Below are 54,848 nucleotides of genomic sequence, written 5' to 3'. Positions count from 1 at the left end.
AGCACAAGTGCCGTGGCAGCTGCAGTCTGCCCTGAACTTGCTGCTCCCCAATCCATCCGCTACTGTCTGCGCGGTCCAGGGATGCAGGCTTCTCCACTGGGCTTTGTCGTTTGGGGACAGATTGAATGAAGCCAAAACACGCACTTCATACCGGTTTGCTACTTCTCCTGCCTGGAGTTGTTGCTATCCCCGCCATCGGTGTCGCTGTTTCCCAGCGGAACCCCGAAGAGTTGCCGCTCGACCAGCGGCTGCTTTCCGTTCCATCCGGCTTGGCAGCCCCCGTCGTCAGCAACCTCTCCACCGCGCCGCTTGCAACCCCTGAGGCGGCAGCACAGGTGGAACCCCCCCTGACCCGCAGTCCCCTGTCCAGCAGTCCCATGTCGGACGGGGAGCTGTTGGCGGGCCTGCCGTCCACCGATCGCCTCTGGGTGCGCGTTCGTCAGCCGGTGAGTGTGGCCGACCTGTCGCGGCAGATGGGGCTGCAGAGCCAGTCCCTGGCCAATCTCAATGACGTGGGCACCAGCCACCGCTTCCAGAGCGGTGAGTGGGTGGTGCTGCCCAACCAGCAGAGCCAGGCGGCTCAGCGCATCGCCTCCCTCGACAACACCGATGTGCGCCGCACGCCGCCGCTGCCCAGCGCTCCACCGCCGGTGCAGACCAAAGGGGTTGTCCGCCTGGGTGACTCCCTGCTGCAGATCGCGCAGCGCTACGGGATCACCATGCAGGAGTTGGTGCGCTTCAATCCCGGCCTGGACACCGCCAGGCTGGTGGCCGGAACTGAGATCAAGCTGGTCCAGTCGGCCCCGGTGCGTCAGCGTGCCGTGCTCGGCCTGAGGCCCAGCACCAGCGGCGGCCTGAGCTGGCCCGACCAACCGAACCTCGGCCAACCCCAGCAGCCCTTTCATGATCACGGTGCCCACACCTGGATCTGGCCCACCAGCGGGGTGTTCACCTCTGGCTACGGCTGGCGCTGGGGCCGCATGCACCGCGGCATCGACATGGCCAACAACGTCGGTACCCCGATCAAGGCTGCCCGCACTGGGCGCGTGGTGTTTTCCGGCTGGAACTCGGGTGGCTTCGGCTATCTGGTGACCCTGCAGCATCCCGATGGCAGCCGTTCCCTCTATGCCCACAACAGCCGTCTGATGGTGAGCGCCGGGCAGGAGGTGCGCCAGGGCACGGTGATCGCCCTGATGGGCAGCACCGGCAACAGCACTGGTCCTCACCTGCACTTCGAAATCCATCCAGCTGGCGGCAGTGCTGTGAATCCGCTCACCTTCCTGCCACCCCGCGCCTGATACACTCCACACACCGCGGCTCGGTAGCTCAGCTGGTTAGAGCGTGGGATTCATAACCCCAAGGTCGGGAGTTCAAGTCTCCCCCGAGCCATTTCGGTGTGCTTCATCATCGGATCACAGCAATCATCTGTGCTGTCATCTGATCTGAATCGTGGTGATCTTCTCCACCCCTTCCTGAAGGTTGCGCGATACCGGGCAGGCCTTCATCCGCTCCTGGATTCCAGCGATGTCGGCCTCTGATCCCTGTGCCGGCAGGCCTCTTCCATCCCCCGCATCCAACTGCACATGGAACGTGCCGATCACGCTCTTCAGGATCCAGTCCTGAGTGGCCGTGACGGAAAACTCCGCCTCCACCCGTGCCAGGGGAAGCTGGCGCTCACGGGCATTGGCCACCAGGTAGTAGTGCTGACAGAGCAGCAGGGAGATCAGGTAGATCCGGAACCCTGGCATGGTGAGGCTGAGGTTCTGAGGCTCCCAGTTGTCCTCAGCGTTCAACCACTGCACAGCCAGATCGGTGCTGGTGCGCTCGGGGGCCGGGTGCTGGCTCTGCAGCCGGAAGCGGAACTGTCGGGTGCTGGTCATGGCGAAGGGGACGTGACAGGGGAGGGAATGGAGACAGGAGCAGGGCGGGTGGCCTCGGCTGCCGGGATCTGACGGCGCCATGCCTCCACGCCGGTGAGCAGCGCAGAACCCAGCAGCAGGGCTGAGAATCCCTGACGCAGCCGCAGCTCCGGCAGGTGGGGGGCCAGCCACTGGCCGGCCCCCCCCCCCACGGCCCCGCCGAGCAGCAGGGGGATCAGCAGCGGCAGCACCTCCCTGGGCCAGTGGCCGAGGGCCAGCAGGGCCACCAGAGCATTGCTGGCAATCAGCAGCAGGCTGGTGCCGCTGGCCACGGCCATCGGCAGACCCGCCAGCAGCACCAGAGCAGGCACGATGGCGAAGCCACCGCCCACGCCGGCGATGCCGGTGAGCAGTCCCACCAGCACCCCCTGCAGGGCCAGGGGCCCAACCCGCCCCTTGGGCTCGGGCTTGAGGGCACCCTCCACCAGGGCGGCACGACGGGTGAGCAGCCAGGCGGCCAGCAACGCCGCCGCCGTGAACAGGGCCAGCTGCAGGGGCTCGGGGATCACGCCCGCCTTCACCAGCGATCCGCCGACCCAGCTGCCAGCGAGGGCCGGTACCCCCAGCAGCAGGGCGGGGCGGGGTGCGACCCAGCCCCGCCGCAGATAGGGGGGGGTGTTGGCCAGGGCGAGCAGCCCCACCACGATCAACGACAGGGGCACGGCCTCACGGGTGGGCAGCCCGGCCCCGCTCACCAGCAGTGGCAACAGCAGGATCGACCCGCCAGCACCGAGCACGGCCAACAGAAAGCCGATCAGCGTCCCGCCGCCCAGCAGCAGGGCCGAGCTGGCGTCGATCACAGGGAGATCCGGTTCCAGGGCATGGCCGCCAGCAGACGGGCCATGCCACAGAAGCCGCTGATCCCCGCGAACACCAGGCCCGCTCCCACGATCCAGCTGAGCAGGATCCAGACCGGCGCCACCGTGGCATGGAGGAGCAGCCCGAGCAGCACCAGCGAGCCGGCGGCGATCTGCACCTGGCGCATCAGTGGCAGCGGCGCTCCCTTGAGCCGGCGCAGTGCCAGGCCGGCCTGCTCCCACGACGGCACGCCGCCCTCCAGGTCGGTCACCGGCTGGGCGTGGCCCTGGGCCTGCAGCATCCGCACGGCACGGCTGCTGCGGTTGCCGCTCTGACACACGAGCACCAGGGGCCCCTGGGGCAGAACGGCCTGGGGGAGTCGGGTCAGGGGGATGTTGAGGCTGCCGTCGATGTGACCGGAGGCGTACTCCACCGGTTCGCGCACGTCGATCACCGTCACCTCACGGTTGGCGAGCTGCTCGGCGAGGGTGTGGGCCGACACGCTGCTGGCGTGCTGCATGGATCGGGTGGTGGTCATGGGGATGGCGATCGCTTGGCGATCGGGCAACGATGTGGATGGACAGAACGTGGAAACGGGAGCCCCGGCCTCAGCCGGGGCTGGGGTCAGGTCAGCTCGGGACCCTCCAGGGGATAGCCCTCGTCGGCCCAGCGGCGCAGGCCACCGCGCAGGTTGGCCACCTCGGAGTGCCCCGCCTTGAGCAGCTGCTGGGTGGCGAGGGCCGAACGGCTGCCCGAGTGGCACACCACCACCACCGGGCGATCGCCGGGTATCTCGGCCTGGCGATCGGCCAGATCGGGTAGCGGGATGGCCACGCTGCCGGCCACGTGACCATCCGGGCCCTCCAGTTCCTCGCTGGAGCGCACGTCCAGGATCGTCACGTCCTGACGGTGGGCCGCCACCCAGGCCGGGGTGAGTTCCGGCAGGCCGGCATAGCTGCGGACCACCGGCGCCCACACCGGGGTTGTCAGCGGTGTGGTGGGTTTGCCGGAACGCAGGTTGCCCGGCAGGGCCTCGGCGATGCGATGGGGGTGGGGGAGCTTCATGTTCTCCATGTGGCCCACGAAGTCGCGTTCGCTGGCACCGGCGCCGAGACGGGCGTTGAAGGCCTTCTCCTCCACCACCGAGGTGACCGTGCGGCCGGTGTAGTCGTGGCCGGGGTACAGCAGGCAGGAATTGGGCAGGGAGAAGATCTGGCCGGTGATCGAGCTCCACAGGGTGTGGGCATCGCCCTGCTGGAAATCACAGCGCCCGCAGCCCCGCACCAGCAGGGCATCGCCCGTGAAGGCCATCGACTGGTCATCGAGCACGTAGCTGAGGCAGCCATCGGTGTGCCCCGGGGTGCTGCGCACCTGCAGATGGCGGCTGCCGAACGGAACCCGGTCGCCGTGTTGCAGCGGCAGGGTCACGTTCTCGGCCCGGCCGAGCGCAGCCACGCCGATCGCACAGCCCGTGGCGGCATGCATCAGCCAGCTGCCGGTGACGTGGTCGGCATGCACGTGGGTGTCGATGGAGGCCACCAAGGTGATGCCCAGCTCGCGGATCAGGGAGAGATCGCGCCCGTGTTGCTCAAACACGGTGTCGATGATCACGCCCTGACGGCTGGGCGCTTCGGCCAGCAGGTAAGTGAAGGTGCCGGTGTCGGCGTCAAAGAGCTGCCGGAACAGCAGGGGGCCACCGCCGGCGGCGGCGACCAGGGAGATGGCGGTGTCCGGGGCGGAGACCATGGCAGCGGTGCGTAACTTTTATGACCATAGCCGCATAGAGCGCAATCGTTTGTGGCGTTGTGTGGCTGAGCGCAGCTGGGTGCTGCATGCTCAGGGAGCGCGATCAGTCCGGCAGCACACCCATGGCCGATCCCCAGCAGGCCGTCGCCCGAGGCGGAACCCCCCGGCGGCGGCGCGGCGGGCGGGCTCTGGTGGTGGTGGCGGTGCTGCTGATGGCCGTGGTGTTTTGGCCTGCCGCGCTCGGGGCCGCGGAGCCTCCAGCCCGATGGACCCTCAGCGATGGCCAGGGGCAGCGCTGGGCCGTGAGCCTGTTCCATCAGCCCGATCCCGCCTACCCCGACGGCGCGCGGCTGCGGCTCACGGCCCTGGCGCCTGCCCCACAGCCAGGCCAGGCACCGAGTCACAGCGCCGCACTGGAGCTCCGTGATGCCTTCGCCGGCCGCTGGAGCCTTCCCAACCGCAGCCAAGAACTGGTACCACCCGATTCCGGGACGATTCCGGCGGGCAGTGCCCAGTTCGCCCTCGATGGACTCGCCAGAGCGCCCCGGGACGGTGGGCCGGTGCGGCTGGAGATCCCCCTGGCCAGCGGAGCGACGGCCATCGTGGTGCTCGGGCCGGCCCCCACGGCAGCCCTGGTGGAGCTGATCGCCCAGGGCTGACGCCCACGGCTGTTGCGTTCAAGCTGTTGCGTAGAACCGCCGCCGCATCCCGACAGGCCCTCCATGCCGCTGCTGACCCCCCTCCTGCGCCGCCTGCTGGTGGCCGTGTGCTGCCTGGGGCTGCTGCTCAGCGGTGCTCCGCCAGCGCGGGCGGATTTCAGCCTCCCACCCTTGCCCTACCCCGCCGATGCCCTCGAGCCCGCCATCGACGCGCGCACGATGGAGATCCACCACGACCGGCACCACGGCGGCTATGTGGCCAAGCTCAACGCCGCCCTCGCCGAGCGCCCGGAGCTGGCGGGCCTGTCGCTCGAGGAGCTGCAGGGGCGGGCGCGGCGGCTCCCGGAGGCCATGCGCAACAACGCCGGCGGCCACTGGAACCACAGCCAGTTCTGGACGGCCATGGCCCCCGCGGGCGAGGGCGGGGAGCCCTCGGAAGCGCTCCTGGAGGCCATCAACGGCAGATTCGGCTCCGCGGACGTCCTCAGAGAGCAATTCGAGGCGGCCGCCGCCGCCCGCTTCGGCTCGGGCTGGGCCTGGCTGATCCTGAAGCCGAACGGTGATCTGGCGATCACCACCACGGCCAACCAGGACAACCCGCTGATGAACCTCAGCGGGATCGAGCGGGGCACGCCGCTGCTGGGCCTGGACGTATGGGAGCACGCCTATTACCTCAGCTACCAGAACCGCCGGCCTGATTACATCCGCTCCTGGTGGTCGCTGGTGAACTGGAGTGAAGTGAACCGGCGCTATGCCGAGGCCGCCGGGCTCAGCCCTCGAACTCCCGCCTCGGAGCTTTGACGCCGGCAGATTCGCTGCCCTTGATGTAGGCCAGCATGGTGTCCGCATCCGACGTTTCGAACGGATCAATCGGGCAGTTGTCGCCGAATTCGGGCTCCAGGAACACCTTCTCGATGTGTCCGTCGTTCACCAGCATCGAGTAGCGCCAGGAGCGCAGGCCGAAACCCAGGTTCGACTTATCGACGAGCATGCCCATCTTGCGGGTGAATTCAGCATTGCCATCGGGCAACAGGAATACGCTCTTGGCGCCCACCTGCTTGCCCCACTGGAACATCACGAAGGCATCGTTCACCGACAGGCAGATGATCTGATCCACGCCGTGGGCGCGGAACTCGTCGTAGAGCTCCTCGTAGCGCGGCAGGTGACTGGAGGAGCAGGTGGGGGTGAAGGCACCGGGCAGGGCGAACAGCACCACCTTCCTGCCTTTGAAGATGTCGTCGCTGCTGAGGTCCTGCCAGCGGTAGGGGTTGGGCCCGGGCACGGATTCGTCCCGCACGCGGGTTTTGAACGTGACGTTGGGAACGCGCTCGAGAACGGCCATGGATCGCTGTTGGAACAAGAGGAACGGCTGCCGGCCCTCCGGCATGCACACCACACTAACCCATAGTCACTTCGGATAAGCCTCTATGGGCATAGCGTCAGTGGCTGGGCGCGCTGCCGCCTCGCGGTCCCCGTGCACCAGCACGTCGCCTGGCGCGAACAGGAACACATCCTCGGCGATGCGGTGCACCTGGCCGCAGATCGCGGCAATGCCCCCGCACACGAAATCGATCAGCCGCTGGCCAGGGCTGTCCTCCAGCCAGGCTGAGTTCACCAGCACGGTGTGGTGAGCCCGTACAGCCTCGATCACCCTGCGGGCGTCACAGAAGCTGCGCGGTGTGAACACGAGCACCTGGCGGCCATAGCCCGGTGAATCCCACCGGCGCGGCTGCGGTTCCACCGCTGTCGGCGCTGTGAGCCACGAGTCGGTGAGCATGGGGGTCCAGCTGGGCTCGGTTCAGACTGGGTGGGCAGGAACCTGCCGGCCCGTGGACTACAGATGGGCTTCGCTTTTCTGTGACGAGTCGTTCCCGGCGCAGATCACCAGTCCGGGTATCTTTTGTGACGTGCCCGGTTTCGGGCTCCGACCCCTGCGCGAGCTGCCATGACAACCACCTCCAGCACTGGCAGCCGCATCTCCACCGGCCCGGCCGGCCGGGCGGTGGCCCAGCCCATGGAGGAGACCCTGATCGAGGGGCTGCATCAGCACCTCACCCTGGAGCGGCAGGCCAGCGCCGCCTACTTCGCCCTGGCGATCTGGTTTGCGGAGCGGGAGTTGCGTGGCTTTGCCGGCTACCTCAAACAGGAGTCGCTCGCTGAGCAGAGCCATGCCGCCTGCGTGGCCGACTACCTGATTGCTCGTGGCCAGGGCGTGGTGCTGGAGCCTCTCGCCGCTCCCCGCCAGAGCTGGAGCGGCGCCGAGGAGATCTTCACGGCCGTGTTCGCGATGGAGGCCGATGTCACCAGCTCCCTGCAGCAGCTCTATGCCCTGGCCGAGCGCTGCGGTGATGTGCGCACCACGGTGTTCCTCGACCCGGCGGTGCAGCAGCAGGTGGCGGCAGAGCATGAAGCGGCCCATCTGCTGGGTCGGGTGCGGTTTGCGCAGAACCAGCCCGCAGCCCTGCTGGTGATTGATGGCGAACTGAGCGCCGGTGCCCACAGCCCGATCAGCCTGTCCTGAGTTCAGGTGAGGGGACGACTGCAGAGTTCGATCAGAAAGGCCAGGGCCAGCTGATCCCGGACTCCGCGACGTTGCCAGCTGCGGGCGGCGCTGAGCAGGTCGCGGCGGCGCTGGTGCAGGTGGTCGAGTTCCAGGCGCAGGCGGGTGCCCAGACGGTCATCCTGGCAACGCTGCAGACAGTGGAGAAGCTGGCGGCAGCGCTGGCGGGACGTATCTGCTTCCCGGCAGAGGCTGCCGAGCAGGCTGTGGGCAGAGGTGACGGTGGGCATGGCCAGATCCATCAGGCCGCCAGAGGAGCTGTTTCGATCAGGGACGGTGCCAGTCGCAACCCTGAAGTCCCACTGGGCACTTCGAGCAGCTGGGCGCTGCGGAATCGGGAGATCAGCCGGGTGGTGGTGACGCGGGTGGTGCCAATCAGCTCGCCGATGCGCTCATGGGTGAGCCGGAAGGGCAGGTCGCACCACTCGCCGCAGCGCCGGCCCAACCTGTTCACCAACAGAGCCAACAGGGCATGGAGGCGCTGTTCGGCCGACCCCAGGTGACGGATGCGCAGCAGCTGCAGGGTCCACTCGTTGACAGCATCGAAGCCCTGGAGGTCGGCGATCGCCCCCTGACTGCGGAAGCACAGGGGTGTGAGGGCCTCCACGCACACGCCCTCGCTGCACAGCCGATCGGTGCGCAGGTGATCTCCGGGCTGCAGGAAGGCGATGGTCATGCCCTCGGTTTCCTCGCAGGGGCAGTAGACGCGGGCCACCCCTTCCAGAACTTCGATGGAACTGCAGGCCGAGTGCAGGTTGGAGTCGATCAGTACGGACTGACCAGCGGGGACGCGGACGGCAGCCACGGGATCGTCGGGCAGAAAGCGGAACCCCATCACGAGCGCAGCGGTGCTTGTTGAGAACTGATCGCAACCTAGATCGACCAGGGCCCCTTTTGCAAGCGATTCTCATTAGCAAGGCTCATTTGCAAGGCCATGGGCTCCTCCAGAGCCACACGCGTGCGCCGCCAGGCCTCAGGCCAGAACCCGGTAACGGCTGCTCAGGCGCATCGATGCCCCAGGCCCCAGCTCCAGCCGGCGCTTACCAGTGGCCAGGGCACCGCGGGGAGCGCTCCAGGGCTCCAGGCAGGCCATCGGTCGGGGCGGGTCGCTCCAGATCACCACCAGATCAAGGGGGGCGGTGGTCTCCAGCTCCAGCGCTGTGCCGGCGCTGGGGTCGAGCAGACGCACCGCCTGGGCAGGGCCAGCCAGCAGGTCGATGCCCTCGGCCAGCAGATCGAGCTGCTGGTCGGTGTTGCACTCCTGGCCAGTGCGCTGATCCAGGCAGCGGGCCGGAAGCCCTTCGAACCGCGCCGTGGCCAGATCGGCGATGGCGAAATAGGGGTGCAGCCCGAAGCTGAACGGCATGGTCTGCTCGCCCTGGTTGCGCACCTCGGCGCTGATCTCGAGAACGCGGGGCGCCAGCCGCACCTCGAGCTGCAGCTGAAAGCGGAATGGGTAGTGCGCCAGGGTGGCGCCGCAGTGCTCCAGCTCCAGGGCCACGCCACGGCCGTCCTCGAGGGGGCGCATCAGCCAGGGCAGGTCGCGGGCGAAGCCGTGCTGGGGCATGGAGAAGCGACCCTGGCTCAGGGACAGCACCCCGCCCGGCAGGCCGCCGCAGATCGGAAACAGCACCGGCACCCCACCACGCACCGACAGGGCCGGGTCGCTGAAGCGCTCCAGGTCCAGGTAAAGCCGCTCGCGCCCGCCGCTGCGCCAACCGCTGATCAGGCCGCCGCGTTCGGGCACCACCCGCAGCAGGTCGCCACTGCCGGGGTCACTGAACTCCCAGTGGGGGTAGGGAGCCTCGCGCTGAACCAGGACCATGGTGTGAGGGGGATGGCGTTCAGCGACGCGGCTCGGGGCCACCGGAGCGGCGGCTGCGGGCCATGCTGGCAATCTTGTTCTCCACCGCCCGCACCAGGGATTTGCTGCGGTTCACCTCGCCGATGCGCTCGCCCTCCTTGGGTCTCACCAGGGGGTTGTCCCTCAGTTCGCCGCGCAGCTGGCTGAGCAGGCGAAAGTGACTGGTGGTGTTGTGCTTGCGCAAGACCGCTGGATCCCAGGTCATGGACGAATGCCGCTCTGAGGTCAGCCTATGGCCCAGCCGAAGGGCGGTTGTGATAACTTGTCAAAGACAACTGGAAGTCGGTACGAGTTCGCCTACTAGAAGCGCCTGCCAGTCGCGTCCAGCTGTTTTTCGCAGCTGTTGCCCGTCGCAGTCCGGTTCTCCATCTGGCCAGTCTCGGCGCTCAGCAGTTTCGGCTTCGGCGCTGAACCACCAGCCCTGAGCCCGTTCTCCAGTCCGTCAGCCCTTTCACCCTTTTCAGCGAGCATGTCCCGACTTGTCGGTCTCCAGGCCCCGGACTTCACCGCCACTGCGGTGGTGGACCAGGAATTCAAGGATGTCTCTCTGAGTCAGTACCGCGGCAAGTACGTGGTGCTGTTCTTTTACCCCCTCGACTTCACCTTCGTCTGCCCCACGGAGATCACCGCCTTCTCCGACCGCTACGCCGATTTCACCAGCCGCAACACCGAGGTGCTGGGCGTGTCGGTGGACAGCCAGTTCTCACACCTGGCCTGGGTGCAGACCGAGCGCACCAGCGGTGGCCTGGGAGAGTGCAACTATCCCCTTGTGGCCGACCTCAAGAAGGAGATCGCCCGCGCCTACAACGTGCTCGATGAGGAGGCCGGCGTGGCCCTGCGCGGTCTGTTCATCATCGATCCCGAGGGCGTGATCGCGCACAGCACGATCAACAACCTGCCCGTGGGCCGCAGCGTCGACGAGACCCTGCGGGTGCTGCAGGCCTTCCAGTATGTGCAGAGTCACCCCGACGAGGTGTGTCCCGCCAACTGGCAACCCGGTGACAAGACCATGAACCCTGACCCGGTGAAGTCGAAGGATTTCTTCGCCGCCGTCAACTGAGGCAGCCGCCTCCCAGCGGGAGGTTGAGCCTCCCTGCCGCTGATCAGGCCCCTGCCGGGGCCTTTTTTCATGGGCTCTGGCGCAGGCTGGCCAGCAGCGGCAGCCCATCCAGCCCACCGGTGACGGAATCACAGGCGCGCTCGGGGTGGGGCATCAGCCCCAGCACGTTTCCGGCGGCGTTGGTGAGGCCCGCCACATCCCCCATCGATCCGTTGGGGTTGGCGGCGTAGCGCAGCACCACCTGGCCATTGGCCTCCAGCCGGCGCAGCTCCTCGCTATCGCACTGATAGCGCCCCTCCCCGTGGGCGATCGGCAGACGAATGGAGGCGCCGGCGCCGTAGCCCTGCAGCCAGCGGCAGTGGCCAGGGTTGACCTGCAGTTCAGTGGGCTCGCAGATGAAGTGCAGGCCGGCGTTGCGTGTCAGGGCTCCAGGCAGCAGTCCCATCTCGGTGAGCACCTGAAACCCGTTGCAGATTCCCAGCACTGGCCCGCCGTTCGTGGCGAACCGCTGCACCGCCTCCAGCACCGGGGCGAAGCGGGCGATGGCCCCGCAGCGCAGGTAGTCGCCGTAGCTGAAGCCGCCGGGAATGACCACGGCGTCAAGGCCATCGAGGTCGCTCTGGGCGTGCCAGAGAAAGGTTGTCGGCAGCCCCAGGCAGCCCTCCAGAGCCCACCGCACATCCCGGTCGCAATTGGAACCGGGGAACACCACCACCCCCACGTTCATGCCCGTTTCCCCCCTGCAGGCTCGCGGATCTCCAGGCTCCAGTTCTCGATCACGGGATTGGCCAGCAGGCGATCACTGAGCAGCTCCAGCTGGCTCTGGGCGGTGGCCCGATCGGGGGCCTCCAGCTCCAGCTCGATGGCCTTGCCGATGCGCAGCTTGCGCACACCCTCAACCCCCAGCCGGGCCGCCGCTGCGCGTGTGGCCTCCCCGGCGGGGTCGAGCACCGATGGTCTCAGGGAGACCTGAACACGAGCGAGATAGGTGGGCACGGAAGAGCCGGATTTTGTTAAATCTTGGCAGTCCAACGGCCTTCCGCCTGCCCCTGCGGCGCAGGTTGAAAGCAGATGCGGTGGTGCCGGTGTCAGCTGCCTCCAGCCCCTCGGCCTGCCGGCTCTGGTTGGGAAGACCCGGGATGGGGGTGCTGGTGGCAGTGCTGGCGGCCGTGCTGCTCGGAGGGATTGAGCCAGCAGCCAGTCGGGCCGATGGGCAGCTGCCCCCGGTGGCCTTGCAGTGCCGTCTCGACGGGGGCCCCTGGCGGGACTGCCTGATGCGGATCGAGAGCATCGGTCAGCGCTGGAGCCTGGTGGTGGGCCGGGAGCAGGTGTGGTTTGAGCACGACGGCCGGGGCCTGGTGCGCATGCTGCGGGGAGGTCGCGGCTGGGTCCCCGTGCAACCCCACTGGAGCGCCGACACCGCTCTGTGCTGGGACGGCATCTGCGCCAAGGGGGAGATCCCCCTCGACTGAAGGGTCTGATGGAAGGGTCGCTGCCCCTCCCCCATCAGCCGAGCAGGGCGGCCAGGGTCGTCTGCAGGTCATCAGCTGGCAGTTGAAACCCCAGCACCACCACCTCCAGGCCAGGTGCCGCATCGGGCTGACGGCCTGCCGGGTCGCTGAACCAGCTCTCAAGCCGCGGGCCCACAGCTTGGAGTTCCAGCACCCTGGCCTTGCCGCTCAGGCGCAGTCGACCCTTGAGACGCACCACGCCGTGGCTCTGGATCAACTGGCGCAGGGCCCGCTCCACGGCTGCGCGCTCAAACCTTCCGGCGAGCCGCAGGGCCTTCGCCTCGATCGCCACGTGGTGATGGTGCTCGTGCTCGTGCTCGTGCTTGTGATCGTGATCGTGGCTGTGGCTGTGTGGGTCATGGTCGAGTCCCAGCACCAGTTCCGGTGCCACGGCGCCCCGCGCCATCGGCAGCACAGGCGTGCCGGGGCGGATCTGGCTTTGCAGCCGCTCGCGCACCCGCTCCAGCTGGGCGGGATCCACGCAGTCGGCCCGGCTGATCAGCACCAGATCGGCGCACGCGAGTTGCTGGGCGAACAGCTCGTCGATGGCGGTGGCGTGATCGAGGCTGGGATCGGCCCGGCGCTGGGCCTCGAGCACGGCGGGGTCGGCCACCACCGCACCAGCAGCGAGGGCTTCGCCATCGACCACGGTGACCACGCCGTTCACCCGCGTGCGCGAGCGGATCTCAGGCCACTGGAAGGCAGCCACCAGGGGCTCGGGCAGGGCCAGTCCGCTCGTTTCCACCACGATCCCGTCGAGCTGATCCGCCCGCTCCAGCAGGGTGGTCATGGTGGGTAGGAAATCGTCCTGCACCGTGCAGCAGAGGCAGCCATTGGTGAGCTCCACCAGGCGACCGTCGAGCTCCTCCTCCGGGCAGAAGCCGCAGCTGCGCAGCAGGTCGCCATCGATGCCCACCTCGCCGAACTCATTCACGAGCACCGCCAGCCGCTGGCCACTGCCCAGCAGCAAGCGGCGAAGCAGGGTGGTCTTGCCGGCCCCCAGGAAACCGGTCACCACCGTCACAGGCAGTCGTCCGGCTGACGCTGAACCCGCCGGGCTGATGGCCGTCTCGGTCTTGAGACTGGATGGGCCCATGGTGGACGCGTTCATCGGCAATCCAGGCTGTCGCGGGTGCTCACGCCGGTGAGCGGGTTGGTGCCACTAGCCCGCTTGCAGAGCTGCTTCTGCTCGGGCAAATCCAGCACCGCGTCTGTGAAGTCGGCTCCGTCGATACGGGCACCGCCGAACCGGCTCTGCATCAACATCGCGTTCCGCAACACCGCACCGCGCAGGTCGCTGTCGTTGAAGCGTGTGGCGTAGGCCACCACATCCTCGAGATTGGTGCCACTCAGATCGGCCCCCTGCAGGTTGCTGTTGTTGAACACCGCACCCCGCAGGTCAGCCTCGCTGAAGTCGTAGCCCTCCAGCGCGGCCTTGAGAAATTCCGCCTGCAGCAGCTGGCGACCGTGCATGTCGGGCTGGAGATCCTGCTGGGCCCGCTGGCCCCGCAGCTCCGGTGCCGTGATCGCTGCGGCCGGTGTCGCTGCCAGCAGCAGGCCGGCGGAGCAAAGCACCAGTGTCAGCGCCAGGCTCAGGAGTACCGACGGCGCCAGCCGCGGCAGGACGCCGCTCAAGGGCGGGGGGCTGGACATGGGTGCGCTCCTACGGTGCAGGTTCAAGTTATGGCAACCATGGCGATGACCCTGCGGGTGGTGGTCCCCCCCCACCCCCTGATCGGGCACTGGCTCTCGGTGCTGCGTGACCGCCGCACCCCCGCCCCGCTCTACGGCACCGCCACTGCTGAACTGGGGCGCTGGCTCACCTACGAGGCCCTGCGGGACTGGCTGCCCCATCGCCCCATCAGCGTCGAGACCGACCTGGCCTGCTGCGAAGGCCAGGTGGTGGACGTCTCGGTGCCGATCCTGGCTATTCCCCTCTGCCCCGAGGGACTGGGTCTGTGGGATGGCGCCAAGGCGGTGCTGCCTGCAGCCCGGGTGCAGCATCTGCACTGCGGCCAGCCCCTGCCCCTGGCCAGCATTGATGCGCGCTGTGGTGTGCTGGTGTTCGCCGCCGAGGTGGGCATTGATGGCGAGCTGGATGCCCTGCTGGCGGCCTTGCGCGAGCGTGGTGTGAGCGGCCCCAGGTTGCGCGTGATCACCGCCCTGGCTGCCAGTCCAGGACTCAAGCGGCTGGGCGAGACGTTCGCGGACCTCACCCTCTACACCGCCTGCATCGATCCTGAGCTCAGCGCAGACGGCTGCATCAGTCCCGGCATCGGCCAGGTGAGCGAACGGCTGTTCGGTGCGTGCCTGGCGGACATGGCCGCGACGACTGCCTAGGCTCTCCACCTGGCCCGCTGCCGCCCAGCGCCTCTCAGCGCTTCTGTCCAACCCTCCCCGTCCCCATCCAGTCCCATGGCTGACCGCCCCCCTCAGGATCGCGTCGCCGCGGATCGGGCCCGACCGGATGCCGGCAGCGCTGTCCCCTGCGATCAGAGTTCCGCACTCCTGGCCAGTGCCGTGGCCGGTGCTGTGCTCGGCGCCGCTGGCCTGGCCTGGTGGTTGTTGTCTGTGGCCGAACGGCGGCGACTGGCCGCCCGGCAACAGCGCAACCTGGCGCTCTCGCGCCTGCAGGGCGGCGCCGATCCCCACGACGAGCCGCTGCTGCGCTCCCCCGCTTCCTCCCAGTCGGTGGGGGAGGCAACGGCCCATGACAAAGCGCTGCACGACAAGGTGCACGAACTCAACCAGGCGATCGAGGCGGTGCGCCGCCAGCTTGAGCAGTTGCAGCCCCAGGGCTGACACCGCCGCTGGGTAGGTTGCTGATCTGCCTCGCTGCCCGCTCCCCATGCTCCGCTCCGCCGCCGTCACCCAGGGGATTCAGCGCTCCCCCAACCGGGCCATGCTGCGGGCGGTGGGCTTTGGTGATGACGACTTCAGCAAGCCGATCGTCGGCATCGCCAACGGCTACAGCACCATCACACCCTGCAACCTGGGCCTGAACGACCTGGCCCGGCGGGCCGAACAGGCCGCCCATCATGCCGGTGGCATGCCCCAGATGTTCGGCACCATCACGGTGAGTGATGGCATCTCCATGGGCACCGAGGGGATGAAGTATTCCCTGGTGAGCCGAGAGGTGATCGCCGACTCGATCGAAACCGCCTGCAACGCCCAGAGCATGGACGCTCTGCTGGCGATCGGGGGCTGTGACAAGAACATGCCCGGGGCCATGCTGGCCATGGCGCGCATGAACATTCCCGCCATTTTTGTGTATGGCGGCACGATCAAGCCCGGAAAACTGGGCGCCTGTGATCTCACCGTTGTCAGTGCTTTTGAAGCGGTGGGGCAGTTCAGTGGCGGCCAGATCGACCAGGACGAACTCAACGCCATCGAGAAGAACGCCTGTCCCGGTGCCGGCAGCTGCGGTGGAATGTTCACTGCCAACACCATGAGTGCCGCCTTTGAGGTGATGGGCCTGAGCCTGCCCTACAGCTCCACGATGGCAGCCGAAGACCCCGAGAAAGCTGACAGCGCCGCCCGCAGCGCCGAAGTGCTGATGCAGGCCATCGAGGCCGACATCCGTCCGCGGGATCTGCTCACCCGCGAAGCTTTTGAAAACGCCATCAGCGTGATCATGGCGGTGGGGGGATCCACCAACTCGGTGCTGCATCTGCTGGCTGTGGCCCGCACCGCCGGCGTGCCGCTGGCCATCGAGGATTTTGAAACGATTCGCCAGCGCGTGCCGGTGATCTGCGATCTCAAGCCCAGCGGCCGCTACGTGACCGTGGATCTGCACAACGCCGGCGGCACCCCCCAGGTGATGAAGCTGTTGCTCGATGCCGGCCTGCTGCACGGCGACTGCCAAACGATCGAGGGCAAGACCCTTCGCGACGTGCTGGCCGCCGTGCCCTCCGAGCCGCCCGCGGACCAGGACGTGATCCGGCCGCTGAGCAATCCGCTCTACCCCAAGGGTCACCTGGCCATCCTCAAGGGCAACCTGGCCGAAGAGGGTGCAGTGGCCAAGATCAGCGGGGTGAAGAACCCGGTGATCACGGGGCCGGCCCGGGTGTTCGAGAGCGAGGAGACCTGCCTCGCCGCCATCCTCGACAAGCAGATCCACCCCGGCGATGTGGTGGTGGTGCGCAACGAGGGACCGGTGGGGGGGCCTGGGATGAGGGAGATGCTCAGCCCCACCGCCGCGATCGTGGGCCAGGGCTTGATCGATTCGGTGGCCCTGATCACCGATGGGCGCTTCTCCGGGGGCTCCTTCGGCCTGGTGATCGGCCACGTGGCCCCCGAGGCCGCCGTGGGCGGCACCATCGGCCTGGTGCACGAGGGCGACAGCATCAGCGTGGATGCCAACCAGCTGCTGATCCAGCTCCATGTGAACCAGGAGGAGCTGGCCCGGCGCCGGGCCGCCTGGGTGAAGCCCGAGCCCCGCTACCGCACCGGTGTGCTGGGCAAATACGCGCGTCTGGTGAGCTCCAGCAGCCTGGGGGCGGTAACCGATCAGAGCGAACTCAGCGCCAACCGCTGAGCCCCATACCCCCCGCCCCCCGGATCAACCGCCCACCAGCAGCGCCCGCAGGCGGCGGGCCAAGGCCTCGAGGGGGGCGCCTGCGGCTGGCCGCTCGCAGCGCGCGCCGCTGTCGCCGCGCAACCACACCGGGTGGCTTCCATGCCAGAGCAGGGGGCGATCCTGATCAGCGCACCAGGCGAGGGTGAGATGCAGGTCAACACCGCTGGGGTAGAGATCCAACTCCAGGTCGTCCGCTGGCAGGCGCTCGCCGGCGGCATCGCGTGCCTCAAGCAGCAGGCAGCATTCCTGAAGGGCCTCGGCGGCGCGCTCTGCGGGGGCCCCGGCGGCGGTGCTCTCCTGGCAGCGCACGCCATGGCGCAGTGGCCGGCGGCAGAGATCGGCGGCGGCGGCCACCAGCGCACACAGCTCCGCCGGCGGCGGCAGCTCAGGGGTAGGCACGGATGGCGTGCAGGCTGAAGTGGATGGGGCCGGGGCGGAAGCCGCTGTTGGCGGAGCCGTCGTCGCCGAAGCGCGAGTGCAGCACCTGCAGCCGGTTCACCCGCCCTGCCTGGAAGCGCAGCGGCAGGCCCAGGGGTTGGGCTCGCACGGAGGGGCTCAGCTGTGCGAAGGGCAGACGCAGCCTGGTGATGCCCTCGGGCTCGGTGGGGAATTCACACACCCAGCGCAACCCGCCCGGGATCAGCTCGGTGAGACCGGCCACACCGTCGGCGCAGGCCACCGCCAGCTTGAAGCGGCGACCCTCACCGCTCAGCTCGAGCTCCAGCCCCTCGTGGGCGGAGAGATCGAGGGGCGGGGAGAACACCGGCGATCGGCAGCTGATGAAGCCGCCGCCCTCGGCGATCACCTCGCCTTCGAACACCAGGCCACCGGGTCCAACCCGGCACTCCCCCTGGCTGCGGCCGCCCATGATTGTGTCGTTGAGGGCGTGCCAGCCGCTGAACCCAGCTCCGGCGGTGATCTCGAGCACGGGATTCAGCGCGACGCCGCTGCATTGTCGGCGAACACCAGCACCGGCGCTGCCGGCCGCACCAGCCGGGCCGGGGTGCGCTCGGAGGGCTCGGCTGGATCGAGCAGACGGTTGAGAGCCAGGGCCTTGTCGCTGCCGCTGACCAGAAACACCACCTGGCGAGCGGCGCAGAGCACCGGCGCGGTGAGAGTGATCCGCGGCATGCCCTTGCCCTCGCTCACGGCCACGGGCCGGTCGCGCACACGGGTGGCGCTGGTGCCGGGGAACAGTGAGGCGGTGTGACCGTCGTCTCCCAGACCCAGCAGCACCAGATCCAGCACCGGAGGAGTGCCTGCGCAGAGCTGGACCAGGGTGGCGCCGTAGGCCTCGGCGCCCTGCTCGGGGCTGGCCAGCTGGGTGGGCACCGGATGCAGGCGTGCGTCGTGCCCGGGCCCTGGGGCCATCAAGGTGGTGCGCAGCAGGCGGGCATTGCTGGCCTCGTCATCGGCACTCACCCAGCGCTCGTCGCCAAGCAGCACATCCACCCGCTCCCAGGGCAGATGCTGCTGGCCCAGAAGGCGGTAGGTGGCAGCTGGTGTGCGCCCCCCGGCCAGGGCGATCTGGCAGCGGTCCCGTTCCGCCAGGGCCAGGTCGATCGCCGAGGCGATCGTCTCCGAGCAGCGACGCGCCAGGGCCTCGGCTGACGCCACCACCTCCAGGCGGTAGTTGGCAGCGGGGGAGGAAGGGGGGTGCAGGGTGCTCATCGAGGCGCTCAGCTCAACCACTCAGTGTGGAACGAGCCGGGCCGATCCAGCCGCTCGTAGGTGTGGGAGCCGAAGCAGTCGCGCATGGCCTGCACCAGGTTCTGGGGCAGGCGGCCGCTGCGGTAGCTGTCGATGTAGTCGAGCGTGCTCGACAGACAGGGCACGGGGATGCCGGCCTGGGCGGCTCCGGCCACCACCTGTCGCAGGCCGGGCAGACAGCGGTTGATCTGGGCCGCGAACCAGGGATCCAGCATCAGGTTGGGCAGCTCCTGGTTGGCGTTGTAGGCGTTCTGAATGCGCTGCAGCAGGCGGGCCCGGATGATGCAGCCCCCCTTCCAGATCTGGCCGATGGCGGCGAAGTCGAGCTGATAGTCGTACAGCCGCGAGGCTTCCTGCAGCAGCGCCATCCCCTGGCCGTAGCTCACCACGCAGGCGGCGGTGCAGGCATCGCGCAGGGGCGCCATGGCGTCGTCGGGACTGCCCAGATCGAAGCTGTGGCGTGCCGGCCCGGGGATCACGGCCTCGGCCGCCAGGCGCTCCTCGCGCAGCGAGCTCATCACCCGGGCATTGAGGGCCGCGTAGATGGTGGGCACCGGCACACCCATCTCCAGGGCGCTGACCACGGTCCACAGGCCGGTGCCCTTCTGGCCGGCGGCATCCACGATCAGTTCCACCAGATCCGCGCCGGTCTCGGGGTCCTTGGTGCGCAGACACACCTCCGTGATCTCCACCAGGTAGGAGGCCAGTTCCTCGCTCTGGTTCCACTGGCCGAGCACAGCCGCCATCTGGTCGCCGTCCAGTCCGGCGACCCGCTTCATCAGGTCGTAGGCCTCGGCCAGGATCTGCTCAATGCCGTACTCGATGCCGTTGTGCACGGTCTTGACGAAGTGACCGGCACCGCCAGGACCGATGTAGGTCACGCAGGGACCGTCGTCCACCTGGGCTGCCATCTTGCGCACCAGGGGCTCGATGGCGTCGTAGGCAGCGCGGGTGCCGCCGGGCATCATGCTCGGCCCCTCCAGGGCGCCCTTGGCACCGCCCGACACCCCCATGCCGATGTAACCGAAGCTCAGGCTCTCCAGCTCCTTCACCCGCCGTTCGGTGTCGGCGAACAGCGAATTGCCGCCATCGATGAGCAGATCGCCCTCTTCCAGGAGCGGTGAGATCGTGGCGATCATGTCGTCCACGGGCTGACCCGCCTTCACCATCATCAGGATCCGGCGGGGCCGCTCCAGGGCCGCCACGAACTCCTCGAGGGTGCTGGCACCGCTGATGTCCTTGCCCGCGCCCCGGCCGGCGAGGAAGGCGTCCGTCTTGGCGACGGTGCGGTTGTAGACGACGCTTGAAAACCCGTTGCGCTCTGCGTTGAGCACCAGGTTCTCGCCCATCACACCCAGCCCGATGAGGCCGAAATGTGCCGTTCCCATGAAAGTTGCAGGTAGCTTTCGCTCAGTGTGAACAGGCAAGGGGCGCAGCGTCCAGAACCGTCACAACATCAGGATGCTGTGTCATGGGTTCCAGATCCTGAGGCACCGGGCTGCCTCTCGGCGGCCAGAGGCGAGAAGCGAGCAGCAAAACTGCAACTGGGCAACGATGATCCAGCGGCGGGAGTCAGATCACGGTGCCATCGGCAATGGTGCCGTTCTTCACCACCACCACGATGCCGTTGCGGATGTAGAAGTTGAGCTCCGGCCGATCGGCCTCATCGATGCGATCTTTGTTGGTGATTGTGACATTTTCGCCGATGCGCACATTCTTGTCCACAATCGCTCCCTTGATCGTGGTGCCCTGTCCGATCCCGATCGGTGTGGCACCACGCTCCCGCAGGGCATCGCGCTCCTCGGAGGATTCAAAATAATCGGCGCCCATCACCAGGGTGTCCTGGAGCACCACCTGGTCTTCGACCCGGGAACGCACGCCAAGCACACACCGGTGAATGCTGCAGGCCTTCAGCAGGGACCCTTCACCGATGATCGATTCGGTCACCTGGGCGTCCTGCAGCTTGCTCGGCGGCAGGTAGCGGGGACGCGTGTAGATGGGGAACTTCTCGTCGTAGAAGGAAAACGGCGGATTAGGCTGCTGGGTGAGGGCGAGATTGGCTTCGTAGAAAGCGCCGATCGTGCCGATGTCCTCCCAGTAGTCATCGAAGAGATACGTCTGCAGATTGTCCCCGCGTTGGAGGGAGATCGGGATGATCTCCTTGCCGAAGTCCTTGGCGGCTGGGTGGGAGTTGAGCAGATCGAAGAGGATGTCGCGGCTGAACACGTAGATCCCCATCGAGGCGAGGTGCGGGCGCCTGGCCGCTTCCTCTGCCGACAGGCCCAGGCTCTGGGTGTCGACACGCATCGCCTCCAGCTCCTCACCCTTGGGTTTTTCCCGGAATTCCTGAATGCGGCCCTCGGAATCGGTGCGCATCAGTCCGAAGCCCTGGGCCTGCTCCGGATCCACGGGCAGCGCCCCCACCGAAAGGTCAGCGCCGCTGTCGATGTGGTGCCGCACAAAGCGGCTGTAGTCCATCCTGTAGAGCTGATCACCGGAGAGGATCAGCACGTGGTCGACATCCCATTCCTGGAACAGCCACTGGTACTTGCGCACGGCATCGGCCGTGCCTTCAAACCAGCTGGGGCTGTCGGGAGTTTGCTGGGCGGCCAGCACCTCAACGAAACCCTGGCCAAAACCGGCCGAGAGGTTGTAGGTCATGGTCAGATGCCGGTTGAGGGAGGCACTGTTGAACTGTGTCAACACGTAGATCTTGTTGATCTCACTATTGATGCAGTTGCTGATCGGGATATCGATCAATCGATATTTCCCCGCCAGCGGAACGGCTGGTTTTGCCCGCATCTTGGTGAGCGGGTAGAGGCGGGTACCCGCTCCCCCGCCCAGGATGATCGCCAGTACCCGTTTCATGCCCGCCGTCCCCAGGGATGGACTGTGGCGACCGTAGGTGAGCGGCTGGGCATTAGGCCAGGGGTGAGAGAGGGGACGCGGTAGAACTGTTGCAGGGAGCGGGCGCCGGAAGGCCTCCCCAGGCCACCGTCAGTCGCTCTGGGGAGGCTCGTGGAGCTCGAACAGCTCCTCCAGCACCCGCATGGCGCTGTGGCGCTGCTGGCGTGGCTGGGGGGCGCGGATGTTGGTGACCGGGGTGTGCAGGATCTTGTTGACGATTCCCTTGCTGAGGGCCTCCACCACCTTGCGTTCACGGGCCGAAAGGTCGGGGCCCATGCGGCTGAGTGCCTTCTGCAGTTCCTGTTCGCGGATGTCCTCAAGCTGACGGCGCAGCCGGTTCACCACCGGCACGGCCTCCAGACCATCCCACCACTCCAGAAACAGTCGCGCCTCGTCCTCAAGCATCACCTGGGCCTCTGCGGCCATCTCGCGCCGGGCCTCCTGGTTGCGGCTCACCACCTCCTGGAGATCGTCCACGTCAAACGCCTGCACCCCCGCCAGGGACACGGTGTCGGCGGCGATATTGCGGGGCACGCCGATGTCGATGAGCATCAGCGAGCTGCGCCGGTTGAGTCCGCAGAGGCGCTCAGTGGAGATGATCGGTTCCTCGGCCGCGGTGCTGGTGAACACCAGCGAGCAGGTGCTCAGGCAGTGGTCGAGATCGTCCAGCGGCCGGCACTGCACCGGCAGATCGGGGAAGTCGGCCGCCAGCAACTCTGCCCGGTTGACGGTGCGGTTGAGCAGCACCACCCCGCGGCATCCCTTGGCCTGGAGGTGCTGGAGCAAGAGGCGGGCCATGCGGCCCGCGCCCACCACGGCCACCTGTTCCTGATCCAGCGACACCATCTCGTCGCGCCCGCGGGCCTGGCCCACCTTCAGCTGGGCGAGCTCCACGGCGGCCGAGCTGATCGACACGGCGCCAGTGCCGAGCTTGGTCTCGGTGCGCACCCGTTTGCCGGTGCTCACGGCCTGGTTGAGCAGGCGGTTGAGGATCGGGCCGAGGGAGCGATGCTCCTGACCCAGGCGCACCATGCGCTTCACCTGGGAGAGGATCTGGCCCTCCCCCAGCACCAGGGAGTCGAGCCCGGCGGCCACCCGCATCAGGTGGGCCACCGCATCCTCGTGGTGGTAGGTGAACAGGTGCGGGCTGAGCTCCTCGATCGCCAGGCCTGACACCTGGCTGAGGAACTGGCCCACCGCTGAGATTCCTTGCTCCGGGTTGCGCAGCAGGGTGTAGATCTCGAGCCGGTTGCAGGTGCTGAGGATGGAGGCCTCCAGCACCTGATCGTCGCTGCGCAGCTGCTGGAGGGAGTCCTCCATCGTCTGCTCCGGGATGCTGAGCCGTTCCCGGATCTCCACCGGGGCGGTGCGATGGCTCAGTCCGACGACCGCGATGTGCATGGAGAGGGGGGAATGGGGCTGATCAGCCGGGGGGAGGGCCTCAGCGCAGGGCGATGCTCTGGGCTCCCTCCTTGATATGCACCGTGGTCGTGAACCGGGCGGTGTTGTCGAGGGTGCTGATCACCAGGGAGCTGGTGCGGGTGCAGTCCGTCTCGAATTTCACCCCGTCGAACAGGAGGCCATCGGTGATGCCGGACGCGGCGAACACCACATTCTCGCCGCAGGCCAGCTCCTGGGCTTCATACACCTTGTCGGGATCACTGATCCCCATCTCGGCCAGACGGGCCAGGTTGCCCTCGCGGGTGAGGCCCTCCCACTCCTGGGTCTGGGCCACGGCCGGGTCGTACACCAGCTGTCCCTGGAAGTGGCCACCCAGGGCCCGCAGGGCGGCGGCGGAGATCACCCCCTCCGGAGCAGCGCCGATGCCCATCAGGCAGTGGGTGCCGGTGCCGGCGAACCCGCAGGCGATGGCCGCCTGCACATCGCCGTCGGAGATCGGCTGCACACGGGCGCCTGTGGTGCGGATCTCGGCGATCAGGCTCTTGTGGCGGGCACGGTCCATCACCACGATCACCAGATCGGTGGTGGGGAGGCCCAGACACTGGCTGAGGATCTCGATGTTCTCGGTGGCCGACTTGCGGATGTCCACCTTGCCCTTGGCGGCCGGAGGCGCGGCCAGCTTGTTCATGTAGAAGTCGGGGGCATTGAACAGGCCGCCGCGATCGGAGGCCGCCAGCACCGCCATCGAGCCGCGCTGGCTGTTGGCGCAGAGGTTGGTGCCCTCACAGGGATCCACGGCGAAATCAACCCCGGGGCCCGTGCCGCTGCCCACCTCCTCGCCGATGTAGAGCATGGGCGCCTCATCGCGCTCGCCCTCACCGATGACGATGCGGCCCTGCATCTGAATCTGGCCCATGCGCTCGCGCATGGCTTCCACCGCCGCGGCATCGGCTTCGTTCTTGAGCCCCATGCCGGTGAGGCGGGCCGAGGCGATGGCCGCCTGTTCAACGACCTCGAGTATTTCCTGAATGAGGGTGCGATCCACGGTGATCCGGCAGGGAGGAAGGGGCTGACGCGGGAGCCGGACCTCAGAAGCGGTGCTCGGATCGCTGATCGGGAGTCCCCGTCAGCCCTGAACCCGGAACTCCGCCCCTGCGCTGCCTCCCGGGCCTGAAGCCGCGTCACTGTATCAGCGGCCCCAGTCATGATCCGCAGCCCCAGGCCTGATCCTCTGCCCGAGTGCCAAGCCTGGCCCGTTCCTACAATGGATCTTTCCTTGCCGGCATCCCCATGAGCGCGAAGTCACTGGTGGTCTCCCCGTCGATCCTGTCGGCCGATTTCTCCCGGCTGGGTGATGACGTGCGCGCTGTGGATCAGGCCGGAGCCGACTGGATCCATGTCGATGTGATGGATGGGCGCTTTGTGCCCAACATCACCATCGGCCCCCTGATCGTGCAGGCGCTGCGTCCCGTCACCAGCAAGCCCCTCGATGTGCACCTGATGATCGTGGAGCCGGAGAACTACGTGGCCGACTTCGCCAAGGCCGGCGCCGACATCATTTCCGTGCAGGTGGAGGCCTGCCCGCATCTGCACCGCAACCTGGCCCAGATCCGCGACCTCGGCAAGATGGCGGGCGCGGTTCTGAACCCCAGCACCCCCATCGACACCCTCGAATACTGCCTCGAGCTCTGCGATCTGGTGCTGGTGATGAGCGTGAACCCCGGCTTCGGTGGCCAGAGCTTCATCGACAACCAGGTGGACAAGATCCGCGCCCTGCGCCGGATGTGCGACGCGAAGGGCGTGGATCCCTGGATCGAGGTGGATGGCGGCATCAAGCCTGCCAATGCCTGGAAGGTGATCGAGGCTGGTGCCAACGCCATCGTCAGTGGCTCCGGCGTGTTCGGCGCCAGCGACTACGCCGAAGCGATCGAGGGGATCCGCCGCAGCCGCAGGCCCGAACCGGTGGCCGCCTGATCGGCCCACTGGTTGCGTTCAGCTGTCAAAGAACCAGCCGTAGCTATGCAGGCCGATGCCGAGCAGGTTGACGCCGATATAACAGACGGCAATCACCACCAGGCCGGCGCTGGCCACCAGGGCCGGCCTCCGGCCCTGCCAGCCGCGGATCAGGCGGGTGTGCAGGTAGGCGGCGTACACCAGCCAGCAGATCAGGGCCCACGTTTCCTTTGGATCCCAGCTCCACCAGCTGCCCCAGGCTTCATTGGCCCACACCGCACCGCTCACCAGCCCCACCGAGAGCAGCAGGAAGCCCACGGTGATGGTGCGATAGCTGAGTGAATCGAGCTGCTCGGCCACCGACATCGACACGCTGCTCAGCTGCAGCGGGGCGGCCATGGCCCCGGGACCGTCACTGGCCAGGCGGGCCTGGCGGAAACCGCCACTGCCGATCGAGCTGCTGCGCAGCTCAAGATCGTGACCGCGGCTGGTGAACAGCACCGCCACCGAGAGCAGGGATCCCACCAGCAGGGCGGCATAGCTGAGCATGATCACACTCACATGCATCATCAGCCAGCTGGAGCGCAGGGCCGGCACCAGGGGAGAGGCTTCCTGAAGACGATCGGGCAGGGCAAAGCTGGCGAAGGCCACACAGCCCAGGGCCACCGGGGTGGCGGCCGCCGGCACCAGGGGCGAAGGCCAGCTGCGTTCCACCAGCAGTTGCACCAGGGTGCAGCCCCAGGCCAGGAAGCAGAGCGATTCGTAGAGGTTGCTGATGGGAAAGTGGCCGGAATCCAGCCAGCGCAGCACCAGCTGGGCCGTGAGGCAGAGATTGGCGGCCGCAACCAGCACGCGCACGGGAGCACTGCTGCGTTCCCCGCTCAGGGACCAGAAGGCCAGGGGCAGCACAGACAGCAGCAGGAAGAAGGCGGTGAGGCCAAGGGCCGTCACCGGGTCACGCAACAGATCGAGCAAGGTGGAAGGGATACCTACACCCAGTCTGACGCCTAGCGGCTGGCCTGGCGCAGCAGCCCGGCGCCGATGACCAGGAAGATGGCCACCGGCAGCCAGGCTGCGAGCTGGGGTGTCAGAGCGCCGTTGACGCCCATGGCGCTGAAGCTGAAGGCCACCACGTAGTAGCCGAAGATCAGCAACACACTGATGCCGAAGCCCTGGCTGCGGCTGCGGCGACCATTGGGTCGCACCCCCAGGCTGCTGCCCAGCAGCCCGAACACCAGGCAGACCGCCGGGAAGGAGAACTTCTCCTGGATGCGCACGCGCAGCTTGCGGGCGGCCTGGGGATCGCCCGATTCCCGCAGCAGGCGCTCGGCCGTGCGGGCCTGACCGATCGTGAGCATCTCGGCGTCGGTGGGCAGCTGGGCCACCCGCAGGGGCTGGTTGCCGAGCGGGTAGAGGTAGCGATCAAAGCGCGCCGAGGTGATGCTTTCGCCCCCCTGTGCACTCACCACGTAGAGCTTGCCGTTCAGGAACTCCCACATCGCCTCCGGTTCGTTCCAGCGGCCTTCCTCAGCGGTGAGCATCAGCCGCTGTCCGGGCTGGGAGAGATCGAGCACGGTTACCTGCTCCATCACCCCCTGGTTGAGACGCTGGGCGTAAAAGAAGTGGGTGAGCGTGCGCTCCCGGCTGCCGTCAGGCTGGGTCACCGTGCCGAACTGCGAATAACTCACCCGTTGCCGGTCCTCCCCCACCACCGCCCGGCCCACGGCCCGGTCCCGGGTGGCCTCGGCCTGCAGCAGGGTGTGGGGCACCACGGCTTCGTTGAAGCCGAACGTGAGCAGCGTCATCGCCAGGGCCAGGGCCAGAGCCGGTAGCACCATGCGCCAGGTGGTCACACCCACGCTGCGCAGGGCCGTGAGCTCGCTGTTGCCCGAGAGCTTGCTGTAGGTGAGCAGGCAGGCCATCAGCGTGGCCATCGGAAAGGAGAGCACCAGGAAGGAGGGCAGCTCCAGGGCCAGCACCTGCAGCGCGATGCCCACCGACAGGCCCGATTCAGCGATGCGGCGCACAAGATCGAACACCGTCCCGACAGAGAGCGAGACGGCCGTGAAGGCACCGATGCCGAACAGCAGCGGTCCGATCAGCTCACCCAGAAGCCAGCGATCGATCAGCGGCAACCGTCGCCAGGGGCTGGTGAGGCCCTGCAGTGCCCGATGCCACACGGTCACAACCGGAATCCCTCGCCGAGGTAGTGGCTTCTCACCAGTGGATCGTGGCCCACATCCTCCGATGTTCCCGAGGCCAGAATCGCTCCTTCCGAGAGGATGTAGGCCCGATCGGTGATCGCCAGGGTCTCGCGCACGTTGTGGTCGGTGATCAGCACGCCCATACCGCGGCGGCGCAGACCGCCGATCAGCTGCTGCAGATCGGCCACCGCGATCGGGTCGACCCCGGCAAAGGGTTCATCGAGGAGCAGGAAGCGGGGACCCGCTTCCCCCACCGCCAGCGCCCGGGCAACCTCACAGCGCCGGCGCTCGCCACCGGAGAGCTGAAAGCCGCGGCGCTGTTCGAAGGCGCCGAGATGGAACTCAGCGATCAAGGTATCCAGACGCTGGCGTCGCAAAGGCCTCGGAGTGCCGCTCTGCTCCAGGGTGAGACGCAGGTTGTCGCGCACACTCAGCTGGCGGAAGACGCTGGCTTCCTGGGGGAGGTAGCCGATGCCGAGGCGAGCCCGGCTGGGCATCGGCAGCCTGGAGATGTCATCGCCATCCAGGAGCACCCGGCCGCCATCAGGACGCAGCAGACCTGTGACCAGGCCAAAGGTGGTGGTTTTGCCGGCCCCGTTCGGTCCCAGCAGTCCCACCACCTCGCCAGGTTCCAGTGTGATCGACACATGGTTGACGAGCACCCGGCCAGCGATGGCCAGGAGCACGTCGTCGAGGGTCAGGGTCATGGCGCCGGCGGCGCCACGGGGAAGCGGCTGAGCACCTGTTCTCCGCTGGCGGGTTCGGCGATCACCCGTTCCTGATCCACCAGGTAGGTGATGCGCTCGGCCTGGATTGAGGGGCCCTCCAGCTGAATCACGTCCACATCACCGCTCAGCACCACTCGTCCCTCGCGGCTGAAGTATTGGGCCTGCCGGGCCGTGGCCACCACCCGGCGATCGGGATAGACGATGCGCACATTGCCCGATGCCGTGATCACGCCGGTGAGGTTGTCGGCCCGTTGCAGGTCGGACTCGATCGAGACGATCCCCGTGCCGGGGGTGACCGCCGCGTCGCTGGGCTGGGCACGTCCGGCACGGGGCAGCGCCATGCACAGAACCAGGCCGGTGAGGCCAAGACCCACCAGGGAGCGTGCGCTCAGCAGGGAGACAGCGTGCACAGGTACGTGGAAGGGCAGCCGAACGGGCGGTGGTGCCGATCCAGGGAATCTACCGAGGGGCCCCATCGACCTCCGCCGGGGCAGGAACCAGGGCCGGAGCTGGCAGCTCGGGGGCAGCCTCGCCGGCCTGCAGGGCCTCCAACCAGGAACGACCGCTGGCCCTGAGGACGTCCAGGTTCAGTCCCAGGGCCTGGGCTCCCGCCGTCCGCAATCTCCCCAGACCTTCGCCGGTGAGCACGGTGGCTCCACGCTGGTTGCCGTTGGCATGGTGCAGCTGACCCACGGCGATCTGCAGAAGTCCCTGTAACACAGGCCGCATGGGTCCGGCCGTTTCGTGCCAGAGCGCCTCGAAGCTGTCATGGCAGGCGTACCAGTCGGCCGCATTGAACAGCCGGATCGCTTCCTTCAGCCGCGGATCGGCGAGGAGTTGGGCCTCCTCCGGATCCACTGTCAACGCCGAGCGGCCTTCTTCACCGGCAGCTTGCGCAGGCGGATCGACTCCGGCGTGACTTCCAGCATCTCGTCCGATCCGATGTACTCCAGAGCGCGCTCCAGGCTCATCTGCAGCGGGGCCTGCAGGGTGTCGAGCACCTCAGCGCCGGCGGAGCGGATATTGGTGACCTGCTTGGCCTTGCAGACGTTGATATCAATGTCCTGGGCTCTGGTGTTCTCACCCACGATCATGCCCTTGTACACCTTGGTGCCGGGGGTGATGAAGAACTGTCCGCGATCCTCGGCGTTCTTGAGGGCATAGAAGGTGGCCGTTCCTTCTTCGAAGGCAATCAGCACACCGTTGCGACGGGTGTCGAACTCGCCCTGCATCGGCCGATAATCGAGGAAGGAGTGGCTCATGATGCCCTCACCGCGGGTGGCCCGGATGAACTCCCCCCGGAAACCGATCAGTCCCCGTGCGGGAACCAGGAATTCCAACTGGGTCCGGCCGTCGCTGGTGGTTTCCATGTTCTGCATCTCGGCCTTGCGCACGCCGAGCTTTTCGATGCATGCCCCCACAGCTGCCTCGGGTACATCCAGCACCAGGGTCTCAAAGGGCTCATGGGGTGTGCCGTCGATGGTGCGGAAGATCACCTGTGGCTGGCTCACCTGGAACTCATAGCCCTCCCGGCGCATGGTTTCGATGAGGATGCCGAGGTGCAGTTCACCCCGTCCGCTCACGGACCAGCGGTCCGGTGAGTCGGTGTCTTCCACGCGCAGCGCCACATTGGTGAGGAGCTCTTTCTGCAGGCGGTCACGCACCTGACGGCTGGTGACGAACTTGCCTTCCTTTCCCGCGAACGGAGAGTCGTTGACCACGAAGGTCATCTGCAGGGTGGGTTCATCCACCTTGATCAGCGGCAGGGCCTTGGGTTCGTCGGGACAGGCGATGGTTTCGCCGATGTTCACCTCATCGAATCCAGCCACGGCCACCAGATCGCCGGCACTGGCCTGCTCGATCTCCACCCGCTGCAGGCCCTGGAAGCCGAGCAGCTTGCTGATGCGACCGCGCTTGACGCTGCCGTCGTCACGCAGCAGCGACACGGGCTGACCGGCTTTGATGCTGCCGTTGTGAATGCGGCCGATCATGATCCGGCCAAGAAAATCGCTGTAGTCGAGCGTGGTGACCTGGAGCTGCAGGGGCTTGGTGGGATCTCCCACCGGCGGTGGGACATGGCGCAGGATGGCCTCGAACAGCGGCCGCATGGTGTCGCTGTCCGTCTTCATGTCGGGCTTGGCGTAGCCGGCCATGCCGCTGCCGAACAGGTAGGGGAAATCACACTGGTCGTCGTCGGCTCCGAGCTCGAGGAACAGATCCAGCACCTTGTCGACGGCCACTTCCGGGTCCACTCGGGCCCGATCGATCTTGTTCACGAATACGATCGGTCGCAGGCCCTTTTCAAGGGCCTTCTTGAGCACGAATCGGGTCTGGGGCATGGGCCCCTCGTTGGCATCAACGATCAACAGACAGCCATCCACCATGCCCAGCACCCGTTCCACCTCGCCGCCGAAGTCGGAGTGACCGGGCGTGTCCACGATGTTGATGCGGATCCCCTCGTAATCCACCGCGGTGTTCTTGGAGAGGATGGTGATGCCCCGCTCCCGCTCTAGATCGTTGGAGTCCATCACGCAGGTGGGCACCGCTTCGTTGTCGCGAAAGATGCCCGACTGGGCCAGCAGCGCATCAACCAGGGTGGTTTTGCCGTGGTCAACGTGGGCAATGATCGCAACATTGCGAATCGGCGTGCCGGGGTGTGCGCCGCTCATACTTTAAGAATTCCTGCTTTCTGGACTGTTATGTCCCCTGCACACTAACCGATGATGCATGCAAGGCAGGACGGTCGTCGGGTTCAGTCGCCCCCTCCGGGGCCGAAGCCGAATTCACCCTCGTCCGTTCCATAGGGCAACAGCTCACCGGTTCGCCGCCAGCACTGCAGCGGGATCGCCTCCAGGGCCGGATGCCGCACCACCAGAACAGCGCGACACCCCGTTGGCGCCGGGTCGATGTCCAGTGGGTCATCTCCGTGCCCCAGTCGGTGCAACGCTCCGCTCCAGTGGGGGTGGCTCTGCAGCGCTTCCGCGAGCCAACCCGCGGCGGCGGTGGTGCTGGCAAGGAGCAACAGCTGTTGCGGCGCCGGTCGCCGGGGAATAGGGCCTGCAGGCACGGGGCGCTGGCTGGAGCCACGCAGCCAACGCTGAACCATGAACAGTCACCTCACCGCAAGACCAGTGTTTCAGCTGCGGGTAAGGCGGTGGGCCGGCTCGAACAGCTGCAGGGCCGCTGCCGTGCCCTCGAAGCGCCAGTGCCAGGGCTCGTAGCTCACCCCCTGGGCGTTGCCGGGGGGAAAGGAGAGGGTGAAGTGATAGCGGGCGGCGTTGGCCTGCAGCCAGGCGAAGGCCTGGGTTCCCTCAAAATTCACCGACAGCTGACTCTGGGGCGCGTAGGCATCGCCCAGATCCACCGCATAGCCGGTGCTGTGCTCGGAGAAGCCGGGAGGGGCGCTGACCTGGGCCCGCTCCAGGGCGCTTTGATTGCGCTCCGACTTGATGGCAAAGAACAGCTCCTCCTGAAGCTCCGCCGGCCTGAAGGCACTGAGCACCACCAGCTCAACCCCATCGGCGGCGGCGGCACGCTGCATCGCCAGCAGCGCTTCGGCGGCATCGCGGTGCAGGGCCTGGCCGGGGGCCACATCCACAAGGTCGTCGGGGGACGCTTCCCCATAGGGAAAGTGACCCAACAGTCGGCCGTCGGCGCTGGTGCGAGCATCCAGACCCTGCACCGGGGGGGGGCTCAGCCAGAGCCGCAGGGGCTCGGGAAACGCGAGTGCGAGGGCGACGCTCAACACCGATACGCCCAGACCAAGGAGCCCCAGACGATTGAGGAGGGAGGAACGGGGAGGGCGCGCCGGCTGGCTGCGCTGCGCCACGGGGATGTCGTCAGCTGTCCCACCCGAGCCACGGATGCCGCCGCCGGACTGCAGGCGCCGGGCGCCGGGGAGCGGGGAAGCAGGCTGAGGCGAAGCGATGGCTGACGGCGGCGGGGAGGGACCGGAGTGCGTGGCTCGCAGACAACACACCGTGAAGATCCTAGGTGGGGAGCCCGGTTCTGGCCCCTGGCTCGCGGATAACGGTGTTAGCTTCCGGCCACTTCTCAACTCCCTTCCGGGCGAGCATTCGATGTTGCGAGTGGCAGTTGTGGGCGGCGGGCCCAGTGGTTCCTGCACCGCTGAGATTCTGGCCAAGGCCGGCATCGAAACCTGGATCTTCGAGCGCAAGCTCGATAATGCCAAGCCCTGCGGTGGCGCCATCCCGCTGTGCATGGTGAGCGAATTTGACCTGCCTGATTCGATCATCGATCGCAAGGTGCGCAACATGCGGATGATCTCCCCCTCCAACCGCGAGGTGGATATTCATCTCGAGAATGAGGATGAATACATCGGCATGTGCCGCCGCGAGGTGCTGGATTCCTACCTTCGCAATCGCGCCGCCGACCTTGGTGCCCACCTGGTGAACGGCCTGGTCACCAAGATCGACACCGGCACCAACCGTCAGGGTCCCTACACCCTCACCTACTCCGACTACAGCGGCGGTGAGGCCACCGGGGACACCAAGACCCTGGACGTTGACCTGATTGTGGGAGCTGACGGCGCCAACAGCCGTGTCGCCAAGGCCATGGATGCCGGCGATTACAACGTCGCCATCGCCTTTCAGGAGCGCATCAAACTGCCGCCCGAAGAGATGAGCTACTACGAGGATCTGGCGGAGATGTACGTCGGCACCGATGTCTCGCCCGATTTCTATGCCTGGGTGTTTCCTAAATACGACCACGTGGCCGTGGGAACCGGCACGATGCAGCAGAACCAGGCCCTCATCAAGAGCCTTCAGGTGGGCATCCGCGAGCGGGCCAAGAAGCGGCTGGTGAAGGGAGAGGTGATCAAGGTGGAGGCCCACCCGATCCCTGAGCATCCGCGGCCACGGCGGGTGGTGGGACGTATGGCCCTGGTGGGCGATGCAGCCGGCTATGTCACCAAGAGCTCGGGCGAAGGCATCTATTTCGCCGCCAAGAGCGGCCGGATGTGCGCCGAACAGATCGTGGCAGCCAGTGCGGGGGGGCAACGCATTCCCAGCGAAGCCGACCTCAAGGCATACCTCAAGAAGTGGGACCGTCAGTACGGCGCCACCTACAAGGTGCTGGAGATCCTCCAGAATATTTTCTACCGCAACGATGCAGCCCGCGAAGCGTTCGTGGAGATGTGCGACGACAAGGATGTGCAGCGTCTCACCTTCGACAGTTACCTCTACAAGCGCGTTGTGACCATGAATCCCTGGCAGCAGCTCAAGCTCACGCTGCTCACCCTGGGGGCCGTGCTGCGCGGGAACGCCCTGGCTCCCCAAGGTTACAAGCCGGTGCCCAGCACCGTGCGCGACGACGCCGAGGTCAATGCCCTGCTCGCGGTGAGCAGCATCAAGGGCGGCATCAACGCGTCCAAGGAGAAAAAGCAGGCGGCGCTGCTGGCGCAGGCACACGACGAGCAGCCCACAGCCAATCCGGCTTCCACCGACCCGAAGGCAGCCGGAGTGGAGGCAGCCGCCTTGGACAGTGGCGAACGGGAACCCGCCGGGGTGGTCTGAGCCCCTCCCGCTGGCCGATTTCAGCCGCTGATGCAGCTGAAATCGGCCAGCACGGCCGCCTGATTGCGGAGCAGGGCCAGCAGCGAGAGTCTGTTGCGGCGCAGCGCGGGGTCATCGACCATCACCATCACGCTCTGATCACCGTCAAAGAAATCGGCCAGGGTGCCGGCGCTGCTGGCCAGGGCTGAGGCCAGTTCGCCATAGCACTGGGCGGCACCATCACGGGCCAGAGGTTCGAGCTCTCGCAGCACCGCCAGCATGGCGGACTCGCTGCTCTTCTCGAACAGCTGTTCATTCACGCTGCCCGTGACCTGGCGCTGATCCAGAGGCAGATCGGCGTTCTCCGCCAGCCGGGCGGCACGGGTGACCACGGCGCGTACGCCCTCCAGACGCCCAGTGGAGCGCAGCTCCACCAGAAGATCGGCACGCACCCTGGCATCGGCCGGCTGGCGCAGCAGCCGCTCCGGTGCAATCCCCTCTCCAGCCACGGCTTGCACCAGATCGGGCGCCACCCCCTGCTCTTCCAGCAGGCTCACCATCCGTTGGCGCAGCAACTCGGCCAGCTCAGCGCGGAGGCCACTGGCATCGATGGCGAACTGAGGCAGCCGCTCGGCCCAGTGCTCCGTGCCCCGCCGCAGCAGCGCCAGCAGGTCCAGGTTCCATCCCCGGTCCCAGAGGATCTGGAGCAGGCCATTGCCGGCACGACGCAGGGCGTAGGGGTCGGAGGAGCCGCTGGGCCGCTCCCCCTTGGCATAGATGCTCAGCAGCAGCTCCAGCCGTTCGGCCAGGGCCACCACCGCTCCAGCGTCAGAGTGAGGAAGGGCGTCGCCGGCGCCCCGGGGGCGGTAGTGCTCGAGCACGGCCAGGGCCACCTCGGGGGCTTCCCCTTCAGCCAACAGATATTTCCCGCCCATCACCCCCTGCAGCTCGGGGAACTCCCCCACCATCTGACTCACCAGATCGTGCTTGCAGAGGTGCGCGGCACGGCGGGCGTTGGCGGCGGTGCCAGCAGGCAGCTCCAGCTGCTCCAGCAGCACATCGGTGCACCATTCCAGCCGTTCCACACGATCGCGCAGCGAGCCCAGTCCCTCAGCAAAGGTGACCCGGGCCAACTGGTCGCGGCGGTCGATGCTGGGGACGGCACGATCGGCATTGAGAAAGAACTCAGCGTCCGCCAGCCGGGCCTTGAGCACCCGTTCATTGCCGCGCTGGATGGTGGCACTGGCCTCAGGGCGACCGCTGGCGATGCAGAGGAAACGCGGTTGCAGAACACCGCGGGCGTGCAGGGCAAGGGGATCGCTGCTCTCCCGCCGCTCGTAGAGCGGCACGTAGCGCTGGTGGGCCCGCATCACGGTGCCCAGCACTTCGGGCGGCAGATCGAGGTAGCGGTCATCGATCCGCCCCTCGATCGGCAGGGGTGCCTCCACCAGGTCCACCAGTTCGTCGAACAGCTCAACCGGCAGGTCGGGCCTGGCCCGGTGCTGCTCGGCGGCGGCATCCACCGCCGCCCGGATGGCCTGGGCCCGCACCCGGCGCTCCACCTCCACCCCCGCGTCAGCCAGATTCTGGCGGTAGCTGCCGGCCGAGCGGATGGTCACGGCCTCCCCCGCGAGGCGGTGGCCCCGGCTTGTGGCCCCGGCCATCACCGCTGGATCGCAGCCCTCGAGCTGCACCGGCAGGACATCGGCATCGAGCATGGCCACCAGCCAGCGGATGGGCCTGGAGAAGCGCCGCTCGCCCGCGCCCCAGCGCATGAAGCGCCGGCCCTGCAGGGCCTGGATCCAGTCGGGGATGAGACGCACCAGCACCGCGGCGGTGGGCTCACCCCGCTCCACTGCATGGGCGAACACGAACGGACCCTTCGCTGTGTCCCGCACCTTCAGGGCCTCAGGCCCCACACCGCAGCGCCGGGCGAAACCGATGGCAGCCGCAGTGGGCTGGCCATCCCGGAAGGCCTGGGCCGCCGGGGGGCCCTTGCGTTCCTCCTCGCGATCCTGCTGGGCCGCCGCAAGCCCCTGGGCGAGCACCACCAGGCGACGTGGCGTTCCGGTGACCTCCAGCAACGCCGGCTCGAGACGCTGCGCCGCCAGATCTGCCGCCACCCGCGACTGCAGCTGCGGCAGGGCAAGTCGGACGAAATCGGCGGGCAGCTCCTCGGTTCCGATCTCCAGCAGTAACGACGACACGGAACGGGGCCACGACAGCCGCCAACTCTATGGATTGAGCTGGAGCCGGTTCACCGGCCTGCAACCACTGCCGTTCGCTACGGTCGGCGAGTTGAGGATCGCCCGCGTGACCGTGTCCGCCCAAGTGCCTGCCGGAACCGCACTGCCTGCTGGCTCCAGCCAGAACGATCGGCGCAGCAGCGAGCCCACCAAGTTCGAGCAGCTCAAGAGCAACAGCGGCCATCTGCACGAGCCGTTGGGCACGGAACTGGGCAATGACAGGCCCAATTTCACCGAGCCGGCCATTCAGATCCTCAAGTTCCACGGCTCCTACCAGCAGGACAATCGCGACAACCGCCAGAAGGGCCGCGAGAAGGATTGGCAGATGATGCTGCGTCTGCGCAGTCCCGGCGGCCGCATCCCCGCCGACCTCTACCTGGCTCTCGATTCACTCTCCGATCAGCTCGGGAACGGCACCCTGCGGGCCACCACCCGTCAGGCCTTCCAGATGCACGGGGTGCGCAAGGAGAATCTCAAGGAGGTGATCGGCACCATCGTGCGGCACCTGGGCTCCACCCTGGCCGCCTGCGGGGACATCAACCGCAACGTGATGGCCCCTGCGGCGCCCTACGCCAAGGGCGCCTACCCCGCCGCCCGCGACCTCGCTGATGATATTGCCGATCTGCTCGCCCCCCAGGCGGCAGAGGGCTCCTACCTCGACCTCTGGGTGGATGGCGACCTGAGCTACCGGATCAAACCCAGCGCCAGCGCCCGCCGCGTCAAGGAGCGCCAGAGCGAGGGTGAGGTGTTCAGCGGCGATGCCGCAGAGCCCCTCTACGGCAGCACCTACATGCCGCGGAAGTTCAAGGTGGCCGTGACCGTGCCGGGTGACAACTCGGTGGATCTGCTCACCCAGGACATCGGCCTGGTGCTGTTCTGCGACCCCCAGGGTCGCCCCCAGGGCTGCAACGTGTATGTAGGCGGCGGCATGGGCCGCACCCACAACAAAGAGGAAACCTTCGCCCGTACGGCCGATCCCTTGGGTTACGTGGCCTTTGAGCACGTGCTCGATCTGGTGCAGGCGGTTGTGGCCGTGCAGCGCGACCACGGTGATCGCGAGCAGCGGCGCCATGCGCGCATGAAATACCTCATCCACGACAACGGTGTCGACTGGTTCCGCGAGCAGCTGCGCTCCAGCTACTTCCAGCACCCGATCCGTTCCCTGCGCGATGAGCCACGGGCCAAGCTCGAGGACTACCTGGGCTGGCACCGCCAGAGCCCCGGACTGTGGTTTGTGGGCCTGCCCCTCCTCTGCGGGCGCCTCAGCGGTGAACGCAAGGCCGGTCTGCGACGCCTGGTGGACACCTACAAGCTCGAGGTGCGCGTCACCCCGAATCAGGATGTGCTGCTCTGCAATATCGGCACCGCCCAGCGCTCCAGCCTCAAGGCAGAACTGGCCACCCTGGGCTGGGAGAAGCCCGATGAAACCTCCCTGCTCTCCCGCCACGGCATCGCCTGCCCGGCCCTGCCCCTGTGCGGGCTGGCGGTCACCGAATCGGAGCGCATCTTCCCGGCGGTGCTCGATCGGCTCGAAACCCTGCTTGACCGGCTGCAGATCGACAAACCGATTCTGGTGCGCATGACCGGCTGTCCCAACGGCTGCTCCCGTCCCTACATGGCCGAGCTCGGCCTGGTGGGCAGCGGTGTGGATCAATACCAGCTCTGGCTGGGGGGCAGTGCCCAGCTCAGCCGGCTGGCTGAGCCCTACCTGGAGAAGATGCCCCTCGACGCCCTCGAAGCCACCCTCGAACCGTTGCTGCTGGCCTGGCGCCAGGGCGGACTGCGCCGAGGTTTCGGCGACTTCGTGGTCAAGAGCGGCCGCGAGGATGTGCAGCGGCTCCTGGCGGTGGCCGCCAGCTGAACCGGGGTCTGGGGTCGATCCGCTCCACCATCAGCGCACCCGCCCGAAGCGAGCCGCCGGTTCGCCCCGGCGCCAGGCCCAGAGCTGATCGCCCCAGCTGAAATGCCACCACTCGTTCGGGTGCTGGACGAAGCCGGCCTGATCCATCACGTCGCGCAGCAGGCTGCGCCGTTGGTGCCAGAGCAGGTAGCGGGCCTGCAGTTGGCGATCACCGCACTGCTGGCTGGCCCGCAGGAAATGGTCGGGCTCCGACACCACCCCGATGGCATCGATGGCCGAGCCCATCTCCAGAGGCTCACCCTCGTTGTCGGCGAGGGTGAGATCCACCGCCGCACCGGTGCTGTGGGGCGGCGGTGCTGCGGGATCGGCATTCGGCGGTGCCCAGAAGCGACCCACCTCAGCCACCACGGCCTCCCGCTCAGGGCTCGCCTGCCCCGGATCGATCCCCCGCTCGCGGCAACTGCTGATGATGCTGTGATCCACCATGAAGGCCTGCACCGCCAGGGGCCGCCAGCCATCGAAGATCGCCAGAGCCCAGTGTGGCTGCGATTGGCGCAACAGCTGCTGGGCCTGGAGCAGTCTCCGGTTCACCTCCGGCCGCAGCCGAAACGGGGAACCGCTCTCGCCGTAAGGAGCCCTCAGGGCCACGTAGGGGTGGGGTTCCAGCCGCACCAGGGCGCCAGGCAGGGGCTCCAGGGGCTGGCCGGCGTCGTGGATCGGAATCGCAGTCCAGGGGCGGGTGCTCACGGCTCTGTGATCAATTCAGCGGAGCTGGCTCGCTGAGTCTGCGGCGCTGGCCGTCCAACAGCCTGGCCAGGTGGGGAAGTTCGGCGAGATCCGGATCCTGCTCCAGGATCCGCCTGGCCACGGCGCGCGCCCGTTCCAGCACCTCACCGTCGTCGGCCAGGCTGGCCAGGGCCAGATCGGGGAGACCGCTCTGACGGGTGCCGAGCACCTGGCCCGGGCCGCGCAGGCGCAGGTCCATCTCGGCGATCTCGAAGCCATCGCTGGAGCGCACCAGCACCTCCAGACGCTGGCGGGCTCCGGCGTTGCGGCCGTCGTGGATCAGCAGACAGTGGGAGGCAGCCGCGCCGCGCCCCACCCGGCCCCGCAGCTGATGCAGCTGGGCCAGCCCGAAGCGTTCGGCATGTTCGATCACCATCACACTGGCCTCGGGCACGTCCACCCCCACCTCCACCACGGTGGTGCTCACGAGTACGTGGGTGTCGCCGCGGGCGAAGGCAGCAATGGCCGCCTGCTTGTCAGCGCTGGCCAGGCGGCCGTGCAGGAGCCCCACCTGCAGCTCTGGAAACACCTCGCCGGCGAGCTGGCGGTGCACCTCCACAGCCGAGCGCAGATCGCTCTTCTCCGACTCTTCCACCAGGGGCAGGACCACATAGGCCCTTTGGCCCCTCACCACTTCGCTGCGGATCAGGTCGTAGGCCTGCGCCCGCTCGGAGGCCCGCAGCAGTTGCGTGCGGATGGGCGTGCGCCCGGGGGGGAGCTCATCGATCTGGCTCACCTCCAGGTCGCCGTGCAAGGAGAGCGCCAGGGTGCGGGGAATCGGGGTGGCCGTCATGGTCAGCAGGTGGGGCTGCAGCCCCTTGTGGAGCAGCCGGTCGCGCTGGCGCACACCGAAGCGGTGCTGTTCGTCCACCACCACCAGGCCCAGGCGGGCGAACTGCACCGGATCCTCCAGTAGCGCATGGGTGCCCACGAGCAGCTGCAGCTGGCCGTTGACCAGATCCTCGAGCAGCTGGCGCCGCCGGCGCGCTGGTGTGGAGCCGGTGAGCAGGGCGCAGCGCACGTGCAGCTGGGGCAGCCAGGCGTCCAGGCGGGCGTGATGTTGCTCGGCCAGCACCTCGGTGGGGGCCATCAGCGCCCCCTGACAGCCGGCTTCGATGGCGGTGAGCAGGGCGGCGATCGCCACCACGGTCTTGCCACTGCCCACATCGCCCTGCAGCAGGCGGGCCATGGGCTGCTCGCGGGCCAGGTCGGCACGGATCTCGTCCAGCACCCGGGCCTGCGCGGTGGTGAAGGTGAAGGGCAGCAGGTTGAGGAAGCTCTGCAGCAGATCCCCACCCGCCCCGCTGGGGCTCGGCGGCGCGGGGGTGAGGGCCGGTGCCGGCCTGCTGGTGAGCTGCCGCCGGCGCTGCAGCAGGCCCAGCTGCATCAGCAGAAACTCATCGAACACCAGGCGGCGGCGGCTGGCCTGCAGCTGCTCCCGGTCGGCCGGGCCGTGGATCTGCTGCAGGGCCAGGGCCCGCTCGATCAGTCCCTCCTCGGCCAGCAGCCCCTTGGGCAGGGGTTCCGGCCAGCGCCGCAGCACCGGCAGCACGGCCGTGATCGCCTGGCGCATGCGGTCGGCGCCGAGGCCCTCCGTGAGGCCATACACGGGGATCAGTCGACCGATCTGGGGGGAGCGCACGGGGGCCTGGGGGCTGCGCAGCACCTCCATCAGGGGGTCCTGAAACTGGGGGCCATAGGGCCCCGCCTTCACCAGCCCGCTCACGGCCAGTGTGGCTCCGCTGGGAAACTGCCGCTCCTGCAGCTTGAGCCAGGCGGGGCTGGTGAAGCGGCGGCCGGCGAAGAAGCGGCTGACGCGCAGTCGACCGGTGGGATCGGCCAGTTGCAGCTCCAGGATCGCCAGCTGGGGATTGCGGGGACTGACGAAACTGCGGCAGCTGCGCACCGTGGCCACGATCGTGGCGGTGCTGCCGGGCACCAGAGCGTTGATGCGCACCAGGTTGGCGTAGTCGAGATAGTCGCGCGGGTAGTAATGCACCAGGTCACGCACCACGAACAGCCCCAGCTGGGCCAGGCGTGTGGCGCTGCGTGGTCCCACGCCCCGAATCTCCGCCAGCGGGGTGTCCGGATTCAGGGTGGTTGGCGCGCTGTCCTGCGCACCGGTGTCCGTTGTGGCTGCCAGGCGCAGCTGCGGCGCCGCTGGAGCGCTGGGTGGGCGCGTGCGCTGTCGCCAGCCGTGCAGGTGCTGGCGACAGCGGCGTACCAGCACCTGCCGCTGGCTGGTGCTCAGCTGGCCATAGCTGCTGAAATCGGCCGCCAGCGCTACGGCGACGGTATCGGCCCTGAACCCCGACGGCGGTTGGCTCAGGCTGCGGGCCAGGAAAGCGCTGAAACGCTCACGGCGGCCCATCAGATCCGTGAAACCCCGTTCGGCCTCCAGCTGCAGAGCCTGCTGCAGGGCGCGGAACCAGGCGTCGGTCGCCGCCGGATCTAGGGCTGCCGATACCTGGGGTGGTCCTGGTGCCACAGCCGTTCCGCCTCGAGCGCCTGGAGCCGTCGCTGCAGACGGCGATGCTGATCGGCCATTCTGCGTATCTCCTGGCGGTGGCACTGCAGGCGGGCGCGACAACTGCGCAGGCGAGGGTGCTCGAGCTCCAGATCAGCGGGCCGCACCAGCATGGCCACGCTCTCCAGCTGACCGCCGCTGGGATGGCTCACCGGCAGCTGCACCCGCAGCAGGTTGGCCGGAGCCGCCAGGGGCTCAAGCTGACCGAGCAGGGCGGCCTCCAGGAGGCTCAACGGCAACAGGCTGCGGCTCAGGCCTGAACGCAGCAGCTCCACGTTGAGACCATGGGAGAGGTTGCGCAGCCTCCGCACCAGCGCGCGCTCGTAGCCATCCAGCCAGGCGAGCAGCGTCTGGGGCTCCTGCGGCAGCAGGGGCGAATCCCATGGCGCCGCGGCATCCTGGGCCAGGGCTGCGGGGATGCCCTCAACGCCCAGCAGCTCAGCTGAATCGTCCAGGGGGTCGAGCTCTGGCGCCGGTTCGCGATCCGGAACGGGAGATCCCGCCCCCAGGGAGGCGAGAGCCGACCAGCCGAAATCCACCGGAGGCTCAAAATTGAGCTGCACCGAACCCTCGGGCTCAGCGCTCGCCATGCCCAGGTCGTCGGTAGCCGGTCGGCTCAGCTGGTGCAACAGGTCGCGGTGGCGTCGCTGGCGCCCGGCCGCCAGCTCGCCGGCCAGGCCGCTGAGCTGTTCCACGGTCAGCAGGCTGGTGGTCTGCCGCACGAGGGCCGTGTTGCCCTCGTGCAGGCGATTGCGGTGATCGTCCGGCAGCTCGCAGTAGCGCTGGGGGTGAAAGCGGGTGGCGAGGTGGAAGCAGGCCCGCTCCACCGCTTCAGCGAGCACCTCCCGCAGCACCTGCAGATAGAGCGCCAGGTCGCGGTAGAGGCCGGGATTGGCCTCCCCCAGCTGGGCGCAGCCAAGGTCGAGCTGACGCCGCACCTCGGCGAGGCTGTCCAGCGGGGCTTGACCCTCGCCCTGGGGGAGTTCCGCAGTGATGGGTCTGCTGCTCAGAGGGCGCCGCCCATGGCCGCCACTTCGGCGGCGAAATCGGCGGATTCCACCTCGATGCCCTCACCCAGGTTGAAACGCACGAAGCGCCGCACCTGAATGTTCTCGCCCACCTTGCCGGCCACCTGCTTGACCAGTTCGGACACGGTCATGGCGGTGTCCTTGATGTAGGGCTGGTCCATCAGGGTCATTTCCTTGAGGCGCTTGCCAATACGGCCGCTGACAATGCGCTCCTTCATCTCCTCCTTCTTGCCAGCGAGATCATCGCGGCCCATCTCAATCTGCTTTTCGCGGTCGGCCACCTCAGCGGGAATGTCCTCCACCTTCACGTAGTCGACGGAGGGGCAGGCGGCGATCTGCATGGCCACGTTGCGGATCAGCTCCTGGAAGATGTCCCCGCGGGCCACGAAATCGGTTTCGCAGTTCACCTCCACCAGCACACCCACCCGGGCACCGGTGTGGATGTAGGAGCCGATCGCTCCCTCAGCGGCGGTGCGGCCCGCTTTCTTCTCGGCACTGGCGATGCCTTTCTGGCGCAGCCATTCGATCGCTTTGTCGGTGTCGCCGTTGGTTTCGGAGAGGGCCTTTTTACAGTCCATCATCCCGGCGCCGGTCTTGTCGCGCAGGGTTTTGACGAGCTTCGCTGAAATCTCAGCCATGGCGTGAGGAAATCTGGGTGTGGGAAAAGGGATCGGAGTTTCCGGCTGAACTCAGGCCTGCTCAGGCTCCTCGGATGAGCCGTGACGGCCTTCATTGATGGCATCGGCCAGGCGACCGAGCACTAGCTGTACCGACCGCACCGCGTCGTCGTTGCAGGGGATCGGCACGTCGCAGAGATCCGGATCGCAATTGGTGTCAAGCATCGACACCAGCGGGATATCGAGCTTGCGGGCCTCGAGCACGGCGTTGGATTCACGGCGCTGATCCACCAGCACCACCACATCCGGCAGTCGGCGCATGTTCTTGAGGCCGCCCAGATATTTCTGCAGACGCTCCAGTTCGCGCCGCAGCACGGCCGCTTCCTTCTTGGGCCGCATGGCGATGGCGCCGGAACTCTCCATGCGCTCGAGGTCCTTGAGACGTTCGATGCGAGCTCGCATCGTGGTCCAGTTGGTGAGCATGCCGCCCAACCAGCGCTGGTTGACATAGGCGGCGCCGCAGCGGGTGGCCTCGAGGGCGATCACTTCGGAGGCCTGCTTTTTGGTGCCCACGAACAGGAAGCGCTTGCCGCTGCGGGCAGCGCTGCGAACCCATTTGTAGGCGTTGTTCATGCAGACGGCAGTCTGCACGAGATCAATGATGTGAACTCCGTTGCGCGCGCAATAGATATAGCGCGACATCTTCGGGTTCCAACGGCGGGTCTGGTGCCCGAAGTGGGCGCCCGCCTCCATCATCTCGGAGAGAGTGACAACAGCCATGGTGAAAAAGTTTCGGGTTGGCCACCACCTGCCAGGGATCGAACGCCGAACTCAGAGAGGCGCAGCCGGGAGATTGCCCCGCTGCCAAGCCCGAGAGCCGTCGCGCCGATCACCCGAAACACGCAGGTGTGCGGTTTGAAAGGACAGCAGAACCCTATCAAATCAACCCCTCGCCCCCCTTAGCCGCCTGACTCCGGCCCGGCGCTCCCCGGGCGCTGGCGGCGGGCTTGCTGGAACAGGGTGCTGACGCCGATCCGGTTGAGCGGCAGGCGCAGCAACTCCATGGCCAGTCCGGGCTTGCCACTGCGGATCAGCCAGCGCAGCAGGGGCGCGAGGGTGCGCTCATTGAGCAGTCCAAACACGGTGGCCAGCTCCCAGAGCAGCCGATGCAACCAGGTGTACTGCACGATGAAGCGGACCCTGCGGGTGGGATGTTTGCGGAAAAACACCAGGCCCATGCGCGCGCGTTCACGCTCCACCTGAATCAGCCGCGGGATCTGGCCCAGATCGAGGGCGGGATGCCAGTGGTAGCCCACGGCTTCGGGGCAGCGCACCAGGCGCACACCCAGCCGGCGCAGACGCTCACCCAGCTCCAGATCCTCCCAGCCGTAGAGGCGGAAGGCGGTGTCAAACAGCCCGGCGCGCTCCAGCAGCTCGCGCTCGATGGCCACATTGCCGGTGGCGAAGTACGCCCAGGAGAGATCGCGCAGCTTGTGGCGCTCGCTGCTGGGGTGGTCGAAATTGGCGGTGTTGACAACGGCCCCGTAGGTGAAGCTCAGGCGGTTGTTGTGGCGCTCCCAGTCGGCGCTCAGGGCGCGGGCGTGATGCACCAGAAAATCGGGCCGCACCACCAGGTCGCTGTCGATGAACACCACCACCTCGCCTCGGGCGGCAGCCACGCCGCGGTTGCGACCCTCAGCGGGGCCGCCGTGCTCCTGCTGGAGCAGTCGCAGGTGTGGCAGCTCGTTGCGGTGGCTCTCGATCCAGGCCACGGTGTCATCACTGGAACCGTCGTCAATGAGCACCACCTCGAAACGGCTCACCGGCTCCGCCAGTTGCTGGGCCTCCAGGGCGGCCAGGCACTTCCGCAGGATCGGCAGGCGGTTGTAGGTGGGGATGACGACGCTCAGAAACATGCTTGCTGAGCAGGGCAGGGGTGAAGTGGGGCCGGGAATCCCGAAGGATCCCCGGGGCCCATGGCCGCATCCGGTGAGGATTCAGTCCGCGGCGCCACCGTTGTTGGCCGTACCGGTCACACCGTTGCCGACCCCTTCACCACGGCCGTCGTTGCGCAGCTTGCGCTTCTTGAATTTTCTGGCGTAGGCGCGGTTGCGGTCCTGCTTTTCCTTCTTCAGATTGCGACGTTTCGCCATATGGGCTTGTCCTCAGAGTTTGTCAACCATCACCTTAACCAACTGCCTCAGCCACAGACCGGACCAGACGACCGTCCTCCATCCGCACCAGACGATCGCCCACATCGAGGATGCGGGGGTCGTGGGTGACCATCAGCACCGCGCAGCCCTGCTCACGGGCCAGCCCCCGCAGCAGCTCCACCACATCCCGCCCACTGCGTGAATCGAGGGCGGCGGTGGGCTCATCGGCCAGCAGCAGCTGGGGTTCTGCAGCCAGGGCGCGGGCAATCGCCACCCGCTGTTTCTGGCCGCCGGAGAGATCGTGGGGCAGCTTGGCCAGGTGATCCCCCAGGCCCACGGCCCGCAGCCACTCGCGGGCGAGATCGCGCCGGGCCCGGTAACCCAGTCCGGGCAGGAGGTCGGCACCCATCTGGACGTTCTGTTCGGCGCTGAGGCAGCGCAGCAGGTTGTGCCCCTGAAAGATCATGCCGATGCGTCGGCGCAGCCTCTGCCGGCTGGCGCGCCCGGCGCCGGCCAGTTCCTGCCCCAACACCCGCACAGATCCGTGCTGCACCTGCCGCAGGGCCCCCACCAGGGTCAGCAGGGTGGTTTTGCCACACCCGGACGGACCGGTGAGCAGCACCACCTCACCGCGATCGATCTGCAGGTTCACATCCTGCAGCACCTGGCGGGTCATGGCCCCCTTGCCATAGCTGTGGCAGAGGCCCTGCACCACGATCCCCATCAGCAGATCTCCATCAGAAAATCTCGGCTGGATCGGCATCGGCCAGACGGCGCATCGCCAGCGCCGATGAGGCCAGACACATCACCAGGATCATCACCAGCACCACCAGGGCGCGATCGGTGTTCATGTACACGGGCAGGTTGGTGCCGCTGCGCACCAGGGCGTAGAGACCGAGTCCGGCGGCATAGGCGGGCAGGTAGCCGAGCACCGCCAGCAGCAGTCCCTCACGGCCCACCACCCGCAGCAGCGATGGCAGGGGGTAGCCCATCGCCATCAAGGTGGCGTATTCGGGCAGGTGATCGGAGACATCGGAGCTGAGAATCTGGTAAACGATCACGCAACCGACGATGAAGCCCATGGCCGCACCGAGCGTGAAGATGAACCCGATCGCCGTGCTGGTGCGCCAGTAGGTCTTCTCGAACTCCTCGAATCCCGCTTTGGTGAACACGGTGACATCGGGGGGGAGCAGGCGTTGCAGCCGCTGGGCCACGATCTCGGAGTCGGCTGCTGGCACCAGGCGGATGAGGCCCAGCTCGATGCTTCCGGGGGGGCTTGTGGGCGCCAGATCCAGGAAGGTTTCCCGGCTGGTGATCATGTTGCCGTCGGCGCCGAAGGAGGGCCCCAGGTTGAGCAGGCCGGCCACCCGCACCCGCTTGCCGGCCACCTCCGTCTCCACCACCTCGCCGGTACGGAACTGGTCGGCAATCGATCCGAACTCGGGGCGGGAGCGCTCATCGAACAACACCCGACCTCGCTGGGTGAGCGCCTCGGCCTGACGGGCCAGGGCCGGGTCGAGGAAGAGGGGATCTCCGGGCTCGAAGCCGAGGGTGAGGATCGAGCGGTTGATGCGGGTGTCCGGATTGCGCCAGAGCAGCAGGCTCCAGTTCACCGGGGTGATGCCGCGCACGGCCGGATCGGCCATCGTCTGAACCAGGCGCCGACGGGGGAAGGAGGCCATGCCGATCGAGCTCATGGTCCGAGGACTCATCAGCACCAGATCGGCATCGAACTGGCGATGGATGGTGACACTGGCGTCGAACAGCCCGTCGCGGAAGCCGAGCTGCATGAACATCAGGATGCCGGCGAAGGCGATGCCGGCCAGGGCCACCGCCAGCCGCACCGGCTGACGGGTGAGCATCAACCAGGCCAGCGGAATGCGCCGGCCCTGCCAGATCCTCCAGGCCATCAGTCCTCCAGCTGGGCGATCACCCGCAGTCCGGTCAGGTCACGCACCCGTTGGGAATCCTCAGGATCCAGCCCAACCCGCACCTCCACGATGCGGGTGTCGGCGTCCTGGGTGGGATCGCTGGAGAGCACCTCCCGCTGCCGGACCTGGGGGCTGATGCGCAGCACCTGGCCGCGCAGGCTGCCGCTGAAGCCACCGGCCTCGCTGGTGAGAAGCACGGACTGGTTGAGCCGCACCCGGTTGATATCGCTTTCGTAGACCTCAATCAACGCTTCCATGCGCTCGCTCGCCCCCAGCTCGAGAACGCCCCCCTCGCCGGGTCTCTCCCCCACCCGGGCATGGAGACGGAGCACCGTGCCGGCAATCGGAGCTCTGAGTTCGGTGAGCACCAGGTCGGCAGCGATGCGCTCCCGCTCGGCCACGGCCTCCTGCAGCTGACCGCTGAGGGCCAGGAGTTCGTTTTCGCGGCCATCGAGGTCAGTGCTGGCGATGGCCCCCTGGCGGCTGAGCTCGCGGTAGCGCTCGATGTCACGGCCCTGCACCGCCAGCCGGGAGCGCAGGTTGGCGATCCGGGAGTCAATCACCCGTGCCTGGGCCTTGAGACTGGCGGCGGTGTCGAATTCGGCCAGCAGCTGGCCGGCTTCAACCCGGGAACCCTCCGCCACCAACAGGCGGGTGATGCGGGGGCTGCCGCCGATGCCGCTGATCGGCGCCGCCAGCTGGTGGATCTCACCACTGGGGTCGAGCCGACCCAGGGCCGACACCGCTTCCAGAGCGACGGGCTGGTCGGCCGCCGCGCTGGCGGCCACCTCAGCGGAGCGGCGCTCGGCCTGTCGTTGCTGCAGGCGGGTGGTGCCGAAGGCCAGCAGTGCGGCAGCTGCCAGAGCGCAGGCCGCCAGCAGGGCGGGGCGACGCCAGTGGATCAGGGCCTGGCTGGATCGTCGAAGAGCAACTCCTCGATGTAGCGCTCCGCCCAGGCCGGGTTGAACGCCTTCTCCAGGACGCGACGGGTCTTGTCGTTTTGTTTCTGCTGCTTGCAATAGCTCAGCTGACCCCGCCATCTCTCAACCGTAGCCGGGTCGGAGGCGGCCTGAGCCGGGGTGTGGCGGCAGGCCTGGGCCAGGATCGCCAGCGCCTCAGCCACCTCCTCCACGAACATCTGCTCCTCCCCGCCGTCGGCAGGCCGCACGAAGCGCACATGGGCGGAGAAGATCGAGCCCCAGGGCGGCAGCTCCCGGGGCTGGCTGTAGTGGCGGGGTGCCCGGGCCGAGAGGGCCGCAGCAATGCCCTCCGGCAGGCCCTGCCGCACCGGCGAGAGGTCCATGATCGCGGCTGACACGCCGGCGGGGCTGGCGACGATGTCGGCCCCGAACACGGGCAGATCGAAGCGGGGATCGGGAAACCACACGCAGTGGAGGATCTGCAGTCCGAGCCCCAGCCGGGCCGTTTCCAGATGCAGCTTGCGCAGCCCGCGGCAGCGGTGCAGTTCGTTGCGGATGAATAGAGCCTCCCCATCGAGGCTGCCGCTGATTGCCTCCAGCTCCGGATCCACCCCCAGGGGTGCGAGCTCGGGCAGGTCGGACCAGCAGCCGCGGATGGTCTCGGCGAGACGGTCGACCAGCGGATGCAGCGGCAATCCCGGCGGCACCGATCCCGGTGCGGCAGATCCCAGGGGAGCGGAGGGGGTCACAGGGGCGGCACCAGCCAGCAGAATGCGGATCCTGCCACGTTCTCCCCGTTGCCCCTGGCACTGCCTGGCCTCCAATCCCCACGGATCCAACAGCTGGCCAACGGCGCCCGGGTTGTGAGTCTCGACCTCCCGGAAGCGCCGCTGGTGTGCCTGGAGTTCTGGTGCCGGGCGGGCAGTGTGTTCGAGGGCTCCGGGGAGTGCGGCCTGGCCCACTTCCTCGAGCACATGGTGTTCAAGGGCAGCGCCACCCTGGAGCCGGGGGAGTTCGACAGGCGCATCGAAGCCCTGGGCGGCAACAGCAATGCCGCCACCGGCTTTGACGATGTGCACTACCACGTGCTGATCCCTCCCCAGGACGCTGCCGAAGCTCTGGATCTGCTTCTTGATCTGGTGCTCGAGCCCCGGCTCGAGGCCGAGGCCTTCGACCTGGAGCGCCAGGTGGTGCTCGAGGAGCTTGCCCAGAGTGAGGACCAGCCAGAAGAAGTGGCCCTGCAACGCCTGCTCAGCGCCGGCTGTCCCAGCCATCCCTATGGCCGCCCGATCCTCGGGCACCGCTCCCAGTTGCTGGCCCAGAGCCCGGAGCTGATGGCCGGCTTCCACCGGCGGCTCTACACCGCCGAGCGCTGCCTGCTCACCCTCAGCGGCTGCCTCGATCCCCAGGCTGCCCACACGATCGCTCTGCAGGAGCGCCTCGCCGCCAGCGCCCTGGCGCGGCTGCGCGCGACCCCTGGCGAACCGCCGCTGCCCGCCCTGGTCGTGCAGCCGGGGGAGCACCGTCTGGAGCTGGCGAGGCTGGAGTCGGCCCGCCTGCTGATGCTCTGGTCGCTACCACCGGCGTCAGACCTGCGCGGGGTGATGGGTGCCGACCTGCTCACCAGCCTGCTGGCGGAGGGGCGCCGCAGCCGACTGGTGGAGCGGCTGCGGGAGCAGCTGAGGCTGGTGGAGAGCATTGATCTGGATCTGCACGTGCTCGAGGGCGGCAGTTTCGCCCTGCTGGAGGCGATCGCAGAGCCTGAGGATCTTCCGGCCATCCGCCGGGAGATCGAGACGGTGCTGGAGGAGTTGGGCGACGGGGCGATCCCGGCGCCCGAATGGGAGCGTGGGAAGCGGCTGGTGGCCAATGGCTACCGCTTTGGCCTGGAATCGGCCGCCGGCGTTGCCAGCGTGCTGAGCAGCACGCACCTCTGGAGCCATCCGGCGGCGCTGGAGGCGCCGCTGCTGGAACTGGAACGCTGGGATCCCCAGAGCCTGGTCAACGAGGCCCTGCCCCTGTTGGCACCGCAACGGGCCTGTCTGCTCGAGGCGGTGCCGGCATGACGCTCACCGCCACCCAGCCCGGCGCCTGGACCACCCGCACACTGCTAGGCGGGCTGCCGCTGGTGTTGCAGCGCCGCCCCGCAGCTGGGTTGGTGGCGGGGCGGCTGTGGATTCGCGGCGGCAGCAGCCTTGACCCCGCCGGGCAGCGGGGAGCGATGCAGCTCCTGGCCGGCAGCATGACCCGTGGCGCCGGCCGACTCGACGCCGAAGCGCTGGCCGACCTGGTGGAGGGCTGCGGGGCTGCACTGCGCGCCGAGGCCAGTGAAGACGCCCTGGTGATCAGCCTCAAGTGCGCCAGCGACGACGCGCCCGAGCTGCTGCCCCTGCTGCTGGCGATGGTCACCGAACCCTGCCTGCTCCCCGAGCAGGTTGGGCTGGAGCGTCAGCTCAACCTGCAGCACCTGCAGCGACAGCGGGAGGACCCGTTCCAGCTGGCCCACGACGGCCTGCGCGCCCTGCTCTATGGCAACGGCCCGTACGGCCACGACCCGCTCGGCCTGGAGGAGGACCTGGCGCAGATCGGCAGCAGAGACCTTGAGAAACTGGTGGGGGGGCTGTCCGCATCCGGGGCTCTGCTGGTGCTCTGCGGCGATCTCGACGATCACTTCGAGGAGCCACTGAATGCCGCCCTGCGACGACGACCCTGGTCCACCCAGGCGCCCCGGCCCCAGCCCTGGAGCGCGGCGGCGCGGTGCTCGCCTCTGACACTGCAGGAGCAGGACACCGAGCAGCTGGTGATCATGCTGGGGGCGGCCACAGTGCCCCTGGGCCATGGCGACGCCCTGGCGCTGAGGCTGCTGCAGACCCACCTGGGGGTGGGCATGTCCAGTCGCCTGTTCCAGGTGATGCGGGAACAGCGCGGCCTGGCCTACGACGTGGGCGTGCACATGCCCGCCCGCTGCGCGGCCAGCCCCTTCGTGTTTCACCTCTCCACTTCGGCCGCCCGGGCGCGGGAGGCCTGCGCCGCTCTGCTGGAGGAGTGGCAGCGGCTGGCCAGCGAGCCGCTCAGCGATGCCGACCTCCAGCTCGCGCGGGCCAAGTTTCGCGGCCAGGACGCCATGGGACGCCAGACCTGCGGCCAGGTGGCCGATCGCCAGGCCCTGGTGCTCGGCCATGGTCTGGCTGAGAGCCACGTGCAGGACTGCCTGGAGCGGGCCGAGCAGATCGGCCCCGACGCGCTGCAGGACGCCGCCCAGCGTTGGCTGAGCCAGCCGGCGCTGAGCCTCTGCGGTCCGGCCGAGGCCCTCGTGGCCGCTGAGCGGGCCTGGCAAGCCGCTGACGGCTCGGCCAGCTGAGCGGCCCCGGCCTCAGGCCGGAGCCAGAGCGGCGGCGTCGAGCAGGAAGGTGCCGCGGCGGAAGCGCACCGCCACCACCCCAAGCGCCCGCAGCTCCACCACCTGGCCCACCTCCTGCAGCCCGATCAGATCGGGAGGACGCAGCATCGGCATCGGATCGGCGGTCTTCAGGTAGCTCGGCCGCACCCTGAGGCTCACCGCCTGACCGACCGTGAGCGCGGGTGCGGATGCGGGCTGGGATGCGGGCGCGGGCGCCGCTGAAGGCGCGCTGTCGTGCGGCGGGTTGGCCTCGGCCATTGGCATCCAGTCTGCAGAACTGTTGCAGGAGCGCTGCTCCTGAACCCTGGCACAGCAGCGGGCAGCGCCGGGGGGATCAGCGGTCAGACTGGAGCCAGTGGCGATCCGTGCTGTTGAAGGCCCTGGCCAACTGGAGTGGTGCCATCGCCGGCCTGCTGCTGATCCTGATCGGGGGGATGATTCAGGCCGCCACCCCGCTTCCGGATGTGGATGGGGCCTGGGCGATCGCTCCCCTGCCGATCACCCTGCAGGTGCCGGCCCTGCTGCTCACCGCCCTGGTGTGCGGCCACCGCAGCGCCCTGCTGGCGGCGGTGGGTTACCTCACCCTGGGCCTGCTGGAGCTGCCGGTGTTCTTCGGCGGTGGCGGCCCCAGCTACCTGCTGGATCCTGGTTTCGGCTACCTCGCCGGCTTCGTACCCGCCGGCTGGCTGGCCGGCAAGCTGGCCCGCCAGAACGGCATGAACGACGTGCTCAAGCTCACGGGCACCGCCGCCTTCGGCCTGCTGCTGATCCATCTCTGCGGTGTGCTCAACCTGCTGCTGGGGGCGCTGGCGGGACGCTGGCGCGGCGATCTGCTCCAGTTGCTGGTGACCTATTCCCTGGTGCCGCTGCCCTCCCAGCTGCTGTTCTGCTGCGCCGTTGCCGTGCTGGCCCTGGTGCTGCGCCGGCTGCTGCTGGTGCAGCCATGAGCGCCAGCGTGCGAAGGGGCCGCAGGCTCTGCTTTCTCCTGGCGGCGCTGGTGGTGGTGGCCGACCAGCTCTCCAAGGCCTGGGCCACAGAGCATCTCGCCGGCGCTGGCGTGCGGCCCTTCCTGCCCGGTCTGCTGGAGTTCACTTTCACCACCAACACCGGTGCCGCCTTCAGCCTGTTCAGCGGTGCGTCCCAGGCCCTGGCGGTGGTGAGTCTGGCCGTGGCGCTGGGGGTGGCCGTGTGGATCTGGCGGCTGGGGCGTGCACCCCTGGGTCGGGCTCGGTGCCTGGCCCTGGGGCTGCTCCTCGGCGGCGCCATCGGCAATGGCATCGACCGCTGGCGCCTGGGGGCGGTGGTGGACTTCCTGGCCCTCGTGCCGATCAGCTTCCCGGTGTTCAATCTGGCCGATGTGGCCATCAATGTCGCCGTGCTCTGTTTCCTGATCGATCTGCTGGCGCCTGCCGCGTCCAGCCAGGGCTGAGGCCATGACCGAGGGTCTGCTGCTGGTGCATCTGCCGGGTCAGGGCAGCACCCGCCTGGCGCTGCACAGCGGTGTGTACCGCGTGGGCCGCGACAGCGACTGCCAGGTGGCGATCGTCCATCCGGCCGTGAGCCGCCAGCACGCCCTGCTTGAGCGGGTGGGTGGCCATTGGCTGCTGCGGGACAGCGGCTCCACCAACGGCCTCTGGTGGCGAGGCCGGCGGGTGGCCGAGCTGCTGCTCAGCGATGGCGACACGGTGCGCTTCGGGCCCAGCCAGCAGGCCGGGCTGCCGGAACTGGAATTCCAGCAGCGACCCAGCCCGCGCCTGCTGAAGGTGGTGCGGAGCGTCAGCTTCGCCCTCGGGGGACTGGCGGCCATCGGCATCGCCACCCTGGCTCTGGCGGTGGTGCAGGTGCCGATCCGCGGCAGCCTGGCGCCGGTGCGTGGGCCGCTCAGTTTCTACGACCGCAACGGCCAGCCGATCGCCAGCGCCGACGGCGGCCAGCATCGCGAACTGGAGGCCCTCAGCGACTACCCCCCGGTGCTGGTCGAGGCCTTGCTGGCCAGCGAGGACAGCCGCTTCTGGTGGCATCCGGGCGTGGATCCGGTGGGCACGGCCCGGGCCCTGCTCACCAACCTGTTGGGGGGACGGGTGCTGGAGGGTGGCAGCACCCTGACCCAGCAGCTTGCCCGCAGCCTCTACCCCGATCAGGTGGGCCAGGGCGAGACCCTGGGGCGCAAGTGGCGGGAGCTGCTGGTGTCCCTGCAGCTGGAGGCACGGTTCAGCAAGCGCGACCTGCTGCTGAGCTACCTCAACCGGGTTTACCTGGGCGTGGGCTGGGGTTTCGAGGATGCCAGCCGCCACTTCTTCGGCAAGCCCGCCGGGGAGCTGAGCCTGGAGGAGGCGGCCCTGCTGGTGGGGCTGCTGCCCTCCCCCAACGGCTATGACCCCTGCTTCGATCCCCAGGCGGCCCTGACCTCCCGCAATCAGGTGCTGGCCAAGATGGTGGACACGGCCCGTATCAGCGCCGATGAGGGCCGGCGGGCCCGGCGCAGCCCCGTGCAGCTTGATCCGGATGCCTGTCGCAGCCGCGAGCGGGGCCGTGGCGCTCCCTTTTACACCGATCAGGTGCGCCGCGACCTCGAGGCCCAGGTGGGCCGCAGCGTGGCGGCCGAGGGCAATTTCCTCATCGATACCCACCTCAACCTTCAGCTGCAGGAGCAGGTGGAGCGGCTGTTACGCCGTCGCCTCGACGGCAGTGCCGGCCTGGGGGTGAACGAAGGTGCGGTGGTGGTGCTCGACGCCCCCAGCGGCGGCATCCTGGCCCTGGCCGGAGGTCGCGACTACCAGCAGAGCCAGTTCAACAGAGCCACGATGGCGCTGCGTCAGCCTGGCAGCACCTTCAAACTCTTCCCCTTTCTGGCCGCCCTTGAGCGTGGGGCCAGGCCCGGTGATCCCCTGGACTGCGGCCCACTGCGCTGGCGCGGCCAGACCTTCGCCAGTGACTGCACCGGCAACCTCACCCTGGTGAGTGCCTTCGCCCGCAGCAGCAACACCGCGGCCCTGCGTCTGGCCCAGCGGGTGGGTCTCGAGGCGGTGGTGCAGAAGGCCCGCGATCTGGGCATCACCAGCCCGCTCGATCCGGTGCCCGGCCTGGCCCTGGGCCAGAGCGAGGTGACCCTGCTGGAACTCACCTCCGCCTACGCGGCCATCGCCAACGGGGGCAGCTGGCAGCCCCCCACCACCATCCGCCAGGTGGTGGACGCAGAAACCTGCCGCGGGGAGGAGCCGGACCGCTGCCGCGAGCAGGCGGGCGAGGGCGGTCGTGGGGCCGGAGCGGGCCCGGGGCCGGGGCGCCGGGCCGTGAGTGAGGAGTCGGCGCGGTGGATGCAGGAACTGTTGCGGGCCGTGGTGAGGTCGGGCACCGGCACCGCCGCCTCCCTCGGTGGTCAGGAGGGGGGCAAGACCGGCACCACCAACGCCAACCGTGACCTGCTGTTCGTGGGCTACGAGCCCCGGCGTGACTGGGTGATCGGCATCTGGCTCGGCAACGACGACAACCAGCCCACCAACGGCTCCAGCGCCCTGGCCGCCGGACTGTGGGGCGAGATCGCCCGGCTTCCGGACTCTTAGGGGGGTGATGCCGGCATGAAGCAGCGCACCCGCCTCTGGATCGCCGTCGCCGTGCTGCTGCTGGCCTTGCTGGTGGTGGGGCTGGTGCTTCAGGCCTTCAACCAGCTGATCTGGCAACTCAGCGCCGTGCTGCCCTACGGCCTGGTGGGTCCTGTGGCCCTGCTGTTGGTGCTCGCGGTGGCGGCCCTGCTGGCGCAGCTGGCCTGGCCCTGGCTGCAGCCCTTTCTGCCAGGCCATGAGCGGCGCCGGGCACAACAGACGGGCGGGAAGGGGCAGGCCGCCGCCGTGCCCAGCAGCCGCCGCGAAGCGGCGGCCCGCAATCTCGAGGCCATCGACCAGACCCTCGAGCGCGTGCACGAGGGCATCGCCCGCGAGGCCCTTGAGGAGGAACGGCGGCGCATGGCCAGCGAACTCGAGCGCGGTGACCTGGTGATCGTGCTGTTCGGCACCGGCTCAGCGGGCAAGACGTCCCTGATCCGAGCTCTGCTGCGCGAGCTGGTGGGCCAGGTGGGGGCGCCGATGGGCTCCACCAGCGAGGCCGAGCGCTACCGGCTGCGGCTGCGGGGGCTGCAGCGGGCGGTGTGGCTGGTGGATACCCCCGGGATCCTGGAGGCCGGCGCCAGCGGCCTCGAGCGGGAGCAGCAGGCTCGCCGCCAGGCCAGCCGCGCCGATCTGCTGCTGCTGGTGGTGGACGGGGATCTGAG

At 68.1% G+C, this 54,848-nt stretch carries 60 protein-coding genes and 1 tRNA gene (1 of these 61 running past the window's edge); 19 read left to right on the top strand and 42 right to left on the bottom strand.

What is annotated here, in order from left to right; translation table 11 throughout:
- Window positions 1-377 precede the first annotated feature (377 nt).
- Window positions 378-1,298 carry a peptidoglycan DD-metalloendopeptidase family protein gene (locus KBY96_RS04485; RefSeq protein WP_254978020.1) on the top strand — a complete coding sequence of 307 codons (921 nt, stop codon included), beginning with the start codon at window positions 378-380 and terminating at the stop codon, window positions 1,296-1,298.
- Between the two features lie 17 nt (window positions 1,299-1,315).
- Window positions 1,316-1,389 (top strand) — tRNA-Met (locus KBY96_RS04480).
- Between the two features lie 44 nt (window positions 1,390-1,433).
- On the opposite strand, the gene KBY96_RS04475 is transcribed toward KBY96_RS04480, so the two are convergent.
- The 4 genes from KBY96_RS04475 to KBY96_RS04460 all read right to left on the bottom strand — a co-directional run bounded on the left by KBY96_RS04475 (window position 1,434) and on the right by KBY96_RS04460 (window position 4,463).
- Complete coding sequence (locus tag KBY96_RS04475) at window positions 1,434-1,880, bottom strand: OsmC family protein (protein ID WP_254978019.1); 447 nt, start codon at window positions 1,878-1,880, stop codon at window positions 1,434-1,436.
- On the bottom strand, window positions 1,877-2,716 hold the full coding sequence (locus tag KBY96_RS04470; protein WP_254978155.1) for a sulfite exporter TauE/SafE family protein: 840 nt from the start codon (window positions 2,714-2,716) through the stop codon (window positions 1,877-1,879). Before KBY96_RS04470 ends, KBY96_RS04475 begins: the two co-directional genes overlap by 4 nt.
- Window positions 2,716-3,255, bottom strand: coding sequence for a rhodanese-like domain-containing protein (locus KBY96_RS04465; protein WP_254978018.1), 540 nt, complete (start codon window positions 3,253-3,255; stop codon window positions 2,716-2,718). Before KBY96_RS04465 ends, KBY96_RS04470 begins: the two co-directional genes overlap by 1 nt.
- Before the next feature lie 86 nt (window positions 3,256-3,341).
- A complete protein-coding gene (locus KBY96_RS04460) occupies window positions 3,342-4,463 on the bottom strand; it encodes a rhodanese-like domain-containing protein (RefSeq protein ID WP_254978017.1) in 1,122 nt (373 codons plus the stop codon).
- Window positions 4,464-4,585: 122 nt separating this feature from the next.
- Between KBY96_RS04460 and KBY96_RS04455 the strand changes: the two genes are divergently transcribed.
- On the top strand, window positions 4,586-5,122 hold the full coding sequence (locus tag KBY96_RS04455; RefSeq protein ID WP_254978016.1) for a DUF3122 domain-containing protein: 537 nt from the start codon (window positions 4,586-4,588) through the stop codon (window positions 5,120-5,122).
- A gap of 63 nt (window positions 5,123-5,185) precedes the next feature.
- On the top strand, window positions 5,186-5,923 hold the full coding sequence (locus tag KBY96_RS04450) for a superoxide dismutase (RefSeq protein WP_254978015.1): 738 nt from the start codon (window positions 5,186-5,188) through the stop codon (window positions 5,921-5,923).
- Here the strand turns inward: KBY96_RS04450 and KBY96_RS04445 are convergent.
- Window positions 5,892-6,464 (bottom strand): peroxiredoxin, encoded by a 573-nt coding sequence (locus KBY96_RS04445; RefSeq protein ID WP_254978014.1) that lies wholly within the window; start codon window positions 6,462-6,464, stop codon window positions 5,892-5,894. The genes KBY96_RS04450 and KBY96_RS04445 overlap by 32 nt on opposite strands.
- A 66-nt stretch (window positions 6,465-6,530) precedes the next feature.
- Window positions 6,531-6,899, bottom strand: a complete 369-nt coding sequence (locus tag KBY96_RS04440; protein ID WP_254978013.1) for a cell division protein SepF — start codon at window positions 6,897-6,899, stop codon at window positions 6,531-6,533.
- A gap of 168 nt (window positions 6,900-7,067) precedes the next feature.
- Between KBY96_RS04440 and KBY96_RS04435 the strand changes: the two genes are divergently transcribed.
- Entirely contained in the window at window positions 7,068-7,643 is a 576-nt protein-coding gene (locus KBY96_RS04435; RefSeq protein WP_254978012.1) for a ferritin, read from the top strand.
- A gap of 2 nt (window positions 7,644-7,645) precedes the next feature.
- Here KBY96_RS04435 and KBY96_RS04430 read toward each other — a convergent pair whose 3' ends face one another.
- The 4 genes from KBY96_RS04430 to KBY96_RS04415 form a co-directional block, all read right to left on the bottom strand.
- Window positions 7,646-7,912, bottom strand: coding sequence for a hypothetical protein (locus KBY96_RS04430; RefSeq protein WP_254978011.1), 267 nt, complete (start codon window positions 7,910-7,912; stop codon window positions 7,646-7,648).
- Between the two features lie 11 nt (window positions 7,913-7,923).
- Window positions 7,924-8,517, bottom strand: coding sequence for a Crp/Fnr family transcriptional regulator (locus KBY96_RS04425; RefSeq protein WP_254978010.1), 594 nt, complete (start codon window positions 8,515-8,517; stop codon window positions 7,924-7,926).
- Between the two features lie 138 nt (window positions 8,518-8,655).
- Entirely contained in the window at window positions 8,656-9,507 is an 852-nt protein-coding gene (locus tag KBY96_RS04420; protein WP_254978009.1) for a galactose mutarotase, read from the bottom strand.
- Window positions 9,508-9,526: 19 nt separating this feature from the next.
- Window positions 9,527-9,751: a hypothetical protein gene (locus KBY96_RS04415; RefSeq protein WP_254978008.1), complete on the bottom strand. Its 225-nt coding sequence runs from the start codon at window positions 9,749-9,751 to the stop codon at window positions 9,527-9,529.
- A gap of 264 nt (window positions 9,752-10,015) precedes the next feature.
- Here KBY96_RS04415 and KBY96_RS04410 point away from each other — a divergent pair, with 264 nt between their 5' ends.
- Window positions 10,016-10,606, top strand: coding sequence for a peroxiredoxin (locus KBY96_RS04410; protein WP_254978007.1), 591 nt, complete (start codon window positions 10,016-10,018; stop codon window positions 10,604-10,606).
- A 67-nt stretch (window positions 10,607-10,673) separates the two neighbouring features.
- Here KBY96_RS04410 and purQ read toward each other — a convergent pair whose 3' ends face one another.
- Window positions 10,674-11,333 carry a phosphoribosylformylglycinamidine synthase subunit PurQ gene (gene purQ, locus KBY96_RS04405; protein ID WP_254978006.1) on the bottom strand — a complete coding sequence of 220 codons (660 nt, stop codon included), beginning with the start codon at window positions 11,331-11,333 and terminating at the stop codon, window positions 10,674-10,676.
- Entirely contained in the window at window positions 11,330-11,602 is a 273-nt protein-coding gene (gene purS / locus KBY96_RS04400) for a phosphoribosylformylglycinamidine synthase subunit PurS (protein ID WP_254978005.1), read from the bottom strand. The genes purQ and purS overlap by 4 nt, the downstream gene beginning before the upstream one ends.
- A gap of 89 nt (window positions 11,603-11,691) precedes the next feature.
- Between purS and KBY96_RS04395 the strand changes: the two genes are divergently transcribed.
- Complete coding sequence (locus KBY96_RS04395) at window positions 11,692-12,078, top strand: hypothetical protein (RefSeq protein WP_254978003.1); 387 nt, start codon at window positions 11,692-11,694, stop codon at window positions 12,076-12,078.
- Window positions 12,079-12,112: 34 nt separating this feature from the next.
- Here the strand turns inward: KBY96_RS04395 and cobW are convergent, their stop codons facing one another.
- Both cobW and KBY96_RS04385 read right to left on the bottom strand, forming a co-directional pair.
- Entirely contained in the window at window positions 12,113-13,228 is a 1,116-nt protein-coding gene (gene cobW, locus KBY96_RS04390; RefSeq protein ID WP_254978002.1) for a cobalamin biosynthesis protein CobW, read from the bottom strand.
- Window positions 13,225-13,770: a pentapeptide repeat-containing protein gene (locus KBY96_RS04385; protein WP_254978001.1), complete on the bottom strand. Its 546-nt coding sequence runs from the start codon at window positions 13,768-13,770 to the stop codon at window positions 13,225-13,227. Before KBY96_RS04385 ends, cobW begins: the two co-directional genes overlap by 4 nt.
- A gap of 39 nt (window positions 13,771-13,809) precedes the next feature.
- On the opposite strand from KBY96_RS04385, the gene KBY96_RS04380 reads away from it, so the two are divergent.
- The 3 genes from KBY96_RS04380 to ilvD all read left to right on the top strand — a co-directional run bounded on the left by KBY96_RS04380 (window position 13,810) and on the right by ilvD (window position 16,654).
- The gene (locus KBY96_RS04380; protein ID WP_254977999.1) at window positions 13,810-14,457 is read left to right on the top strand and encodes a uracil phosphoribosyltransferase; all 648 of its coding nucleotides are present in this window, start codon (window positions 13,810-13,812) and stop codon (window positions 14,455-14,457) included.
- 75 nt (window positions 14,458-14,532) lie between these two features.
- The gene (locus tag KBY96_RS04375; RefSeq protein ID WP_254977998.1) at window positions 14,533-14,919 is read left to right on the top strand and encodes a hypothetical protein; all 387 of its coding nucleotides are present in this window, start codon (window positions 14,533-14,535) and stop codon (window positions 14,917-14,919) included.
- Between the two features lie 46 nt (window positions 14,920-14,965).
- Window positions 14,966-16,654, top strand: a complete 1,689-nt coding sequence (gene ilvD, locus KBY96_RS04370) for a dihydroxy-acid dehydratase (protein ID WP_254977997.1) — start codon at window positions 14,966-14,968, stop codon at window positions 16,652-16,654.
- 24 nt (window positions 16,655-16,678) lie between these two features.
- Here the strand turns inward: ilvD and KBY96_RS04365 are convergent, their stop codons facing one another.
- From KBY96_RS04365 to glpX, 7 genes are all read right to left on the bottom strand, one after another.
- Window positions 16,679-17,095: a hypothetical protein gene (locus KBY96_RS04365; RefSeq protein ID WP_254977996.1), complete on the bottom strand. Its 417-nt coding sequence runs from the start codon at window positions 17,093-17,095 to the stop codon at window positions 16,679-16,681.
- Window positions 17,082-17,624 carry a CIA30 family protein gene (locus tag KBY96_RS04360; RefSeq protein ID WP_254977995.1) on the bottom strand — a complete coding sequence of 181 codons (543 nt, stop codon included), beginning with the start codon at window positions 17,622-17,624 and terminating at the stop codon, window positions 17,082-17,084. The genes KBY96_RS04365 and KBY96_RS04360 overlap by 14 nt, the downstream gene beginning before the upstream one ends.
- A 5-nt stretch (window positions 17,625-17,629) precedes the next feature.
- Window positions 17,630-18,367 (bottom strand): 6-phosphogluconolactonase, encoded by a 738-nt coding sequence (gene pgl, locus KBY96_RS04355; RefSeq protein WP_254977994.1) that lies wholly within the window; start codon window positions 18,365-18,367, stop codon window positions 17,630-17,632.
- 8 nt (window positions 18,368-18,375) lie between these two features.
- Window positions 18,376-19,794 carry an NADP-dependent phosphogluconate dehydrogenase gene (gene gndA / locus KBY96_RS04350; RefSeq protein ID WP_254977993.1) on the bottom strand — a complete coding sequence of 473 codons (1,419 nt, stop codon included), beginning with the start codon at window positions 19,792-19,794 and terminating at the stop codon, window positions 18,376-18,378.
- 184 nt (window positions 19,795-19,978) lie between these two features.
- On the bottom strand, window positions 19,979-21,274 hold the full coding sequence (locus KBY96_RS04345) for a glucose-1-phosphate adenylyltransferase (protein WP_254977992.1): 1,296 nt from the start codon (window positions 21,272-21,274) through the stop codon (window positions 19,979-19,981).
- A gap of 129 nt (window positions 21,275-21,403) precedes the next feature.
- Window positions 21,404-22,714 carry a glutamyl-tRNA reductase gene (locus KBY96_RS04340; protein ID WP_254977991.1) on the bottom strand — a complete coding sequence of 437 codons (1,311 nt, stop codon included), beginning with the start codon at window positions 22,712-22,714 and terminating at the stop codon, window positions 21,404-21,406.
- 40 nt (window positions 22,715-22,754) lie between these two features.
- A complete protein-coding gene (gene glpX / locus KBY96_RS04335; protein WP_254977990.1) occupies window positions 22,755-23,759 on the bottom strand; it encodes a class II fructose-bisphosphatase in 1,005 nt (334 codons plus the stop codon).
- Window positions 23,760-24,004: 245 nt separating this feature from the next.
- On the opposite strand from glpX, the gene rpe reads away from it, so the two are divergent.
- Complete coding sequence (gene rpe, locus KBY96_RS04330) at window positions 24,005-24,688, top strand: ribulose-phosphate 3-epimerase (RefSeq protein ID WP_254977989.1); 684 nt, start codon at window positions 24,005-24,007, stop codon at window positions 24,686-24,688.
- Window positions 24,689-24,706: 18 nt separating this feature from the next.
- On the opposite strand, the gene ccsB is transcribed toward rpe, so the two are convergent.
- From ccsB to KBY96_RS04290, 8 genes are all read right to left on the bottom strand, one after another.
- Window positions 24,707-25,642 carry a c-type cytochrome biogenesis protein CcsB gene (gene ccsB, locus KBY96_RS04325; RefSeq protein WP_254977988.1) on the bottom strand — a complete coding sequence of 312 codons (936 nt, stop codon included), beginning with the start codon at window positions 25,640-25,642 and terminating at the stop codon, window positions 24,707-24,709.
- Window positions 25,643-25,674: 32 nt separating this feature from the next.
- Entirely contained in the window at window positions 25,675-26,847 is a 1,173-nt protein-coding gene (locus KBY96_RS04320) for an LptF/LptG family permease (protein ID WP_396122259.1), read from the bottom strand.
- A gap of 2 nt (window positions 26,848-26,849) precedes the next feature.
- Window positions 26,850-27,578 (bottom strand): LPS export ABC transporter ATP-binding protein, encoded by a 729-nt coding sequence (gene lptB, locus KBY96_RS04315; RefSeq protein WP_254977986.1) that lies wholly within the window; start codon window positions 27,576-27,578, stop codon window positions 26,850-26,852.
- Entirely contained in the window at window positions 27,575-28,009 is a 435-nt protein-coding gene (locus KBY96_RS04310; RefSeq protein ID WP_396122248.1) for an LptA/OstA family protein, read from the bottom strand. The genes lptB and KBY96_RS04310 overlap by 4 nt, the downstream gene beginning before the upstream one ends.
- A 49-nt stretch (window positions 28,010-28,058) precedes the next feature.
- The gene (locus tag KBY96_RS04305; protein ID WP_396122258.1) at window positions 28,059-28,457 is read right to left on the bottom strand and encodes a DUF309 domain-containing protein; all 399 of its coding nucleotides are present in this window, start codon (window positions 28,455-28,457) and stop codon (window positions 28,059-28,061) included.
- 2 nt (window positions 28,458-28,459) lie between these two features.
- Window positions 28,460-30,268, bottom strand: a complete 1,809-nt coding sequence (typA, locus tag KBY96_RS04300; RefSeq protein WP_254977984.1) for a translational GTPase TypA — start codon at window positions 30,266-30,268, stop codon at window positions 28,460-28,462.
- 83 nt (window positions 30,269-30,351) lie between these two features.
- Window positions 30,352-30,621: a hypothetical protein gene (locus KBY96_RS04295; protein WP_254977983.1), complete on the bottom strand. Its 270-nt coding sequence runs from the start codon at window positions 30,619-30,621 to the stop codon at window positions 30,352-30,354.
- A 114-nt stretch (window positions 30,622-30,735) separates the two neighbouring features.
- Window positions 30,736-31,347, bottom strand: a complete 612-nt coding sequence (locus KBY96_RS04290; protein ID WP_396122257.1) for a D-alanyl-D-alanine carboxypeptidase family protein — start codon at window positions 31,345-31,347, stop codon at window positions 30,736-30,738.
- A gap of 331 nt (window positions 31,348-31,678) precedes the next feature.
- Between KBY96_RS04290 and chlP the strand changes: the two genes are divergently transcribed.
- Window positions 31,679-33,133, top strand: a complete 1,455-nt coding sequence (chlP, locus tag KBY96_RS04285; RefSeq protein ID WP_254977981.1) for a geranylgeranyl reductase — start codon at window positions 31,679-31,681, stop codon at window positions 33,131-33,133.
- Between the two features lie 20 nt (window positions 33,134-33,153).
- Here the strand turns inward: chlP and glyS are convergent, their stop codons facing one another.
- Window positions 33,154-35,319, bottom strand: coding sequence for a glycine--tRNA ligase subunit beta (gene glyS, locus KBY96_RS04280; protein ID WP_254977980.1), 2,166 nt, complete (start codon window positions 35,317-35,319; stop codon window positions 33,154-33,156).
- Between the two features lie 124 nt (window positions 35,320-35,443).
- Here glyS and KBY96_RS04275 point away from each other — a divergent pair, with 124 nt between their 5' ends.
- On the top strand, window positions 35,444-37,219 hold the full coding sequence (locus tag KBY96_RS04275) for an NADPH-dependent assimilatory sulfite reductase hemoprotein subunit (protein ID WP_396122256.1): 1,776 nt from the start codon (window positions 35,444-35,446) through the stop codon (window positions 37,217-37,219).
- Window positions 37,220-37,249: 30 nt separating this feature from the next.
- On the opposite strand, the gene KBY96_RS04270 is transcribed toward KBY96_RS04275, so the two are convergent.
- The 11 genes from KBY96_RS04270 to KBY96_RS04220 all read right to left on the bottom strand — a co-directional run bounded on the left by KBY96_RS04270 (window position 37,250) and on the right by KBY96_RS04220 (window position 47,930).
- A complete protein-coding gene (locus KBY96_RS04270) occupies window positions 37,250-37,966 on the bottom strand; it encodes a M15 family metallopeptidase (RefSeq protein ID WP_254977979.1) in 717 nt (238 codons plus the stop codon).
- 10 nt (window positions 37,967-37,976) lie between these two features.
- Window positions 37,977-40,493, bottom strand: coding sequence for an ATP-dependent DNA helicase RecG (recG, locus tag KBY96_RS04265; RefSeq protein ID WP_254977978.1), 2,517 nt, complete (start codon window positions 40,491-40,493; stop codon window positions 37,977-37,979).
- Complete coding sequence (locus KBY96_RS04260) at window positions 40,457-41,470, bottom strand: hypothetical protein (protein WP_254977977.1); 1,014 nt, start codon at window positions 41,468-41,470, stop codon at window positions 40,457-40,459. The genes recG and KBY96_RS04260 overlap by 37 nt, the downstream gene beginning before the upstream one ends.
- 68 nt (window positions 41,471-41,538) lie before the next feature.
- On the bottom strand, window positions 41,539-42,198 hold the full coding sequence (gene tsf, locus KBY96_RS04255; protein ID WP_254977976.1) for a translation elongation factor Ts: 660 nt from the start codon (window positions 42,196-42,198) through the stop codon (window positions 41,539-41,541).
- Between the two features lie 51 nt (window positions 42,199-42,249).
- Window positions 42,250-42,957 (bottom strand): 30S ribosomal protein S2, encoded by a 708-nt coding sequence (gene rpsB / locus KBY96_RS04250; RefSeq protein ID WP_254977975.1) that lies wholly within the window; start codon window positions 42,955-42,957, stop codon window positions 42,250-42,252.
- A 179-nt stretch (window positions 42,958-43,136) separates the two neighbouring features.
- Entirely contained in the window at window positions 43,137-44,093 is a 957-nt protein-coding gene (locus KBY96_RS04245) for a glycosyltransferase family 2 protein (protein ID WP_254977974.1), read from the bottom strand.
- An 81-nt stretch (window positions 44,094-44,174) separates the two neighbouring features.
- Window positions 44,175-44,330, bottom strand: a complete 156-nt coding sequence (locus tag KBY96_RS04240) for a hypothetical protein (protein ID WP_254977973.1) — start codon at window positions 44,328-44,330, stop codon at window positions 44,175-44,177.
- A gap of 34 nt (window positions 44,331-44,364) precedes the next feature.
- Complete coding sequence (locus KBY96_RS04235) at window positions 44,365-45,054, bottom strand: ATP-binding cassette domain-containing protein (RefSeq protein WP_254977972.1); 690 nt, start codon at window positions 45,052-45,054, stop codon at window positions 44,365-44,367.
- A gap of 13 nt (window positions 45,055-45,067) precedes the next feature.
- Window positions 45,068-46,240 (bottom strand): ABC transporter permease DevC, encoded by a 1,173-nt coding sequence (gene devC / locus KBY96_RS04230; RefSeq protein ID WP_254977971.1) that lies wholly within the window; start codon window positions 46,238-46,240, stop codon window positions 45,068-45,070.
- Window positions 46,240-47,049 (bottom strand): HlyD family efflux transporter periplasmic adaptor subunit, encoded by an 810-nt coding sequence (locus KBY96_RS04225; protein ID WP_254977970.1) that lies wholly within the window; start codon window positions 47,047-47,049, stop codon window positions 46,240-46,242. Before KBY96_RS04225 ends, devC begins: the two co-directional genes overlap by 1 nt.
- A gap of 113 nt (window positions 47,050-47,162) precedes the next feature.
- Entirely contained in the window at window positions 47,163-47,930 is a 768-nt protein-coding gene (locus tag KBY96_RS04220) for a phycocyanobilin:ferredoxin oxidoreductase (RefSeq protein ID WP_254977969.1), read from the bottom strand.
- 114 nt (window positions 47,931-48,044) lie between these two features.
- On the opposite strand from KBY96_RS04220, the gene KBY96_RS04215 reads away from it, so the two are divergent.
- Window positions 48,045-49,247, top strand: coding sequence for a pitrilysin family protein (locus KBY96_RS04215; RefSeq protein ID WP_254977968.1), 1,203 nt, complete (start codon window positions 48,045-48,047; stop codon window positions 49,245-49,247).
- Window positions 49,244-50,542, top strand: coding sequence for a pitrilysin family protein (locus tag KBY96_RS04210; RefSeq protein ID WP_254977967.1), 1,299 nt, complete (start codon window positions 49,244-49,246; stop codon window positions 50,540-50,542). Before KBY96_RS04215 ends, KBY96_RS04210 begins: the two co-directional genes overlap by 4 nt.
- 12 nt (window positions 50,543-50,554) lie before the next feature.
- On the opposite strand, the gene KBY96_RS04205 is transcribed toward KBY96_RS04210, so the two are convergent.
- A complete protein-coding gene (locus KBY96_RS04205) occupies window positions 50,555-50,839 on the bottom strand; it encodes an NAD(P)H dehydrogenase assembly family protein (RefSeq protein WP_315859464.1) in 285 nt (94 codons plus the stop codon).
- Window positions 50,840-50,952: 113 nt separating this feature from the next.
- On the opposite strand from KBY96_RS04205, the gene KBY96_RS04200 reads away from it, so the two are divergent.
- The 4 genes in view from KBY96_RS04200 to KBY96_RS04185 are tightly spaced (at most 15 nt apart) and all read left to right on the top strand, a layout consistent with a single transcriptional unit that may run on beyond the window.
- Entirely contained in the window at window positions 50,953-51,528 is a 576-nt protein-coding gene (locus KBY96_RS04200) for a biotin transporter BioY (protein ID WP_254978151.1), read from the top strand.
- Entirely contained in the window at window positions 51,525-52,010 is a 486-nt protein-coding gene (gene lspA / locus KBY96_RS04195; RefSeq protein ID WP_254977966.1) for a signal peptidase II, read from the top strand. Before KBY96_RS04200 ends, lspA begins: the two co-directional genes overlap by 4 nt.
- Before the next feature lie 4 nt (window positions 52,011-52,014).
- On the top strand, window positions 52,015-54,144 hold the full coding sequence (locus KBY96_RS04190) for a transglycosylase domain-containing protein (protein WP_254977965.1): 2,130 nt from the start codon (window positions 52,015-52,017) through the stop codon (window positions 54,142-54,144).
- 15 nt (window positions 54,145-54,159) lie between these two features.
- Window positions 54,160-54,848, top strand: the beginning of a protein-coding gene (locus tag KBY96_RS04185; RefSeq protein WP_254977964.1) for a YcjF family protein. Its footprint extends 880 nt past the window's final position; only the first 689 of its 1,569 coding nucleotides appear in the window; the start codon lies at window positions 54,160-54,162; its stop codon lies off the right edge, out of view.

This window comes from Cyanobium sp. ATX 6A2, assembly GCF_024346355.1.
Taxonomy (GTDB): Bacteria; Cyanobacteriota; Cyanobacteriia; order PCC-6307; family Cyanobiaceae; genus NIES-981.
Note: the sequence above shows the minus strand (reverse complement) of the source record. Positions and strands in the feature narration are given on the sequence as shown.

Bases quoted from the DNA above. Each gene is read 5' to 3' on its own strand.
- typA (WP_254977984.1), bottom strand. From the start codon at position 30,268: ATGAGCGGCGCACACCCCGGCACGCCGATTCGCAATGTTGCGATCATT.
- KBY96_RS04190 (WP_254977965.1), top strand. From the start codon at position 52,015: ATGACCGAGGGTCTGCTGCTGGTGCATCTGCCGGGTCAGGGCAGCACC.
- KBY96_RS04380 (WP_254977999.1), top strand. From the start codon at position 13,810: ATGGCGATGACCCTGCGGGTGGTGGTCCCCCCCCACCCCCTGATCGGG.
- KBY96_RS04340 (WP_254977991.1), bottom strand. From the start codon at position 22,714: ATGCACATCGCGGTCGTCGGACTGAGCCATCGCACCGCCCCGGTGGAG.
- lspA (WP_254977966.1), top strand. From the start codon at position 51,525: ATGAGCGCCAGCGTGCGAAGGGGCCGCAGGCTCTGCTTTCTCCTGGCG.
- chlP (WP_254977981.1), top strand. From the start codon at position 31,679: ATGTTGCGAGTGGCAGTTGTGGGCGGCGGGCCCAGTGGTTCCTGCACC.
- ilvD (WP_254977997.1), top strand. From the start codon at position 14,966: ATGCTCCGCTCCGCCGCCGTCACCCAGGGGATTCAGCGCTCCCCCAAC.
- devC (WP_254977971.1), bottom strand. From the start codon at position 46,240: ATGGCCTGGAGGATCTGGCAGGGCCGGCGCATTCCGCTGGCCTGGTTG.
- tsf (WP_254977976.1), bottom strand. From the start codon at position 42,198: ATGGCTGAGATTTCAGCGAAGCTCGTCAAAACCCTGCGCGACAAGACC.
- KBY96_RS04430 (WP_254978011.1), bottom strand. From the start codon at position 7,912: ATGCCCACCGTCACCTCTGCCCACAGCCTGCTCGGCAGCCTCTGCCGG.
- KBY96_RS04445 (WP_254978014.1), bottom strand. From the start codon at position 6,464: ATGGCCGTTCTCGAGCGCGTTCCCAACGTCACGTTCAAAACCCGCGTG.
- KBY96_RS04210 (WP_254977967.1), top strand. From the start codon at position 49,244: ATGACGCTCACCGCCACCCAGCCCGGCGCCTGGACCACCCGCACACTG.
- KBY96_RS04375 (WP_254977998.1), top strand. From the start codon at position 14,533: ATGGCTGACCGCCCCCCTCAGGATCGCGTCGCCGCGGATCGGGCCCGA.
- KBY96_RS04485 (WP_254978020.1), top strand. From the start codon at position 378: ATGTCGGACGGGGAGCTGTTGGCGGGCCTGCCGTCCACCGATCGCCTC.
- KBY96_RS04460 (WP_254978017.1), bottom strand. From the start codon at position 4,463: ATGGTCTCCGCCCCGGACACCGCCATCTCCCTGGTCGCCGCCGCCGGC.
- KBY96_RS04410 (WP_254978007.1), top strand. From the start codon at position 10,016: ATGTCCCGACTTGTCGGTCTCCAGGCCCCGGACTTCACCGCCACTGCG.
- KBY96_RS04435 (WP_254978012.1), top strand. From the start codon at position 7,068: ATGACAACCACCTCCAGCACTGGCAGCCGCATCTCCACCGGCCCGGCC.
- KBY96_RS04455 (WP_254978016.1), top strand. From the start codon at position 4,586: ATGGCCGATCCCCAGCAGGCCGTCGCCCGAGGCGGAACCCCCCGGCGG.
- KBY96_RS04450 (WP_254978015.1), top strand. From the start codon at position 5,186: ATGCCGCTGCTGACCCCCCTCCTGCGCCGCCTGCTGGTGGCCGTGTGC.
- purQ (WP_254978006.1), bottom strand. From the start codon at position 11,333: ATGAACGTGGGGGTGGTGGTGTTCCCCGGTTCCAATTGCGACCGGGAT.
- KBY96_RS04240 (WP_254977973.1), bottom strand. From the start codon at position 44,330: ATGGCGAAACGTCGCAATCTGAAGAAGGAAAAGCAGGACCGCAACCGC.
- KBY96_RS04465 (WP_254978018.1), bottom strand. From the start codon at position 3,255: ATGACCACCACCCGATCCATGCAGCACGCCAGCAGCGTGTCGGCCCAC.
- rpe (WP_254977989.1), top strand. From the start codon at position 24,005: ATGAGCGCGAAGTCACTGGTGGTCTCCCCGTCGATCCTGTCGGCCGAT.
- KBY96_RS04420 (WP_254978009.1), bottom strand. From the start codon at position 9,507: ATGGTCCTGGTTCAGCGCGAGGCTCCCTACCCCCACTGGGAGTTCAGT.
- KBY96_RS04205 (WP_315859464.1), bottom strand. From the start codon at position 50,839: ATGGCCGAGGCCAACCCGCCGCACGACAGCGCGCCTTCAGCGGCGCCC.
- KBY96_RS04235 (WP_254977972.1), bottom strand. From the start codon at position 45,054: ATGGGGATCGTGGTGCAGGGCCTCTGCCACAGCTATGGCAAGGGGGCC.
- rpsB (WP_254977975.1), bottom strand. From the start codon at position 42,957: ATGGCTGTTGTCACTCTCTCCGAGATGATGGAGGCGGGCGCCCACTTC.
- cobW (WP_254978002.1), bottom strand. From the start codon at position 13,228: ATGAACGCGTCCACCATGGGCCCATCCAGTCTCAAGACCGAGACGGCC.
- gndA (WP_254977993.1), bottom strand. From the start codon at position 19,794: ATGGGAACGGCACATTTCGGCCTCATCGGGCTGGGTGTGATGGGCGAG.
- KBY96_RS04385 (WP_254978001.1), bottom strand. From the start codon at position 13,770: ATGTCCAGCCCCCCGCCCTTGAGCGGCGTCCTGCCGCGGCTGGCGCCG.
- lptB (WP_254977986.1), bottom strand. From the start codon at position 27,578: ATGACCCTGACCCTCGACGACGTGCTCCTGGCCATCGCTGGCCGGGTG.
- KBY96_RS04245 (WP_254977974.1), bottom strand. From the start codon at position 44,093: ATGTTTCTGAGCGTCGTCATCCCCACCTACAACCGCCTGCCGATCCTG.
- KBY96_RS04440 (WP_254978013.1), bottom strand. From the start codon at position 6,899: ATGCTCACCGACTCGTGGCTCACAGCGCCGACAGCGGTGGAACCGCAG.
- KBY96_RS04345 (WP_254977992.1), bottom strand. From the start codon at position 21,274: ATGAAACGGGTACTGGCGATCATCCTGGGCGGGGGAGCGGGTACCCGC.
- KBY96_RS04425 (WP_254978010.1), bottom strand. From the start codon at position 8,517: ATGGGGTTCCGCTTTCTGCCCGACGATCCCGTGGCTGCCGTCCGCGTC.
- KBY96_RS04415 (WP_254978008.1), bottom strand. From the start codon at position 9,751: ATGACCTGGGATCCAGCGGTCTTGCGCAAGCACAACACCACCAGTCAC.
- KBY96_RS04475 (WP_254978019.1), bottom strand. From the start codon at position 1,880: ATGACCAGCACCCGACAGTTCCGCTTCCGGCTGCAGAGCCAGCACCCG.
- pgl (WP_254977994.1), bottom strand. From the start codon at position 18,367: ATGAGCACCCTGCACCCCCCTTCCTCCCCCGCTGCCAACTACCGCCTG.